General features: G+C 48.5%; 64 protein-coding genes and 2 tRNA genes (2 of these 66 only partly in view). 36 read left to right on the top strand and 30 right to left on the bottom strand.

The features are described from left to right. The 12 genes from HZB31_03070 to HZB31_03015 all read left to right on the top strand — a co-directional run. Positions 1-594, top strand: partial view of a molecular chaperone TorD family protein gene (locus HZB31_03070; protein MBI5846919.1) — the 3' portion only. It extends 3 nt beyond the left edge of the window; the window shows 594 of its 597 coding nt (coding positions 4-597); its start codon lies off the left edge, out of view; its stop codon occupies positions 592-594. Further along, positions 576-1634 carry a 4Fe-4S binding protein gene (locus HZB31_03065; GenBank protein MBI5846918.1) on the top strand — a complete coding sequence of 353 codons (1059 nt, stop codon included), beginning with the start codon at positions 576-578 and terminating at the stop codon, positions 1632-1634. Before HZB31_03070 ends, HZB31_03065 begins: the two co-directional genes overlap by 19 nt. Then, positions 1634-2215: a formylmethanofuran dehydrogenase gene (locus tag HZB31_03060; GenBank protein MBI5846917.1), complete on the top strand. Its 582-nt coding sequence runs from the start codon at positions 1634-1636 to the stop codon at positions 2213-2215. Before HZB31_03065 ends, HZB31_03060 begins: the two co-directional genes overlap by 1 nt. Then, positions 2181-2534: a hypothetical protein gene (locus HZB31_03055; protein ID MBI5846916.1), complete on the top strand. Its 354-nt coding sequence runs from the start codon at positions 2181-2183 to the stop codon at positions 2532-2534. The genes HZB31_03060 and HZB31_03055 overlap by 35 nt, the downstream gene beginning before the upstream one ends. A gap of 56 nt (positions 2535-2590) precedes the next feature. Then, complete coding sequence (locus tag HZB31_03050; GenBank protein MBI5846915.1) at positions 2591-2935, top strand: winged helix-turn-helix domain-containing protein; 345 nt, start codon at positions 2591-2593, stop codon at positions 2933-2935. Beyond that, positions 2928-4046, top strand: a complete 1119-nt coding sequence (locus tag HZB31_03045) for a molybdopterin-binding protein (GenBank protein ID MBI5846914.1) — start codon at positions 2928-2930, stop codon at positions 4044-4046. The genes HZB31_03050 and HZB31_03045 overlap by 8 nt, the downstream gene beginning before the upstream one ends. Positions 4047-4193: 147 nt before the next feature. Then, positions 4194-5591 (top strand): DUF438 domain-containing protein, encoded by a 1398-nt coding sequence (locus HZB31_03040; GenBank protein ID MBI5846913.1) that lies wholly within the window; start codon positions 4194-4196, stop codon positions 5589-5591. Positions 5592-5655: 64 nt separating this feature from the next. Beyond that, a complete protein-coding gene (locus HZB31_03035; protein MBI5846912.1) occupies positions 5656-6570 on the top strand; it encodes a CopD family protein in 915 nt (304 codons plus the stop codon). Positions 6571-6714: 144 nt separating this feature from the next. Continuing rightward, positions 6715-7353, top strand: a complete 639-nt coding sequence (locus tag HZB31_03030; protein MBI5846911.1) for a hypothetical protein — start codon at positions 6715-6717, stop codon at positions 7351-7353. A gap of 67 nt (positions 7354-7420) precedes the next feature. Then, the gene (locus HZB31_03025) at positions 7421-7498 is read left to right on the top strand and encodes a 4Fe-4S binding protein (GenBank protein MBI5846910.1); all 78 of its coding nucleotides are present in this window, start codon (positions 7421-7423) and stop codon (positions 7496-7498) included. A 69-nt stretch (positions 7499-7567) separates the two neighbouring features. After that, on the top strand, positions 7568-7996 hold the full coding sequence (locus HZB31_03020; GenBank protein ID MBI5846909.1) for a hypothetical protein: 429 nt from the start codon (positions 7568-7570) through the stop codon (positions 7994-7996). Further along, positions 7996-8514, top strand: a complete 519-nt coding sequence (locus HZB31_03015) for an acyl-CoA thioesterase (protein MBI5846908.1) — start codon at positions 7996-7998, stop codon at positions 8512-8514. Before HZB31_03020 ends, HZB31_03015 begins: the two co-directional genes overlap by 1 nt. Before the next feature lie 16 nt (positions 8515-8530). Here HZB31_03015 and HZB31_03010 read toward each other — a convergent pair whose 3' ends face one another. From HZB31_03010 to HZB31_02995, 4 genes are all read right to left on the bottom strand, one after another. After that, on the bottom strand, positions 8531-9940 hold the full coding sequence (locus HZB31_03010; GenBank protein MBI5846907.1) for a histidine kinase: 1410 nt from the start codon (positions 9938-9940) through the stop codon (positions 8531-8533). Next, positions 9937-10614, bottom strand: coding sequence for a response regulator transcription factor (locus tag HZB31_03005; GenBank protein ID MBI5846906.1), 678 nt, complete (start codon positions 10612-10614; stop codon positions 9937-9939). The genes HZB31_03010 and HZB31_03005 overlap by 4 nt, the downstream gene beginning before the upstream one ends. Positions 10615-10658: 44 nt before the next feature. Continuing rightward, complete coding sequence (locus tag HZB31_03000; GenBank protein ID MBI5846905.1) at positions 10659-11264, bottom strand: cytochrome b/b6 domain-containing protein; 606 nt, start codon at positions 11262-11264, stop codon at positions 10659-10661. A gap of 74 nt (positions 11265-11338) precedes the next feature. After that, a complete protein-coding gene (locus HZB31_02995) occupies positions 11339-11668 on the bottom strand; it encodes a hypothetical protein (GenBank protein ID MBI5846904.1) in 330 nt (109 codons plus the stop codon). A 185-nt stretch (positions 11669-11853) separates the two neighbouring features. Between HZB31_02995 and HZB31_02990 the strand changes: the two genes are divergently transcribed. After that, positions 11854-12189 (top strand): hypothetical protein, encoded by a 336-nt coding sequence (locus HZB31_02990; protein ID MBI5846903.1) that lies wholly within the window; start codon positions 11854-11856, stop codon positions 12187-12189. A 67-nt stretch (positions 12190-12256) separates the two neighbouring features. On the opposite strand, the gene HZB31_02985 is transcribed toward HZB31_02990, so the two are convergent. Together HZB31_02985 and HZB31_02980 are read right to left on the bottom strand one after the other, a co-directional pair. Continuing rightward, positions 12257-12799, bottom strand: coding sequence for an HPP family protein (locus HZB31_02985; GenBank protein ID MBI5846902.1), 543 nt, complete (start codon positions 12797-12799; stop codon positions 12257-12259). Continuing rightward, positions 12799-13407, bottom strand: coding sequence for a CBS domain-containing protein (locus tag HZB31_02980; GenBank protein MBI5846901.1), 609 nt, complete (start codon positions 13405-13407; stop codon positions 12799-12801). Before HZB31_02980 ends, HZB31_02985 begins: the two co-directional genes overlap by 1 nt. 122 nt (positions 13408-13529) lie before the next feature. Here HZB31_02980 and HZB31_02975 point away from each other — a divergent pair, with 122 nt between their 5' ends. From HZB31_02975 to HZB31_02960, 4 genes are all read left to right on the top strand, one after another. Beyond that, complete coding sequence (locus HZB31_02975; protein ID MBI5846900.1) at positions 13530-14201, top strand: cytochrome c; 672 nt, start codon at positions 13530-13532, stop codon at positions 14199-14201. 11 nt (positions 14202-14212) lie between these two features. Further along, complete coding sequence (locus HZB31_02970; protein ID MBI5846899.1) at positions 14213-15604, top strand: cbb3-type cytochrome c oxidase subunit I; 1392 nt, start codon at positions 14213-14215, stop codon at positions 15602-15604. Between the two features lie 340 nt (positions 15605-15944). Further along, positions 15945-16916, top strand: a complete 972-nt coding sequence (locus tag HZB31_02965; protein ID MBI5846898.1) for a 4Fe-4S binding protein — start codon at positions 15945-15947, stop codon at positions 16914-16916. A gap of 13 nt (positions 16917-16929) precedes the next feature. Beyond that, positions 16930-17016: transfer RNA gene (locus HZB31_02960), tRNA-Leu, on the top strand. A gap of 80 nt (positions 17017-17096) precedes the next feature. Here the strand turns inward: HZB31_02960 and HZB31_02955 are convergent. Next, entirely contained in the window at positions 17097-17279 is a 183-nt protein-coding gene (locus HZB31_02955; protein ID MBI5846897.1) for a hypothetical protein, read from the bottom strand. A 207-nt stretch (positions 17280-17486) separates the two neighbouring features. Between HZB31_02955 and HZB31_02950 the strand changes: the two genes are divergently transcribed. Both HZB31_02950 and HZB31_02945 read left to right on the top strand, forming a co-directional pair. Next, the gene (locus HZB31_02950; protein ID MBI5846896.1) at positions 17487-19265 is read left to right on the top strand and encodes a SulP family inorganic anion transporter; all 1779 of its coding nucleotides are present in this window, start codon (positions 17487-17489) and stop codon (positions 19263-19265) included. Positions 19266-19529: 264 nt separating this feature from the next. After that, on the top strand, positions 19530-20000 hold the full coding sequence (locus HZB31_02945; GenBank protein ID MBI5846895.1) for a cyclic nucleotide-binding domain-containing protein: 471 nt from the start codon (positions 19530-19532) through the stop codon (positions 19998-20000). Between the two features lie 188 nt (positions 20001-20188). Here HZB31_02945 and HZB31_02940 read toward each other — a convergent pair whose 3' ends face one another. Both HZB31_02940 and HZB31_02935 read right to left on the bottom strand, forming a co-directional pair. Continuing rightward, positions 20189-20812: a hypothetical protein gene (locus tag HZB31_02940; protein ID MBI5846894.1), complete on the bottom strand. Its 624-nt coding sequence runs from the start codon at positions 20810-20812 to the stop codon at positions 20189-20191. Between the two features lie 14 nt (positions 20813-20826). Further along, entirely contained in the window at positions 20827-22026 is a 1200-nt protein-coding gene (locus tag HZB31_02935) for a response regulator (GenBank protein MBI5846893.1), read from the bottom strand. Between the two features lie 283 nt (positions 22027-22309). On the opposite strand from HZB31_02935, the gene HZB31_02930 reads away from it, so the two are divergent. Continuing rightward, positions 22310-22957, top strand: a complete 648-nt coding sequence (locus tag HZB31_02930; GenBank protein ID MBI5846892.1) for a flavodoxin family protein — start codon at positions 22310-22312, stop codon at positions 22955-22957. A 164-nt stretch (positions 22958-23121) separates the two neighbouring features. Here the strand turns inward: HZB31_02930 and HZB31_02925 are convergent, their stop codons facing one another. From HZB31_02925 to HZB31_02910, 4 genes are all read right to left on the bottom strand, one after another. Next, the gene (locus HZB31_02925) at positions 23122-23484 is read right to left on the bottom strand and encodes a hypothetical protein (protein ID MBI5846891.1); all 363 of its coding nucleotides are present in this window, start codon (positions 23482-23484) and stop codon (positions 23122-23124) included. A 306-nt stretch (positions 23485-23790) separates the two neighbouring features. Next, positions 23791-23875, bottom strand: a tRNA-Leu gene (locus HZB31_02920). 88 nt (positions 23876-23963) lie between these two features. Beyond that, the gene (locus tag HZB31_02915) at positions 23964-25067 is read right to left on the bottom strand and encodes an HD domain-containing protein (GenBank protein ID MBI5846890.1); all 1104 of its coding nucleotides are present in this window, start codon (positions 25065-25067) and stop codon (positions 23964-23966) included. Beyond that, positions 25060-27234, bottom strand: coding sequence for a HEAT repeat domain-containing protein (locus HZB31_02910; GenBank protein ID MBI5846889.1), 2175 nt, complete (start codon positions 27232-27234; stop codon positions 25060-25062). The genes HZB31_02915 and HZB31_02910 overlap by 8 nt, the downstream gene beginning before the upstream one ends. A 267-nt stretch (positions 27235-27501) precedes the next feature. Between HZB31_02910 and purD the strand changes: the two genes are divergently transcribed. The 3 genes from purD to HZB31_02895 all read left to right on the top strand — a co-directional run bounded on the left by purD (position 27502) and on the right by HZB31_02895 (position 30230). After that, positions 27502-28779 (top strand): phosphoribosylamine--glycine ligase, encoded by a 1278-nt coding sequence (gene purD / locus HZB31_02905; protein MBI5846888.1) that lies wholly within the window; start codon positions 27502-27504, stop codon positions 28777-28779. A gap of 105 nt (positions 28780-28884) precedes the next feature. Continuing rightward, positions 28885-29385 (top strand): 5-(carboxyamino)imidazole ribonucleotide mutase, encoded by a 501-nt coding sequence (gene purE / locus HZB31_02900; protein ID MBI5846887.1) that lies wholly within the window; start codon positions 28885-28887, stop codon positions 29383-29385. A gap of 11 nt (positions 29386-29396) precedes the next feature. Beyond that, entirely contained in the window at positions 29397-30230 is an 834-nt protein-coding gene (locus HZB31_02895) for a DUF89 family protein (GenBank protein MBI5846886.1), read from the top strand. 41 nt (positions 30231-30271) lie between these two features. Here the strand turns inward: HZB31_02895 and HZB31_02890 are convergent, their stop codons facing one another. After that, positions 30272-30583 carry an RNA-binding protein gene (locus HZB31_02890; GenBank protein MBI5846885.1) on the bottom strand — a complete coding sequence of 104 codons (312 nt, stop codon included), beginning with the start codon at positions 30581-30583 and terminating at the stop codon, positions 30272-30274. Positions 30584-30685: 102 nt separating this feature from the next. Here HZB31_02890 and HZB31_02885 point away from each other — a divergent pair, with 102 nt between their 5' ends. Then, positions 30686-31354 carry a threonylcarbamoyl-AMP synthase gene (locus tag HZB31_02885; GenBank protein MBI5846884.1) on the top strand — a complete coding sequence of 223 codons (669 nt, stop codon included), beginning with the start codon at positions 30686-30688 and terminating at the stop codon, positions 31352-31354. On the opposite strand, the gene HZB31_02880 is transcribed toward HZB31_02885, so the two are convergent. Together HZB31_02880 and HZB31_02875 are read right to left on the bottom strand one after the other, a co-directional pair. Continuing rightward, the gene (locus HZB31_02880) at positions 31345-32049 is read right to left on the bottom strand and encodes a hypothetical protein (GenBank protein MBI5846883.1); all 705 of its coding nucleotides are present in this window, start codon (positions 32047-32049) and stop codon (positions 31345-31347) included. The genes HZB31_02885 and HZB31_02880 overlap by 10 nt on opposite strands. Before the next feature lie 109 nt (positions 32050-32158). Further along, complete coding sequence (locus tag HZB31_02875) at positions 32159-32566, bottom strand: hemerythrin family protein (protein MBI5846882.1); 408 nt, start codon at positions 32564-32566, stop codon at positions 32159-32161. A gap of 283 nt (positions 32567-32849) precedes the next feature. On the opposite strand from HZB31_02875, the gene HZB31_02870 reads away from it, so the two are divergent. After that, a complete protein-coding gene (locus HZB31_02870; GenBank protein ID MBI5846881.1) occupies positions 32850-34091 on the top strand; it encodes an MFS transporter in 1242 nt (413 codons plus the stop codon). A 6-nt stretch (positions 34092-34097) separates the two neighbouring features. Here the strand turns inward: HZB31_02870 and HZB31_02865 are convergent, their stop codons facing one another. After that, positions 34098-34829, bottom strand: a complete 732-nt coding sequence (locus tag HZB31_02865; protein MBI5846880.1) for a DUF1460 domain-containing protein — start codon at positions 34827-34829, stop codon at positions 34098-34100. A 136-nt stretch (positions 34830-34965) separates the two neighbouring features. Between HZB31_02865 and HZB31_02860 the strand changes: the two genes are divergently transcribed. Both HZB31_02860 and HZB31_02855 read left to right on the top strand, forming a co-directional pair. Continuing rightward, positions 34966-35247 carry a type II toxin-antitoxin system Phd/YefM family antitoxin gene (locus HZB31_02860; GenBank protein MBI5846879.1) on the top strand — a complete coding sequence of 94 codons (282 nt, stop codon included), beginning with the start codon at positions 34966-34968 and terminating at the stop codon, positions 35245-35247. Continuing rightward, complete coding sequence (locus HZB31_02855; protein MBI5846878.1) at positions 35247-35573, top strand: type II toxin-antitoxin system RelE/ParE family toxin; 327 nt, start codon at positions 35247-35249, stop codon at positions 35571-35573. The genes HZB31_02860 and HZB31_02855 overlap by 1 nt, the downstream gene beginning before the upstream one ends. 8 nt (positions 35574-35581) lie before the next feature. Here the strand turns inward: HZB31_02855 and HZB31_02850 are convergent, their stop codons facing one another. From HZB31_02850 to HZB31_02815, 8 genes are all read right to left on the bottom strand, one after another. Next, positions 35582-37045, bottom strand: a complete 1464-nt coding sequence (locus HZB31_02850) for a DUF2779 domain-containing protein (protein MBI5846877.1) — start codon at positions 37043-37045, stop codon at positions 35582-35584. Positions 37046-37065: 20 nt separating this feature from the next. Continuing rightward, on the bottom strand, positions 37066-37317 hold the full coding sequence (locus HZB31_02845; GenBank protein ID MBI5846876.1) for a DivIVA domain-containing protein: 252 nt from the start codon (positions 37315-37317) through the stop codon (positions 37066-37068). 97 nt (positions 37318-37414) lie between these two features. Then, positions 37415-38293, bottom strand: coding sequence for a hypothetical protein (locus tag HZB31_02840; protein MBI5846875.1), 879 nt, complete (start codon positions 38291-38293; stop codon positions 37415-37417). 15 nt (positions 38294-38308) lie between these two features. Next, a complete protein-coding gene (locus HZB31_02835) occupies positions 38309-39073 on the bottom strand; it encodes a hypothetical protein (protein MBI5846874.1) in 765 nt (254 codons plus the stop codon). A 296-nt stretch (positions 39074-39369) separates the two neighbouring features. Continuing rightward, a complete protein-coding gene (locus HZB31_02830; GenBank protein ID MBI5846873.1) occupies positions 39370-40089 on the bottom strand; it encodes a hypothetical protein in 720 nt (239 codons plus the stop codon). Between the two features lie 112 nt (positions 40090-40201). Further along, on the bottom strand, positions 40202-41326 hold the full coding sequence (locus HZB31_02825) for a hypothetical protein (GenBank protein ID MBI5846872.1): 1125 nt from the start codon (positions 41324-41326) through the stop codon (positions 40202-40204). Beyond that, on the bottom strand, positions 41298-41603 hold the full coding sequence (locus HZB31_02820) for a hypothetical protein (protein MBI5846871.1): 306 nt from the start codon (positions 41601-41603) through the stop codon (positions 41298-41300). The genes HZB31_02825 and HZB31_02820 overlap by 29 nt, the downstream gene beginning before the upstream one ends. A 124-nt stretch (positions 41604-41727) precedes the next feature. Continuing rightward, entirely contained in the window at positions 41728-42651 is a 924-nt protein-coding gene (locus HZB31_02815; protein ID MBI5846870.1) for a transcriptional regulator, read from the bottom strand. Positions 42652-42775: 124 nt separating this feature from the next. On the opposite strand from HZB31_02815, the gene HZB31_02810 reads away from it, so the two are divergent. Both HZB31_02810 and HZB31_02805 read left to right on the top strand, forming a co-directional pair. Beyond that, positions 42776-43024 carry an AbrB/MazE/SpoVT family DNA-binding domain-containing protein gene (locus tag HZB31_02810; protein MBI5846869.1) on the top strand — a complete coding sequence of 83 codons (249 nt, stop codon included), beginning with the start codon at positions 42776-42778 and terminating at the stop codon, positions 43022-43024. Further along, on the top strand, positions 43021-43401 hold the full coding sequence (locus HZB31_02805; GenBank protein MBI5846868.1) for a type II toxin-antitoxin system death-on-curing family toxin: 381 nt from the start codon (positions 43021-43023) through the stop codon (positions 43399-43401). The genes HZB31_02810 and HZB31_02805 overlap by 4 nt, the downstream gene beginning before the upstream one ends. Before the next feature lie 96 nt (positions 43402-43497). On the opposite strand, the gene HZB31_02800 is transcribed toward HZB31_02805, so the two are convergent. The 5 genes from HZB31_02800 to yajC form a co-directional block, all read right to left on the bottom strand. Beyond that, the gene (locus tag HZB31_02800) at positions 43498-45627 is read right to left on the bottom strand and encodes a bifunctional (p)ppGpp synthetase/guanosine-3',5'-bis(diphosphate) 3'-pyrophosphohydrolase (protein ID MBI5846867.1); all 2130 of its coding nucleotides are present in this window, start codon (positions 45625-45627) and stop codon (positions 43498-43500) included. 56 nt (positions 45628-45683) lie between these two features. Beyond that, entirely contained in the window at positions 45684-47495 is a 1812-nt protein-coding gene (locus HZB31_02795) for a DHH family phosphoesterase (GenBank protein MBI5846866.1), read from the bottom strand. Positions 47496-47524: 29 nt separating this feature from the next. Then, positions 47525-48436 carry a protein translocase subunit SecF gene (secF, locus tag HZB31_02790; protein MBI5846865.1) on the bottom strand — a complete coding sequence of 304 codons (912 nt, stop codon included), beginning with the start codon at positions 48434-48436 and terminating at the stop codon, positions 47525-47527. Between the two features lie 8 nt (positions 48437-48444). Further along, on the bottom strand, positions 48445-50067 hold the full coding sequence (secD, locus tag HZB31_02785; GenBank protein MBI5846864.1) for a protein translocase subunit SecD: 1623 nt from the start codon (positions 50065-50067) through the stop codon (positions 48445-48447). A 74-nt stretch (positions 50068-50141) separates the two neighbouring features. Beyond that, entirely contained in the window at positions 50142-50447 is a 306-nt protein-coding gene (yajC, locus tag HZB31_02780; GenBank protein MBI5846863.1) for a preprotein translocase subunit YajC, read from the bottom strand. A gap of 271 nt (positions 50448-50718) precedes the next feature. Here yajC and rpmH point away from each other — a divergent pair, with 271 nt between their 5' ends. The 7 genes from rpmH to HZB31_02745 all read left to right on the top strand — a co-directional run. After that, positions 50719-50859, top strand: a complete 141-nt coding sequence (rpmH, locus tag HZB31_02775; GenBank protein ID MBI5846862.1) for a 50S ribosomal protein L34 — start codon at positions 50719-50721, stop codon at positions 50857-50859. Further along, positions 50856-51224: a ribonuclease P protein component gene (rnpA, locus tag HZB31_02770; protein ID MBI5846861.1), complete on the top strand. Its 369-nt coding sequence runs from the start codon at positions 50856-50858 to the stop codon at positions 51222-51224. The genes rpmH and rnpA overlap by 4 nt, the downstream gene beginning before the upstream one ends. Beyond that, positions 51187-51396 carry a membrane protein insertion efficiency factor YidD gene (yidD, locus tag HZB31_02765; protein ID MBI5846860.1) on the top strand — a complete coding sequence of 70 codons (210 nt, stop codon included), beginning with the start codon at positions 51187-51189 and terminating at the stop codon, positions 51394-51396. The genes rnpA and yidD overlap by 38 nt, the downstream gene beginning before the upstream one ends. A gap of 2 nt (positions 51397-51398) precedes the next feature. Next, positions 51399-52979: a membrane protein insertase YidC gene (gene yidC, locus HZB31_02760; protein MBI5846859.1), complete on the top strand. Its 1581-nt coding sequence runs from the start codon at positions 51399-51401 to the stop codon at positions 52977-52979. Positions 52980-53184: 205 nt separating this feature from the next. After that, the gene (gene mnmE / locus HZB31_02755) at positions 53185-54567 is read left to right on the top strand and encodes a tRNA uridine-5-carboxymethylaminomethyl(34) synthesis GTPase MnmE (protein MBI5846858.1); all 1383 of its coding nucleotides are present in this window, start codon (positions 53185-53187) and stop codon (positions 54565-54567) included. Between the two features lie 61 nt (positions 54568-54628). After that, complete coding sequence (locus tag HZB31_02750) at positions 54629-56284, top strand: putative manganese-dependent inorganic diphosphatase (GenBank protein ID MBI5846857.1); 1656 nt, start codon at positions 54629-54631, stop codon at positions 56282-56284. Between the two features lie 89 nt (positions 56285-56373). Continuing rightward, positions 56374-56467: the 5' portion of an ACT domain-containing protein gene (locus HZB31_02745; protein ID MBI5846856.1), read on the top strand. It continues 404 nt past the right edge of the window; 94 of the gene's 498 nt are visible here — the first part of the coding sequence; its start codon is at positions 56374-56376; its stop codon lies beyond the right edge, outside the window.

Here is a 56467-nt window from a genome sequence, read left to right as displayed (position 1 = left end):
CAGGAGGGGCTTTTTGAAAACCTTTCTCTGCTTTTGAAGCGGGTGTGCCCTGACGCGGCAGTGTTTTCGGATAAGATGGGCAGGGAAATCATTACGTATAATAATGAAGAACTTCTTGTCGAATATGCAAGGCTTTTTATCGGGCCCTATGAACTGAATGCTGCCCCTTACGGTTCGATCTATCTGGATGAGGGCAGGACAATAATGGCTGATTCCACTTCGCGGGTTAATGACTTCTACCGTCAGATGGGACTTGATATGGACGCTGATTTTTCCGAGTTACCGGACCATATAGCCGTTGAACTTGAGTTTATGTATTATTTATCCTTCCAGCAAACGGAAGCCCTGAAAAAAGGCGCGACTGACAAGGCGTTACATTTTGTCAGAGCGCAGGAAGAATTTCTTGATCGTTTCATGGGGACATGGGTGCCGGTCTTTTGTGAAAGGATAAAGGCCGGAACAGATAATACCTATTTTGAGGCGCTTGCTGACTGTCTTTCTCTCTTCATAAAGAGCAATGGAGGCAGTTCGCCGGCTTCTGATGAACGTGGCAAGGTTGAAATCAAGGCTGGTCTGTGCTCAGCGAAAAACTGATAGACAGCGCCTTTGGCAGCGTTGATCTTCCGATTGCGGTAGACCGGTCACGCTGCATGCGCATGCGCTTTGACAAAAATGGCTGTCCTGTATGCATATCCAACTGTCATGCCGGAGCTATAACTATTGACGATGAAATCGTGATCGATGCGGACAAATGCACCCATTGCATGGTCTGCGTCTCTGAATGCCCTGCAGATTGCCTTGGGATGAAGGACTCTGATTTTCTCAACATACTTGCACGACTAAGAAAACTGCAGAATTCAATTTCCAGTCCGGTGATCGGATGCAAGAAATCTGCGGGTTCAAAGGCGCATGAAAAGATATCCTGCCTTGGCGCCCTCTCTGAGGAGCATCTTATTGCGCTCTATACCGTTATGGACAGACCTCTCCAGTTAGATCTCTCGTTGTGCAAGACATGCAATAATGCTTTTGTCATGGATACGCTTAAGGAGAGGGTTGCCGCCATACGTGAGACGACCGGCATCGACATTTTAGAAAAGACGGTCTTTATCGAAAGCATGGCTGAACTGCGGTTTGAGGCCGTATCCTTGGACCGCAGGAGTTTTTTTTACGCTGTCAAGAACATGGCTTTTCTCGGAGCGGCAAAGTTAATCGACGCCGATGACGAGGATACCCTGTCCTATTCGAAGAAAAAGCTGCCTCTAAAGAGGATGCTCCTGAATACCTCATTGAGGAAAATTACGGATCATGATATTACCTCGGGAATTTTGAAAGAATATGCCTTTACCATAACTACCGATGCCTCCTGCGACAGTTGTTATTCCTGCGTCGGGATCTGTCCGACCGGGGCTCTGAAAAATGGGGTTTATGAACCCAGGAAGGGACTTTACTTTAATGCTTCACTCTGTAGCGGCTGTGCCTTATGCAGGGATTTCTGCTTCAGCAAATCCCTGCTGCTTCAGCAAGGTTATACGGGAAATCATTATTTTGAATATGAAATCTGCAATAATGAATTAGAGGATGCAAGTCTGGAGGAGGCTGTTGATTTGGTATGTTGCAGCAATAGGCGGGACTAATGACTTTTGAAAAACTGCTGGAGGAATCCGTTCGTATCCACGGACATCTTTGTCCCGGCCAGGTGCTTGGGGTGAAGATGTCAATGCTGGGGCTGAAAGAGGCGGGCATTGAAGAGCCGAAGGGCAAAGACAGAAAGAGCATTATTGTATTTGTGGAGATGGACCGCTGCGCTACGGATGCAATCCAGTCTGTGACCGGCTGCAGTCTCGGACACAGGACAATGAAATTCATGGATTACGGCAAGATGGCTGCAACATTTTTCAATCTGAAAACCGGCAGGGCAGTCAGAGTCAGTGCAAGGGAGGATTCACGGCTGAAGGCAAAAGAATATTTCAACCATATCGAAAACAAATATGACGCCCAGATCGAGGCATACAAGATAATGTCTGATGCGGACCTCTTTACCGTGCAGGAAGTGTATGTAAAGGTTAATCCGGAAGATATGCCCGGAAGACCCTTAAGTCGGGTTCAATGCGGACAATGCCAGGAGTATGTCCAGGATAGGAGGGAGGTACACAGAAATGGAAGCATGCTGTGCAGATCTTGTGCCGAAGTCGGCTATTACACGACTGAAGACTAACGTAGTCGTTAATGACGCGATCATTCCGATGAATGAATTTACCCAGAATTACATCGGGAATGTTATTTTGGGCATTGTTAAGTCCCTCGGTCACTCCTGTGGAGACGTGACGGTCCATATAGACAAGAGCGGGTTTTTCATCTATTCTGAAAAAGGCGAACTGCCATTGCTGAAGGACTTCGCCCGGTTGCTTGTAGAGAGCACCATAAAGGGAATGATTTCGCCGTTGAAGGGTGTTTTCTGGCTCCAGAGTCTTATTGTCACGACCCGGATCGTTTCCGAAGAAGCGGCAGCGTCTGAGCGGGTGGGTGTGCGATGACACTTTTTTATTGTGAAGCGTTATGCAATTATTCCATAACGGATGAGGAATGAGACATGGAGATTAAGTCAAAGCTTTGGATAGAGGCGGATGGCAAGCCGGTCTTTGGCCGGGGCAGATGGTTTCTGCTTGAGGCTATAGGGAAATATGGATCAATTAACCAGGCGGCAAAAGAGATCAACATCTCTTACCGAAAGGCCTGGGGTTACATAAAGGCAATGGAAGAGCGGCTTGGCTTCAAACTTATTGAGCGGCAGACAGGCGGCAAAAATGGTGGAGGCGCAGTGCTGACTCCTGCTGCAAGAGATTTTCTGAAAAAATACCGGTCAATGGAAGCAGGGATAAATGAGTTTGTAGACAAGCGATTCAAAATGTTTTTTAAAGGGGGCAGCCATGTGTGAAATCCATGAAACTAATCCAAAATCAAATGCAAAAACTATATCGGTAGAAGATGCTGTCGGCACGATCCTTGCCCACGACATCACTGAGATAACCCCTGGCCAGTTCAAGGGGTGTGCCTTTAGAAAAGGCCATGTCATTAAACCGGAGGATGTCAGTCATCTGCAGAAGCTCGGCAAGGAGCACCTCTTTGTTTTGGATGTCAAAGCTGACGAGATGCATGAAGACGAGGCAGCCCGCGCATTGGCTGATGCACTTATGGGAGACGGTGTAAAGATCCAGGGGGAGCCTAAAGAAGGAAAGATCAATATCATTGCCGGCAGGTCAGGGCTTCTGAAGATCGACACGGAATCGCTGCGGCAGTTTAACATGTCGGGTGATATCATGTGCGCTACGCTTCATAATAACACTGTGGTACAAGAGGGCCGGATCATCGCAGGCACAAGGGCAATCCCGTTGGTGGTCAAGAAAAGGGTGATTGAAAGCGCCGTTGCTTTTGCCAAGACCGGGCATAAGACCATTGAAGTAAAAGAGATCAGAAAGCCTAAGGCGGGTGTTGTTATAACCGGCAATGAAGTCTATTACGGCAGGATTCAGGATGCCTTTGGGCCTGTCATAAAGAAAAAGATAGAGGAATACGGCGGCGAGGTCAGAGGCATGTACTTTGCGCCTGATGATGAATCGTATATAGAGGCGAGGCTCAGGGAGCTGATTGCTGCCGGCTGCGATCTGCTGATCACCACGGGCGGGATGTCAGTTGACCCGGATGATGTCACGCGCTTTGCCATACGGAACCTCGGCGCCTCAGATATCACATATGGCTCTGCAGTACTGCCCGGGGCAATGTTTCTCGTGGCAACCATAGAGGCAGGGGTTAGGGATCAGGGATCAGGGATCAGTAAAGCAGTCCCCAATCCCCAGCTCCCCATCCCTCTCCTGGGAATCCCTGCCTGCGGCATGTATCATAAGACGACTATTTTCGATCTTGTGCTTCCCCGGGTACTCGCTGGCGAGCAGATCGGGAGGAAAGAACTTGCAGAATTAGGCCACGGCGGCCTCTGCATGAACTGCGAGGTCTGCCATTACCCTGTCTGCCCGTTTGGTAAAGGATAAATAGAGTTTTTGCCTGATCGACACATGCTCCCTCTTTCTTCAGTGGAAGAGGATATTTAATTAACGCTCCATAAGACCTGAAGATAATTATGATAGACTGTTAAAAGACTGACCCGAAGCAGACTACAGTATTATCGGAGGGATTTTATGGAATTGAATTCAGGGACAAAGATTTCGGCGCTGCTTGCACAATATCCTTTTATTAAAGACTATCTCATCAGTCTTAACACAAATTTCAAAGCTCTCGACAATCCATTTATGCGTAATACCCTCGGACGAATGGCAACACTCAGCCAAGTCGCTCTTATTGGAGGCGTTAATCCCGATGAGCTCATGAAGGGCATTGCAGAGGTGGTCAAAAAGAAGACCGGAGAAGCCGTATTCATAAAGAGCGGTGAAACAACATCCGAAAATCGGGAAGAGATCCTGAAGGAGATAATAAGGGATATACATAAGGGAGTTGATGTAGGCATTCTGAAGAAGCGGTTCCTCGATTTGATAAAAGATGTCTCTCCTTATGAGATAGCGCAGATGGAGCAGAAGCTGATCAGCGAAGGCATGCCTGAGCAGGAGGTGAAACAGCTCTGCAGCGTTCATGTCGAGGTATTTAAGGAGTCACTCGAAAAAAAGACCATGCCGGGTCTTCCCGTAGGCCATCCTGTTCATACCCTGATGCTCGAAAACCGGCATGCTGAGTCGATCATGCAGGAGATGGAAGAGCTCAAAGATAACGTGGGGCTGCCGGGTTTTATCGAGAAGATTTCTTCAATCGAAAAACATTATGCAAGGAAGGAGAATCAACTCTTTCCGATCCTCGAGATAAAGGGCATCACAGGGCCATCGAAGGTCATGTGGGCGCTGCATGACGACATACGTGACATGCTCAGGCATGTAAAGGCAGCAGTGGCTGCGGGGACCTTAAAAGATCTCGAGATCAAGACACTCATCACCATGATCAATGACATGATCTACAAGGAAGAGCATATCCTCTACCCCATGGCGCTCGAAACACTGAGCGAAGAAGACTGGTTCAAAGTCAAAAAGGGCGAAGAGGAGATCGGCTATGCCTGGCTTGACAGCGTGGATGAGTGGATGCCGTCCGGACTTTCCGGGCAGGCCCTGGCAGAAGAAAAGGTCGGCAGTATAAATCTTGATACAGGGCAGATAACGCCTGAGCAGGTGAATCTTATACTCACCCATCTTCCGGTTGATGTCTCATTTGTGAACGAAAACGACGAGGTGGTCTATTACTCTGCAACGCGGGACCGTATCTTTCCGAGGAGCCCGGGGATCATCGGCAGGAAGGTCCAGAACTGTCACCCGCCCAAGAGCGTCGATAGTGTCAAAAAGATTCTCGAAGCCTTCAGGAATGGCGAAAAGGACAGCGCTGACTTCTGGATCCAGATGCGCGGCAGGTTTATTCTGATCAGGTATTTTGCCGTGCGCGATGCAAAAGGACAGTATCGAGGCTGTCTTGAAGTGAGCCAGGACGTGACAGAGATACGTGCGCTGACTGGTGAGAGACGGCTCCTCTCCTGGGAATGAGGTCATCTATTGTAGCGATCTGAGATATCCGCTTATACATGGCGGGAAGGAGAGATCGAGACTTATGAATAGTAAGTTAGGTTCATTGGCAGTTCTTTTTGTGTCATGTCTCCTGCTTTTCCCCACAAGCGGACTCAGTACAACGGAGTACGCAGGACAGACCGGCAAAATATGCAACGACTGCCATCTTGATCCAGGCGGCGGCGGAAAACTTACCAACGAGGGTGAAACCTTTAAGGACAGTCTCAGGATCAAGGGCCAGTACAAAACCCTTAACTCACTCCAGAGAGTTATCCGGTTCATCATTGGCTATCTCCATACCATAACGGCCATTATCTGGTTCGGGACCATTCTCTATGTTCATATAGTCCTTAAGCCGGCCTATGCTGCAGGTGGGCTTCCGCGGGGGGAACTGATGCTCGGATGGGGGTCTATCATAATTATGGCAGTAACGGGCACACTCCTCTCCGTTTCACGGGTGCCGACCTGGCATATGCTCTTCCATACGAGGTTTGGTATTCTGTTGACCATTAAGATTGTCCTCTTTCTCATAATGGTATCGACGGCTGTCTTTGTTACCTTTGTTGTAGGTCCAAAACTGAGGAAAAAAAGAGAACAGGGCATTGTCCACCGTACAGGAGATATGACGTCCGATGAATTAGCCCAGTATGACGGAAAGGATGGGCGTCCTGTATATATAGCATATAACGACATTATTTATGATGTTACCAGCAGTAAACTTTGGCGTGAAGGCAGCCATTTTAAAAAGCATCCTGCGGGTAATGATCTTACGAATATCTTGAAAACAGCGCCTCACGGAGAAGAAAAGGTGCTCAAAATGCCTGCGATAGGGAAACTGCTTAGAGAAAAGGAAGTAAAAAGACCACCGCACATAATACTATTCTATTTCTTTGCCTATATGAATCTTGTCCTTATCTTCTCAATCGTGTTCATCATTTCTCTTTGGCGCTGGTGGTAAGAAGGTTTGCCCGAGTGCGGGGAAGCCGTGTGACATGGCATGGAGGCTCAGCCGCTGCTGCATGACTTAGATCATAACAATAAATCCCTTACGTTGTTATGGTAATGCATGATGTAAATTCAGTGAAATAACAAGGAGAAGCAGATGATAACGCAGAATATTTTCAGGATCATTTTTGGGTTGGCAGTTGTTGTGGGTATGTATATGATACCGGGTATTGCAGGAGCACACTGCGATACGCTTGACGGACCGGTAGTACTGACAGCAAAAGCTGCACTTGAAAAGGGTGATATAACGCCAGTGCTCAAGTGGGTCAGGAAGGGAGATGAAACAGAGATCAGGGCCCAGTTCGATAAGACCCTTGCAGTGAGGAAGCAGTCCAAGGAGGCGAAAGAGCTTGCTGACATGTACTTCTTTGAGACCCTTGTCCGCATACACCGGGCCGGTGAAGGAGCGCCGTACACAGGCCTGAAGCCTGGTGAGGCAGTTGAGCCATCGGTAGCAGCTGCTGACAAGGCATTAGAGGCAGGGTCTGCTGACAAGCTTGTGAAGCTGGTTGCCGATGCTGCAGAAAAAGGTATCCGCGAGCGCTTTGCACATGCAGCAGAGACGAAAAAACATGCAGAGCATGGCGTTGAATATGGCAGAAAATTTGTTGCTGCATATGTGGAGTTCACCCACTATGTCGAGAGGCTGCATATGGATGCCCTGGGGCCGATGGGCCACAGTCACGGCAAAACCGAAGGGATTGCAGCACCGGCTGCCCCTGCGCATCAGCATTGATAATGCTGCGAACGAATTGCTTTTTCGTGCTGCAGTGATATACTGACTATGAGAGAAGGGATATGTTATGAAGGGACCTGTTGTTGATTATGAAACATGCATCAGCTGCGGGTCATGCCCGGAGATCTGTCCTGCAGAACGATAGGACATGAAAAAAGGAGGAACAATGACAAACAGAAATATTCTTGCAACGGTTACGATCCTCGGGATATTTATGGCATACGGACTGTCCCCCGGCATTCCGTTGGCCGAGGCTGCGGAGACGAAATGCAAGATGCAATTCAATCTGCGCGGATGGTCCGCCATTTATGAGACGGCCACAGGAACAGCGACCATCACCTGTGACAATGGACAGTCAGCAAAGGTGGCGATTGACACGAAGGGCGGCGGACTGACGGTAGGAAAATCCAGGCTGAAAGGTACTGGTACGTTCTCCGGCGTTTCCAGCATTTCAGAACTCTACGGAGCATATGCAAAGGCGGAAGCCCATGCCGGAGTTGTGAAATCGGCAGGCGCGCAGGTGCTTACCAAGGGAGAGGTCTCTCTTGCTCTTGCCGGGACCGGCAAAGGTGTTGACCTTGGCATAGCGTTCGGCAGGTTCACGATAAAGCCTGCGGGCCCCAATAAGGGCAAGAAGCAGTAATGAACGGTAAAACAGTCAGCGAAACATCTGTTACCATGGCGCAGGTCATGCTGCCGCAGGATGCGAATCCAGCCGGTAACGTGCATGGAGGCGTCATTATGAAACTGATAGACACCGCAGCAGCGGTTGTGGCAAGCAGGCATGCCCGATCAAATACGGTCACCGCCTCTCTTGACAGACTGGATTTTCACCACCCCGTCTTTGTGGGAGATCTGCTTTTCCTGAAGGCCAGTATAAATATGGCTGGCAGGACATCCATGGAGATCGGGGTGCGGGTGGAGGCTGAAAATTTTATCACCGGCGAGGTCAGACATACATCATCAGCCTATCTTACTTTCGTGGCCCTCGATGAAAACAGCAGGCCCAGGGCAGTGCCCCCGCTGCTTTTTGAAAATGATGATGAGAGGCGGAGGAATCAGGAAGCCCTTGTGCGGAAGAAGATGAGGCTTGAGCAGAAGACAAAAGAGGATCGATGCCAGAAAGACGGCATCTGTGAATTGCCCGGGCAATTGCCTTAACAGGGGAAGCGATGTTCTATAACGAAGTGTGACACTGCAGTATGATGCTGACCAAAGTGCCTTCGCCCGGCTTGCTCTTCACCCTGATCTCCCCTCCCTGTGCCTCTATGATAGTCTTGGCAATACTTAGCCCCAACCCGCTGCCCTCAATTTCCTTTGCCGCATCTCCGCGATAAAACCTCTCAAAGATTCTTTCCAGATGTCCCGCGGCAATTCCACTCCCATAATCCTGTGCCATAATAATTACTCTTCCGGCAGATTCTTTCGCAACGACCGAAACATGCCCTCCGCGTCTGCTGTATTTGACCGCATTTTCGATAACAGCAAGAAAGGCTTCGGTAAGGCGCGGCTCATCTCCCTGTATGGTCAGGCCTTCTTCGCAGGATTTCTCTATGGTCACCTCGCACTCTGCCGCTATCGGGGCGATAAGCTGCAGGACCGTTTCGAGACATGTCGTAACGGAAACCTCAGTAATTTCAGGTGGTTCAAGAAGGCCGGAATCAAGACGGGCCAGAGAGATCATATTATTTATTATCTGCATCATACCTTTTGAAGTTTCCCGTATGGAGAGCAGGGCTTCCCGGTACTCATCCTGCCCTCTTTCTCTTTGAAGCGTAACGTCACATTGCGAGCGGATAACCGCAACCGGGGTCTTCAGTTCATGGGAAGCATCGGCAATAAGCCGCTGTTCTGCTTCAAAGGCCTTCCGGAGCCGGGCAAGCATCTTGTTGAATGAATCTGCCATACATCTCAGTTCAAGGGCTTCGGTTGTAGTGTTGATGCTCGCCGTCATTGTCTTATGGGTGACCCCTGCGATCTTTGATGAAAATGTGGCGAGAGGTTTCAATGAGTCCCGTATGATCAGAAGCCCTCCGCCACAGAGGAGCAGAATGCATAGCGGCAGGGCCAGCAAGAGAAATGTTCTGAACGTGCCCTGTATTGCCAGGTCTTCAGAGATGCTCTCTGCGGCAAAAACAATAAAGTGGTGGTCCAGGAGCATGAAGGCATTTCTTTCGACGCGGACCGGTTCTCCATCAGGGCCTTGCGACGTATAAACCAGTTCGGGGTTCCCCTTCTGCGCTTCGATGTTTTTTGGAGCATCCAGATTGAAATCTTGGTCGACAAGCGAAGGGGAATAGGCAATGATCTGCCCGTCCATAATGACCTTGTAGTAATGTCCGGAACGGGGGACTGAATAGTCGCCTGAAACGACCTCCGAGAGTTCAAGTTCAATGCCTCCGTGCTCTTCATGGATCAATCCCTTGATAATCTGAATCTTGGAGTGAAGAAGACGGTCAGCAGATCCTAAAAGAATATTCTCTATTTCATGATGCAGCATAAAGCCGAGGCCTGCCAGCAACGTCAATACCAGAGCTGCCAGCCAGATGAACAGTTTTGCCCTGATAGAATAGAATAGTTTTGTCATTCTGCCTCAGCCCTGATCATATAGCCTGCCCCCCTCACGGTCTGGATCAGTTGCATGCGGAAGCCCTTGTCGATCTTGTTCCGCACATAATTGACGTATACGTCAATTACATTACTGTCACGTTCCGAATCGGTAGCATACATATGTTCAACCAGTTCAGTTCTGCTGATCACGCGGCCGCAATTCAGTGCGAGGTATTCGAGCAGATTATATTCCGTTGAGGAAAGTCTGATATATCTGGCGCCCCTCCTGACTGCCCTGGAGTTGGTGTCGATGACCAGATCGCCTATTTCGATCAGAGGTGACGGTTTTCCCTTGCCTCTCCGGATGGCTGCCTTCAATCTGGCGAGCAGTTCTAAAAAATCGAAGGGTTTTGCCAGGTAATCATCAGCGCCGGTATTAAGACCCTTTACCCGGTCCTGAACTTCAGCGCGTGCGGTGAGCATGATTACCGGCAGCGTAACGCCGCGAGTCCTCAAATCTGCCAAAACCGAAAAGCCGTCCTTCAGCGGAAGCATCACATCCAGGATGAGCGCATCATAGGGGAACGTCTCCGCCATATAGAGCCCCTCTTCACCGTCGAAGGCCAGATCAATGGAAAAGGAATTTTCTTCAAGTCCCTTCTTGATAAGGAGGGCGAGCCTCTTGTCATCTTCTATAACGAGCACCTTCATTATTCTTACCTGTCCCCGGCGTTGGCAATGGAGATATTATACCGTCACTCTGTTGAGTTCTGCTGTTGTTCGACATGAATAAATATTCTTTTCCATACGTGATTCCCGGCAAACGTATGCATTATGACGGCCCCTCCATGCAGAGACAGGAAGGCAGGGATAAGAATTCCTCCGATCTCATGAACTTCCTTTATATCGTGTACAATCCCCCGGGCTTTCATCCCCGGATCAAGAAGAAGGAAAAGCAGACCTCCGCTTATGGCAAGCAGGACAAAAACAGCCAGACCGAAGGTCTGGACCACTCCGGCAAGACCCTGGTGGGTCGGGCGATGAGGCATCCTGAAGCGCACTAGCTCCTGAATATCTTTCAGCGCAGCTGAAATGCGTTCACCGGTTATGGGAAGCCAGTTTCTGAAGCGTGCAACTTCGGAACCGAACAGGCCAATTGCAATGCGGATAAAAACAAAAAAAGATGCGCCAATGCCGAGCCATTGATGGATATCGAAACCAGAGTGGTCAATACGCTTATAGTCTCCAGCAGCGTATCCACTGATCCAGGCAGCGATTCCAAAGATCAGTATCCCAAGATGAGTCAATCTGAGCCATATATCGGGTGAAGTGTCGGTAGTTACATTTATTTTATCGTTCATGCAAGTTCTCCTTACTATAAAAGTTGCCTCCCCCATTTGCCTTATGACGTACAGGGGAGGGGTGCTACCGATGGCTATCTCTTATCTCTTTTGACTTCAATTTCATCAGCCTGCAGCGTATTGCCGCTATACGTCCCTTTGACCTCCACATAGGTGCCGGCGGAAACCCTGCCATGCCTCTCCTTGATATGGGTTGCTTTTGTAACAAGAATCTCCTTGCCCTTTACGATCCAGGTGCCGATGCCGCCTTCCGGCATCTTGTCCACTATTCCGTAGATTTTCACATCATGTCCGTTATGCCTGCGCTCACTCTCGTAGGTTCTTCTATGCTCGCTTGCAGATGATATACCCATGGACATTCCAAGTATTAACACGATAACCAGAACTGCATACATTTTTTTCATGACATCCTCCTGATAAGTTGAATTCCGAATCCGTATGATTCGTGATAACAGAGTAACAAAAGGATGATTAAAGGAAGATTAAGAATATCCCAGGCCTGGATACCTGAAAAAATCCCGCTGTCTGACTGCCCGGAATGGGTCCCGTGGCAATGGAATGGATAGGCCCCTTTTTGCTAAAATAAGCCGTGAGCAAAGTTATTGCGTATAAGAATACTGACCGGCACTGCTTCAGCCAGATACGGTTTGACAGCAGGGAACGGATACTTATTTCAGTGGCAAATACGCCAGTGCATAGCATTAAGGTCATTAAACTGCTGGCCGGCATCATTCCCTATAAGACCGTATGGGAATACAGCCTGCCGGAGGAAGAAACGGATGCACATGCCAAACTTATAGGACTGTTTGCAGATAAATCAGGCAAGAAAGTCGATCATCCCCTTGACGCGATTACCATAAGACTTCTCACCTGCAGGTCCTGCAGTGAAGCTGTCTGGTTTTTGCAGCAGACAGAGAGAAACTAATTGTATAAGGGGCGGGTCTGAACGCAAGGTAACTGTTACGGCATAATTGCCAGGTCTGACGTATCGATTACAGCCAGAACTCCGGATATCGCCTGTTTTTAGGGATATTATTCACCAGCAGGGCAATGATAAGCATGATCAGCACACCTCCGCCTACCGGGAAGACCGCATACATGAACCCAAGGGTATGAATTTTTTCTCCTCCAATCACTGCAATGAGCGCGGTTGCGCCACCTGGCGGATGGAGCGTTCTCGTTGCATGCATGACGGCTATTGCCGTGGCAACACCGACTGCAGCCGCAAGCCAGATGTAACTGTGAAAGACCTGATATGAGGCTACTCCTGCGACAGCCGAAAAGAGATGTCCCCCTATGAGGTTTCGTGGCTGGGCAAGCGGGCTTTTTATCGCCCCGTAGATCAGCACGGCAGAGGCTCCGAATGAGCCCACGATCATCAGCAGGTCTATTTTTTCAAAAATATGGTAATTGGCAAATGAGATGAAACCGATGCCGAGAAATGCTCCGAGCCATGACCAGGCGATCTCGGACAGACTGACGCGGGGAGGACTTTGGGTATTGCCCTTCATTTTTCTGAAATATGCGCCCAGCATTATGGCCTGATCACCGAGGCGCCAATTATGTCAGCGCGCGATACAATGCCGAGCAGACTGCCCGCAGGGTCTATGACAGGAGCCCTGTTTATGGCCCTGTTTGAAAAGACTATCATGATCTGGAACAGCGGCAGCTCAGGCGGGATTGTGATCGCAGGTGATGTCATGATGTCGCCTGCGGTCTTTTGGCGGACAGAAGCCGCAAGGCAGCCCTTTCCCTGCAGGCATTTAGCCAGAATTTTCATGACCGTTACAGACTCTTTTTCTTTTAGGACCCCAAGAAAATCCTTTTCAGAGATCATTCCTGCTACCCTGCCGTCAGTATCCAGCACCGGAAGACCTGAAATATTTTTTTCCGCCATCAGTTCAGCCACGTCTATCAGGGGTGTATCTTTCCCGGCCGTGTAGACCGGACTTCTCATGATCTCCTCTGCCCTGACCGATGACGTTATGCGGTCTACGGCATGGTGGTATGCAAAGTCAAAGACTTCCCTGAGGTCTGCTGGTGTTATATCAAGATACCCCGGAATGTGCTTCATGGCTTCATAGATGTCGCTGTCCGAGATATCGGCATGATAGCGGAAATTCTCTTGACTTTCTGTTGTCATGATGGCTCGATCCTCCCCTTATACGTTACTCTGTCGTCCTGCCTGTCTGTATGATTTGCATCATACCACTATGCTGTGCTTCCTGCTACGGTAAAACCAGAAAAACCAAAGGAGGTGTTTCGATGAGCAACAAAGCAGCAAGAAATCTCTTCATCCTCGGCAGTCTCTTTTTCTTCGCGATCTTTCTTGGGCTGACCTATGACACCATGGGGAAGTTGGATAAGAGGGCTCCGGAGATAACTGAGCAGGTGAACGCCGGCAAGATGGTCTGGCACAAGTATGACTGCATCGGTTGCCACACGATCTTCGGCAACGGATCGTATTTTGCCCCTGACCTGACAAAGACAACGCTGAACAAGCCGAAAATCTATCTCAGGCAGTTCCTGATGGATCCGCGGTCTGCAAACCCAAACGCATCCATGCCAAAGCTCGGTATCAGGTCTGAGGAGGCGGATGATCTTATCGTATTCCTTGACTGGACCTCCAGGGTCGATACAAACGGCTGGCCGCCAAAACCGATCCTTGCAGCAGCAGGGGGAGTCGCAGGCAAGGAGCTTACAGAAGGTCAGAGAGTTTACCAATCCCATGGCTGCTCTGCATGTCATACGATCAACGGCATAGGCGGCACAACAGGGCCGGACCTTACCAGGGTCGGTGCAAAGCGCGATCGTGCATGGCTCGTCGGTCATTTCAAGGACCCTGTCGCTTTCGTTAAGAACTCGGCTATGCCGAAGGTCGAGGCCCCTGAGTCTGAAATCGACAAATTAACCGATTACATGCTTACGCTGAAATAGGAGGTGGTGCAATGAGCGTTAAATATCAAAGTCAAAAAATAGCAGAATACTTTTATACCTTTGCGGTTGTCCTTTTTCTGGTCCAGGTTGTGGTAGGCATCATCGCAGCTGTCCAGTTCATCTGGCCGAGTTTCTTTATCCTGAACTTCAACACAATCAGGACCCTGCATATCAACGCCCTTGTTGTCTGGCATCTTGCCGGCCTGATGGGAGCAACATATTATGTCGTGCCGGAGGAGTCGGAAACAGAGCTCTGGAGCCTTCCCCTTGCAAAGCTCCAGTTCTGGGCAACGGTTGTAGCGATTACGGCTGTTGTGCTCGGCTACATCTGGATGGGTCTTAATCCCCAGGCCAACAGCCCGATTATGGGCATCAATCCGCTTAATGAGGGAAGGGAATATATTGAGGCCCCGCGCTGGGCGGATATGCTGATCGTCATTTCCGTCCTCCTATTCCTGTTCATCAATTTTATGACTATGATGAAGACAAAGAGATGGACCGGCATACAGGGCACGCTCGTTGGCGGACTTCTGGTACTTGCCCTGATGTATCTGCCTGGCATGTTCTATTCAAAGAGTATGGTAAAGGACCAGTTCTGGTGGTGGTGGGTCATCCATCTCTGGGTCGAAGGCGCCTGGGAAGTCATAGCAGGAGCGCTCCTGGCATTCATGCTGATGAAGGTTGTCGGCGCCAAAAGAGAGGTTGTGGAAAAATGGATGTATATCGAAGTGGGGTTTGTCATGTTTACCGGCATCCTTGGCACAGGACACCATTATTACTGGATCGGTACCCCAAGCTATTGGCTCTGGGTCGGCGGTATCTTCAGTTCACTCGAGCCGCTTCCGCTGCTCTTTATGGTATGGGACGCATTCAGAACGACGAGAGAGGCCAGAAATGTGGAGAACAAGGCGGGTCTGTACTATACGGTTGCGCATGCCATCTTTAACTTTGTGGGCGCAGGATTATGGGGAATTATCCATACGCTTCCCCAGATCAACAAGTGGACGCATGGCACCCAGATCACGACAGCGCACGGTCATCTTGCATTCTATGGCGCATATGTCCTGCTTGTAATGGCCATGATCTATATCACGCTGCCTGCCATACGGGGCGTGAAGTCATTTGACGCATCCCGCGCATTTGCTTCGTTTTGGTGGATGACGATCTCTATGGTCTTCATTGTGCTGACCATCACCGGGGCAGGAATGGTCCAGGTGTATATGGAAAGGCTCATGGGGCTCGATTACGTTGCCGTTAAGGCAACCTATAACCTCTGGTTCTGGATCTTGCGTGCGATCTTCGGCGTGGGCTTCCTAATCGGTGTCGGCATTTTTGTTGTCGACTTTTTCAGACTTGGCAAGGGTTCTGCTCATGTCGTAACGGCTGCATCTGAAAGGGCATAACACATTGTTGAGCAGGGGGGGGCCGCCCCCCCCTGAATGTTTCCGTTATACATCAGAAGACGTAATATAGTGTTATTAAAGGATATATTACTTGTTTTCCCGCTGGAATAAATCGTTATTTGTGGCTTTGATGCGGTTGCCGTAAATTATTTGGTCATAAATCTGATTTGGAGTATATCCTCTTTAAAAAAATATCGATACCATATATAATATTTCTTTGTCCCCAGAGGCTGCCCCTGTCCCCTCCAATAAACCGGGGCAGCCTCCCCCTCTTACCTCTTTTTTGCTCTATATGACGTAAATCATGGCAGTGTTGCTGCCTCGGTGATAGAGTTACTTCATGAACCTCACTGCATCAAGAAGAACCACCCAGATAGCCTTTATTCTGCTTGTCTTCCTCATGCCTGTGCTGAATATATTCAGATTTGACACTGCCACAAAAGAACTGATCATATTTGGGCAGATCTGGAGCCTAGGACTGAAAGACGCATTTTATGCTGATCATAGTATACGTTCAGCAGGCCACGTTGCCCTCCGGATATTTCTGAAGGCCATTCTGCCATGGGTCATTATGCTGGCAATATTCCCTCTTCTGGGGTTCCTGACAGGCAGGTTCTTCTGCGGCTGGTTCTGCCCTGAAGGAACGCTTTTTGAACTAGCGGATAATCTCACACTCAAGTTTCTTGGACGAAGGAGCCTTTTTGTTAAAAGACCGAATGATCCGGAGGTGCCAGCAGAGAGAAAACTGCTGTATTTGATCATTGCCCTCCTGAGCATGATTGTCCTTCCCCTGCTCGGCGGCATAGCGCTTACCGGATATCTTGTGGCGCCAAAGACCATCTGGAGCCAGATCATGACCTGGGACTTTACCTTTGGCGTCAAAGCAGGAATCATAGGTATTTCCATCTATATGCTGGTTACGTCAATTCTGGTGCGTCATTCGCTCTGCAAGTATATTTGTGCTGCCGGACTGATGCAGATGCTTTTTGGCTGGGTCAGCCCTGTTTCCCTGCGGGTGAGGATGGATGCGGGACGTGCCGAAGAATGCACCAACTGCAGGGGCTGTGAGAAGGCCTGCTTTATGAACGTTCTGCCAAGGATGAGCAGACGTGATATTTCCTGTGTGAACTGCGGGGCCTGTATTGCTGCATGTCATAAGGAGCTTGGCAGGGGCAGGGGGCTTTTCCATTTCCAGTCCGGCCAGAAGAATTCAGAAGCTGAGCACCGAGAGTCTCAGGGCAACGGTTCATCCAAGCCCTCGGATATAAGCCTTAATCTCCCTCATGTTGACAAGATTATCTGCGGAGATTAATATACACGTTATTGCCGAAGTGGCGGAATTGGCAGACGCGCTAGGTTCAGGGTCTAGTGGTGGAAACGCCATGGGGGTTCGAGTCCCCCCTTCGGCACCATTTTTTCTTTACAAATCAGCCTATTTCTTTCTCAATATCTTCAATAAGATCTGACAAACCCTCATCAGCAATTTCTTCCTCTATTTTGACGTATAAGCGTTTAATCCGATCGTAAGAGGTTTACCCTGTACGGTCAGATCTGTCCTCATATTACCTCTCGTGCTGGCAACGACAAGGGTTTTGCCTGATGCGCTTGGTTTAGGCTCCTCAAGGTCGCAGGTGATAATGAGCTTGGTACCTTCGATCTTTGCTTCAATTGCCATGGGTGTCTCCTTAGCGTACAGGCGCCCCTATTATTATTTTCATATCATACCAGTTACGTGCTGTTTATGACCTGCTTGTCAGAGTTTTCATTACACAGGGAACGTTCCGGGGGGGGAGGCTAGTTCAACCTTTGGAATACAGGTGCTATACTTTATCGTAAGAAGAAAAAAGAACTAATACTTTTTAACGGGGAATGTCAGAAAACCATGCAAAACGATGAAGAAGCATCCGGACAAGTAAAAAGGTCTCTCAATAAGTTCTTCCCTCCCCTGCAATGGTGGCCTACGGTCAGCAGTCGCAGTGTGCGGGCAGATATTGTTGCTGGAATAACCGGTGCGGTTATTGTTCTGCCGCAGGGAGTGGCTTTTGCAATCATTGCAGGACTGCCCCCTGAATACGGTCTTTATTCCGCAATAGTTCCTGCAATGATTGCCGCTTTATTCGGGTCATCCCATCACCTTATTTCCGGCCCCACAACAGCAATATCGATCGTCATCTTCACGGCTCTCAGCCCTCTTGCTCTTCCTTCAAGTGCTGAGTATATCCAGATGGCATTGACCCTGACCTTTCTCGCCGGGTTTTTTCAATTAGCGCTTGGAGTAGCCCGTCTCGGTGCCCTGGTGAATTTTGTTTCACATTCTGTCGTCGTAGGGTTTACCGCGGGGGCTTCAATACTCATTGCAACAAGCCAGCTAAGCAACATTCTGGGCATCACGGCACCCAACAAACACTCCTTTATTCATATCTGGGCAGATATACTGTCGAGCCTTCCTGAGACGAACTTCTATGCCCTTGCAATAGGTCTTAGTACGTTGATTATCGCCGTAGTTTTCAAAATTCTGAAGCCCAAGTGGCCAGGAATGTTCATTGCAATGATAGCAGGAAGCGTTATGGCCCTGCTCATGAATGGCAGCGAGCACGGCATCAGACTCGTGGGCTCGCTGCCGGCTCATCTTCCGCCACTGTCACATCCTGATATTACGACTACTTCTTTGCGCATGCTTGCGCCGCCTGCTTTGGCTGTTGCCATGCTTGGACTTGCTGAGGCGGTCTCCATTGCCCGATCGATAGCAACAAAGTCTGAGCAACGCATCGATAGCAATCAGGAATTCATCGGTCAGGGACTCTCTAATGTCATAGGAAGCTTCTTTTCAAGCTATGCTTCATCCGGGTCGTTCACCCGCACGGGAGTGAATTTTGAATCCGGTGCCAGGACACCGCTGGCTGCGGTCTTTGCCGCCATAATACTGACCGGCATAGTACTGCTCATAGCCCCTCTCACGGCGTATCTCCCGATAGCCTCAATGGCAGGCATCCTGTTTTTGGTTGCGTATAGTCTTGTCGATACACACCATATCGCCTCCATTGTGAGGACAAGCAAGCCGGAGGCCGGCATACTCATTGCGACATTCCTCTCTACCTTATTTGTGGAGCTTGAATTTGCGATCTATGTAGGGGTACTTCTCTCTCTGCTGCTTTATCTTAACCGGACATCCCATCCAACTTTTGTAACGCTTGCCCCTGACCCTGACAGCAAAAAAAAGAGTTTGATGAACGTGGAGAAGAAGCCTCTGCCCGAATGTCCGCAGCTCAAAATAATCAGGATTGACGGGTCCCTATTTTTTGGCGCAGTAAATCATGTAGCAGAACAGCTCGAGCAAATAACGAAGAAATATCCGGAACAGGCCCACATTTTGATTGTGGGCGGCGGGATAAACTTCATCGATGTCGCAGGATGTCAGACGCTGAACCAGGAAGCTCATCGTCTGCGTGTTAACGGAAGACAGTTATATCTCTGCTCTCTCAAGGGAGAGGTAATAGACGTTATGAAACGGGGAGGCTGTAACAGAAGCATTGGAGAAGAAAACGTTTTCCATTCAAAAAGCGAAGCAATTAAAAGCATTGTGCCGAGACTGGACCCTGAAAGGTGCCGTCGCTGTGCGGTAAGGATTTTCAAAGAGTGTGAACAGATGCCTGGCGCGTGAGTTCACGCGCATTGCCGGCTATGCAATAATGCATCTACAACGTATAATCAAAAATAAGAACGATATCTTCTAGAGAGAGGGAAGCATGAAAAAACGGTTGCATAGTATTGCCACGCCCCGGGGCGATGATTCCAGCACTTTACGCGTAACCGGGGCATACCTCGAATGCATTCCGGGCAACACATTGCGGTGGTCCGGGAATATCTGAAAAAATGTTCGATGATACAACGAAGTGCTGTGGCACAAATACCATGAGGTGAATATATGGAAAATATGGAACTTCTGAGAAACATCTCCTTTCTGAAAGACCTTTCTACCGGCGAACTGATCAAGATAACTATCCTTACTGAAAGCGTAGCGTTCAGCGAGGGAGAGGAGATTATGCGGGAAGGAGATCCCTGCGACGCCATTTATATGGTCAAGTCAGGAAGCGTCAGAGTAATGAAAAGCGGTGCCCACCTCGAAACCGTAGAGGCAGGGGAACCGCTTGGAGAGATTGCCTTTATCGACAAGGGGCCTCGCTCTGCTACGATAGTCGCAGCCACGGATACTGCCCTGATCAGGCTTCCATCAGACAAGTTCGAACAGGCTCTGGCCCATGACAGGGAACTTGCTATCAAGATATACCGGTCGATCATCATGACCCTCTGCAGGCGTCTTCGCGATGCAACGCAGGCACTAAAGATTATTCCTGACTATGTTATGGAGTCGTATAAGAACTTCGAAAATATCTGAATTGTCGTAGTGGCTGGCCTGTCCTGGAACGTTGAGATATGACAGTAAATTCGAGCGGTTTCTTATTGCCGAGAGTCTGCCCGTTACTATTTATAGGAGGCAAAAGCCTCGGAGCAGGGCGAGAATGCGGTTGAGTACGCTGTCCCGCCCCGCTGATTCGAGGCCATGAGGTCTGGACGTCAGCCTGATCACGCATCCACGATCTTCAGGGAGTAACAGCACATATGGTTATCGAGGATTTTATCCACAACCTCCCTTGCAACTCCGCTTTCAGATAACCATTTTTCTGCAAAACCTTTTTTGCCTGAACCGGCCTTGCACCCCAACTGCGTGATCTTTATCTTTTTCCCGCCTATGGTTATCTTTTCAGCAAAGGCGCTCCTCATCGGCTGATGAACTGAACAGAAGGGGCTTACGCCGGCTCCTTCGCCGACCCGGAACTGGTCAGTAATATTGCTGGGTTTGTTGAACTCTGCAGTAAAATCCGCAAACCCCTCAGGCAGCTTCTCAAAGACCTGGGTGTAATTCTTTATGGATGGACCAAATGGACAGTGCTGAAGGCCAAAGACAAAGTCGCCTGCATGCGTTGCCTTTCCCTCGATCATCGTAATCGGGTTTGTGGCGTTCTCAACTGCTGCAAGATAGTCCTCAAAGGTCGGGTAGTCAATCTCCGAGATCTTTTCCGCTGTCTTGATCGCATTTCTGATGAGCGTGCCCTTTGCGCTTGCAGCGCCGCTCAGCGTTATCATGATCTTGATCATGTCGAGGAAACTGACATGCGCTATATCGAGTATCTTTCCTTCTTCAGCCATAGTTCACTCCTTGCCTAAATTGCAGCTGCGACAGCAAGTTCGCCGCAGTGCTTCTTTAATTTCAGTCTGATCATGCCAAGGTTGGCATCTTTTTCCGCGATGACAACAAGAAAGGCATCATCGCCTACCGGGGAGAGCATAACCGGACCTTTTTCGAACTCGATCATGCTGATTGTCATATTCCCTTTGCCCAACTGCCTTCCCATTGCCTCTGAGGCTCCAAATCCGCTTGAGGCGATTGCACCGATCATTTCTGTGTCTATCCCTGTGCGGGCGATGCTGTCTAACAAAAAGCCGTCCCGCGCGACAAGGCAGACTGCGTCAACGCTCTGAATCTTTGCGAGTTCGCTGAGTATCTCCTTTGTTGTTGCCATCTTATCCTCCCTTGTAATTGTTTTCGGTGTCTCTATTTTCTGAGCAGTCTCTTCTTCGTTTATCTCTTTAAGGAACGTGCCAAAATCAACTGAATCAGGCCCGACCTCCTTTGCTTCAGCATGGATCGAGGGTTGTACCCCTGCAGCTTTCATTTTTTCATCCCTGATCCGGTAGCCCTCCATCAAAATATAGGTCAAAGGCTGTTGTATGTTCCGGATTTTTTTTCTGCAGATGCTCTCAATCTCTATCTCGGGATCATCCCAGCATACGATATCGAGCGCAGCCTTCTCCTGCTCGTCAAGACTGTTGTCAGCATCGACAAGTATGCCCTCCTGGAAATAGAGAAAGCCTTTTCGTCCGTGAGAACCTATCTTGAGTGTGCAGGTCTTTTTTTCCATTTCAACGAGCTGCAGAAAAGCAGGCAGCGTAATGCCCTGGATATATCCTTTAGAGACAGCGTTCAGTTCTGCGAAGATATGATCAACGAACTCCTGAAAATCGATCGGCTTTTCAAGGATCGTAAAAGCGCCGAGGTTTTTTAGCCGCGACTTGATCTCTGGTGTGCAGTATGCACTCATCATGATCACCGGAATGTTCGGATGCTTCTTGCTCATGTGCGAAAGAAGCCCAAACCCATCCATTTCCGGCATCTTCAGGTCAGAGACCACAAGATCAATCTTGGTCGACCCAAGTACATCCACCGCAATTTTGCCATTCTGGGCAGTCAGGGTATTAAAGTCGGCTGCATAGGCATCGAGTCCCTGGAGCAGGCTCAGGAGAAATGATTTTTCGTCGTCAACGATCAGTACGTTTTTCATTTTACCGTTTTTTTCTGCCATGTCCTGCATATTGCAATCGTCATGCCAGGATAACGTTGATAGGCTTGGAAACTGCGCTGAGGACCATAAAAGCTGATGGGGAAAGGAGTTAGGAACTATGCTTCCTTAGTCTATTTTCTGACAGCAAGAAATCCGATGCAGACTGACTAATCCATTTTGACCTGTTCAGTCTGACCCAAACCCGGTCAGCCTTTTAAATATTATAACAGCACCCGGTAAGCGTTATAATATTCAGGGAAACACCCTTCAAAGAAGAACTATGAGAGTGTAAGGAGACACAACAATGAAAATAATGGCATTCAATGGCAGCCCAAGAAAAAAACGCAACACAGCAACACTGTTGGAGTATGCTGTTAAAGGATCAGCCTCACGGGGAGCCGATACTGAGCTTATCCATCTGTATGACCTGAATTATAAGGGCTGCATCAGCTGTTTTGCCTGTAAGACCATAGGCGGCCAAAGTTATGGCAGGTGTGCCGTGCAGGATGACCTTACCCCTATATTCAGCAGGATTGAAGTTGCCGATGCCATCGTCTTGGGTTCACCAATCTACTATGGAACTGTAGCGGGGGAGATGAAATCATTCATGGAACGGTTGCTGTTCCCCTATACGGAATATACGGTTAATTATTCTTCTGTTTTTCCCCGTAAGATTAAGGCAGGGTTTATCTATACGATGAATGTCCCCGAGGACATGATGCAACAAATAGGCTATGAACAGCAGTTTAAACTTCATCAGGCAACTCTCAGCAGGATACTGGGGGATTCTGAGTATATCGTCAGCACCGATACCTGTCAGTTTGATGATTATTCAAAGTATGTTTCAAGTCGCTTTGATCCAGATAAGAAAAAACAGAGGCACAAGGAAGTATTCCCGACGGATTGTCAGAAAGCCTTTGAGATGGGAGTAAGGTTGGTTGAAGGAGGTTAGGTCTTACTTGTTGATTGCGGGGAGGGAAATAATCCGTTCTTGTGATTTCTTAGGGGTTGGCAACAGAAAGGCACAGTCCCTCGGTCTAATTTCCTAAATAGGCTTTATTGGACACCTCTGGAGGCAAATTACAACAGGTGTCATGGTTACAGATTGGGGGAGATTTATATCTTTAACGGTCTGGGTGCTTTCTCACCTGTCAGAAGCATCCAAACCATGTCTATAGGAAAGTGATACTTTAGAGGGCTTGAGGGAGTTCTGTTTGTCCTTCTGTTAGCTTCAAGGATTCTAACCCTATCCAATCCGCCCTCACTTTCAATATAGTATTCATATCCGTAGGCAAAATCATTCATAACCCCAAGCACCTGCCTATTGGCGGTCTTTGCAAATGCCAACTCATGATACTCCTGCAAAACCCTGTTGATTAGTTCAAGCGTGAAGCCCTCTGCCTGAAAGTTCATATTTAGATGAAACAGGAACTCATCAAAAATATTCTGTAGGTTCTCTTTCTTAACCCCTGCAATCATAAAACTGTAAAAGGTTTTCTCATTGGTAAACAGGATACACTTCCTGCGATCTATGCGGAGGAGGTTGGCATACCAATTACCGAGTCCTTGGGTGTTAGTGGTATCAGGACTATGAAGGGGAGGGTTATGGAGTTCCTTTGTGCTTAGCTGTACAGTGGATTAATCGCATTTTTTAATTTAGCACTCAGAAAGGAATTTCTTAAAGATAATATTGGATGTTTCATGTAGAAGCAGTCTGTTGACCATCTGTTGACCGCTTTTTTGGGGGTATTAGAGAGCTAACTCATTGATTTTAAAAGAGGGAGATGGTGCCGAAGGCGGGACTCGAACCCGCATGGATTTCTCCACACGCCCCTCAAACGTGCGTGTCTACCAGTTCCACCACTTCGGCAGTAAGGAAGAATATACAACAAAAGGTGCTCAGTTTTCAAGGGAAGGATGTTTGAACCAGAGTACAACGATCGTCAGACGGTTGATTTCTATCCGGCAGTGAAGCTGCTTACCTTTTTCAGAGAGCGGATGAAGTTCTCAACAAGAAGAGGATTAAAGTCCTTCCCCAGGGAGTCGTTCATTAAGCCGATAATGACCGGGACATCGAGAGCTTTCCTATACGGACGGTCTGTCCTGAGGGCATCGAAGAAGTCTGATATGGCGATAATCTGGCTAATGATATGCTGCGTCCTGCCCTTTCTTTTTGTTGCCGGATATCCCAGGCCATTGAACTTCATGTGGTGCTCATAGGCAGCGACAAGTGCGTATTCCGGAATGTCAGGAAGTGTTGCAAGATACAGGGCTCCATAGGCAGGATGTTTCTTCATCTCCGTCCACTCATCATCATTAAGTTTGGATTCCTTTTCGAGCACCTCCTTTGCAACAAACATCTTGCCGATATCATGGAGAAGTCCTGCCATCCCGATATCGTGCAGGAGCTCGTGCTTCACGCCAAGCGTCTCTGCCTGAAAGATAGACAGCACCGCTACATTCGTATTGTGCGCATAAGTATATTCACTGTGCGATTTGATAGGACTTACAACCTTCAGGACATTCGCCTCCTGTTTGAGCGTCGTAATAAAGCTCACCACCACATCTTCAAGCCCTACCATATCGAGCTTCTTAAACCGGGAAACCCCATGATATACGTCTCTCACTTTTTCGATATTTTCGTTCATCACCGTGCCGATATTCCCGCTTCCTCCCCCACCGAGCTTCACCTCGATAATGCCCGATGTTATGTGAGGATAGGCTCCGGTAATCCTGTCGGAAAGGGCAATCTCTGCCATAAAATTCTTCAGTTCTGCTGCTGTTACTCCCCGCGTGATAACGATCTTATCTATTCCTTTTCTTTTAAGTTTTTTCATAAAGCCGTTTACATGCATATTCCTAGCCGAAAGGGGCTGCTCGTTGATGACCATACTGTCACCGAAGAGGGCAAGGCTGAGCTTTTCTTCATCGAAAAGACTATCAAGAATAGCTACTGCCTCTTCAGCAAGATGTATAACGGCAGGATGGTCCTTGCTGTACAATGAGCAGTTTGACATTGCGGTCATGATATCGGATATGAACGAAATGATCATTTCAGCCATCGGTCATTTCCCCAGTTTTTTCGCTGGCATGGAGTGTGGCAAGAAGTTTATAGCTCAACGCATGTATCTCCTCATTTCGCGACTCAAGCCCCAGGTCTATCAGTTTCCTGACAGACTCCCGGGGATACTTTTCAAGAGATTTGAATATTTCGACCTTCAGACTTTCGAGGTTCTCCCGATAAAAGAGCGCTCTCGTATGGCATATCTTTTCGAGCGTTTCAACTGCGCGTATATCGCCAATTTCGCCGAGTGCCCTCACAATATCTGTTTTGTAATAGGCTTCGGTGCCAAGAAGATCGCTTTTCTCGAGGTATTTGATCAGGTAAGGGACAGCTTCCCTAATTCTGTAACTGCCGGCAAGCCGTATAGCGGAGGTCCGGATACCCTGCGCTTCGCTCTGGAGACAGGCCCGCAATTGGGGCACAGCATCAAGCGTCTTGAAATGCAGGAGTGTTTTTAGCGCTTCCATGCGGACATTGATGTTTTCATGGCGCAGGAACTTCCGGATTTTTTCGAGCTGCGGCTTTCCGTTGCAGTCACGGATAATACAGATCATATTCCTTACCACAAACCAGCGGTTATCATTAAGCCTCCCGAGCGCAAACGGAACCACATCGCTCCCGATCGCCTCAAGCAGGGATAAAAAGAACTTTCTTGTGCTGGCGTCATTCTCCTTCTCGAGTGCATCAAGAAGAGGGTCAATGATCGCCCGATGCAGTGCTCTGGCAAGTCTTAAGGCCCCCTCGCGCTCCTTCCTGCCCCAGATCCTGAAGGCTTCAAGAAGTTTTGTTATAAACTCTTCAGAATGAAAAAAATAATCTATAATGCCTGCTGTCTCCTCATTGAATCTGCCGTTGAAGACATGGGTCATAAGGGTGTCATACGTATCCAGGATTTCTTCAAAGCGGCCGGTTTCAGAAAAAACATTCATGAACTCGAAAAGTTTGGAAATAAGCGTAAGCTGGTCTTCCGGTTTCAGATAGTCCTCATGCAGGAGTTCAAGCATGATCTCGAGGGCTTCTTTGTCAATAGCCTGCTCTTCGCATTCCTTCCTGAAGCCGGCAAACCTGGTATTATCCTCAGCCTTGACCTCCAGCATGCGTTCAAGCTCTCTTTGGTATTCCTTCCCGACATAGGAATGGAAATTGTCCTCGCCGAAGAGCTTCATAACTTCATCGCCGAGCTCAATATCATGGAGGACTGCAGCATTGGTAGAGAAAAAATCAAAGTGTCCCCTATTGTCTTTCTTGATAGAGGAAAGCTTATCGATCAGATTTTTCAGCGTTGTCGGGATGATCGAAGAGTTCTCGGTCAGGAGCTCTGCGATTTTTTCAAAACCTTCAGGGGTCATCCCGTTGATGATGGCCTCGACATCTCCAATATCTTCGGTAAGCCTGGATCCGGCCCTTGAGAGAAACTGCCGCTTGATCTCGGGCCTGAGCCTGTCGATAAAGGAGAAAAACTTGTTGAACGCCTCCCTGCTGATTTTCGTATCACTTTTTTTCTTAATATAGGCTGTGATAACCCTGTCATAAGACTCCTCGCCAGCCTCTTCCGGCAAGGCCGCATTGACCATGTCAGCCACGGTTTCCGGGGGTATGGAAAGAATGCCCTGAATGCCGTCTCCCTCCCCAAGTTTCCCCTCAAGAAGGCCATATACGTAATCTTCCCAGACATCTCCGCATGCTGAGCCTGACCTCTGGGCCCCCTCAACAAAACAGAAATTCTCAAGATCAATGGGGCTGAGTCGGATATGAGAAATCTCCTTTTCGGCAAGCTCGGCAAGTTCCCTTCCAATGGCTGTATCCTGTGCGGAAATAAGCTCGTGGAGTCTCGTCAGATCTCTTTGGCCCAGGCCCAGGGAAAACGTAATTGCCGCAATGCCCTTTGCATGCAGGGTCTGCGCAAACTCTCTGAAGACGGGATTTCTGCGGTCAAGGGTGTATTCATCGACAATAAGAGCATTTTTGGCAATGCCAAGGGTGATCTCGGCCCTTATCTCAAAAAGCTTCCGCAGATGCTCGAAAGCCCTTTCAATGGAGGCCCTGACGATGGGGTGCTCAGGCGGGTACAAGCCGACACTCCGCCTTGAGATGTTCAGCTCAATAACGGCGTCTGAAAGCAGTTTTGCATCCAGGGGAAGTTTTTCCTGTTTATCTTCCGGCATCGTATTGCTGATAGTATTACGCCATCACCTTATGAACTGATTATAGCATGCAGTTTCGGCCGCAGCATAACTTAATGAGCGGGGTCCTTGTCGCTGTCTATGCGATACGAAACCATATTCAAAAGAGGCTATTTGATGACTGGATAAAGTATAATATTTAGAATTCAGTAGGCAGTTGTCAGAATAATTCCTTGGCAGTTATCCGCATAATCTTCAAATTCTGTCTTCTGAATTCCGGATACTGAATTCTCAGATGGGGGTATTGTCATGAAAGTACTGGTAATCGGCAGCGGGGGAAGGGAGCATGCAATCTGCTGGAAGCTTTCCCAGAGCAGATCAGTTGACAAGATCTACTGCTGCCCCGGTAATGCAGGCATTGCACAGATTGCGGAATGTATTTCTGTCAATCATAACGATTTTCAGGCGCTTCTTGATTTCGTCAAGTATGAATGGATAGATCTCACAATCGTTGGGCCGGAAGACCCGCTCTCCAGAGGTATTGTAGATCTTTTTGAGAAAGAAGGCAGAAGGATCCTCGGTCCGACAAAGGCGGCTGCACAGCTCGAATCGAGCAAGGTTTTCTGTAAAGACCTTCTGAGGTCCCACGGCATACCGACTGCCGAGTACAAAGCTTTTACATCGTATATTCATGCTGAAGAGCATGTACGCTTCAAAGGAGCCCCCATCGTAATAAAAGCTGACGGCCTTGCCGCAGGCAAAGGTGTTTTTATTGCCTCTACGGTAGAGGAAGCCCTTGATGCCCTTAAGCTGATCATGAAGGACAAGGCTTTTGGAGAAGCAGGCGAGAGAGTAATCATAGAGGAATGCCTGCAGGGCGAAGAAGCTTCTTATATGGCATTTACCGATGGCAAAACCATTGTGCCGATGGTAAGCTCCCAGGACCACAAGAGGATCTTTGACGATGACAAGGGACTGAACACCGGCGGAATGGGGGCTTACAGCCCTGCACCGGTCATAACACCTGAAATCGAGAAGATTGTCATGACAAAGATCCTTGAACCAACAGTCAAGGCGCTCCGTTCTGAGGGCATCACTTATAAGGGCATCCTGTATGCCGGACTTATGATCCATAATGGCGCTCCTTCCGTGCTTGAATACAACTGCAGGCTTGGCGACCCGGAAACACAACCTGTGCTTTCACGGCTGAAGACCGATTTTATGGAGATCGCCATGGCGATAGCTGAAGAACGTCTCGCCGGGGTCACGATCGAGTGGATGCCTGATCCCGCTGTCTGTGTTGTGGTCTCCTCAGGGGGCTATCCCGGCAATTATCGGAAAGGTGACGTTATCACCGGTATTGATGAGGCAAACATACTCGAAGGTGTCCAGGTCTTCCACGCCGGAACTGCCTTTAAGGACAACACGGTAGTCACCTCAGGCGGAAGAGTCCTTGGCGTAACGGCAACCGGTCAGGACATCGCGGCTGCAAAAGCACGAGCCTATGAAGCGGTCGGGAAGATTCATTTCGAGGGCATGCATTATCGCAAAGATATTGCTGACAGGGCATTGAAAAACAGGGGTTAGCTGTTAGGGACTAGGGACTGGCAAGAATAGACAATTGATAGCATTCATTAATCTTCTGCCAATCCCGAATCCCCAAACCCCAATCACTGATTGTATGGAGGATATATCATGAAGCCAAAAGTCCTGATCATCATGGGGAGCGACTCTGATCTGCCTATTATGGAAGAGACTGCGAAAGTCCTTGCTGATTTCAATATACCCTGCTCCATGACAGTTGCCTCTGCCCACAGAACCCCCCAGAGGACACTTAAGGTCATCAGGAATGCAGAGAAAAGCGGCGTTGAGGTGATCATAGGCGCAGCAGGTATGGCAGCCCACCTGCCCGGAGTAATCGCATCCCATACGGTTCTGCCGGTGATCGGCGTACCGCTCGATTCCTCTTCGCTCAACGGCATGGATGCACTGCTCAGCATTGTGCAGATGCCGCCAGGCATACCGGTGGCAACCGTCTCCATCGGCAAGGCAGGCGCAAAAAACGCTGCGATTCTTGCGGCACAGATCATGGCCGGGAAAGATCCCCAGCTTACCTCAAAACTGCTTGCACATAGAAAGAAGATGGCAAAAGAAGTTGAGGCAAAAGCGCGAAAGGTAGAAAAAAAGAAATAATGAAGACCTTCATGGACTGCCTGCCTTGCTTTCTGCGGCAGACGGTCATTGCCTTGACACAGTATGGATGCGATGAGAGCACCCAGCAGGCCGTCTTTAGGGATGTGCTTGCGATCATGCAGGATACGGATATGAGCAAACCTCCCGCCTATACCACGACGCTGATCCACAGGGCAATACGAAGCGGCATTTCAGGAGATCCATTTGAGAAGATCAAACGGCAGTATAACGATATCGCGCTTGCCCTGTATCCAAAACTCAGGGAACAGATAAAGAACAGTCCTGATCCTGTAAAGACTGCATCACGGCTTGCCATTGCAGGGAATATTATAGACTTTGGCATTTTCACGAGTATTGATATCGAGAAATCAGTTGCTCAGTCCTTGAAGTCAGAGATCGCAGTAGATGACTATGATTCATTCAGCGAGGATCTTTCTTCCGCCCGGAAGATCCTTTATCTGCTGGATAATGCAGGAGAGATCGTTTTTGACAGGCTCCTGATAGAGGAACTCAGAAGCATGGGCAAACAGATCAAAGCGGTGGTAAAGGGTTCTGCAGTCCTGAATGACGTTACAAAAGAGGATGCTGTCCAGGTCGGTCTTGATACGGTATGCGAGGTCATTGATAACGGCTCAGACGCAATCGGTACCATACTTCCCTGGACATCATCCGGATTTCAAAAAGAATTTGAGAACGCGGAGCTAATTATCAGCAAAGGACAGGGAAATTTCGAAACGCTCTTTGGAACTGCAAAAAGGACCTACTTCCTCTTTCAGTCAAAATGCGACGTGGTTTCCAGGGAATTGGGACTTCCTGTCTGCTCTATGCTTTTCAGGAAATCCTGAAGCGCTGAATCAGACTGTCTTAACTGACACTCCTCAGGCAGCTAGTCTCTGTCTCTTGAGCCGCCCCTGCCGCCTGATCTTTGTCTGAAGCCGCCTTCTCTCTTTTCCATAGGCTTTGCCTCATTCACCACAATCGCACGATCCATGAACTGCTGACCGTTGAACATGGAGATAGCCTTTTGACCGTCCTCATCAGAGACCATCTCAACAAAGCCGAAGCCTCTTAACCTTCCGGTGGCATTGTCCTTGATCAGTTTTACGTTTGCCACTTCTCCTGCCTGCGCAAAATGGTTCTGCAGGTCTTCCTCAGTTGCCCTGAATGAGATGTTCCCAACATACAGTCTCGTACCCATGCTTCCTCCTAAAGATAAAAAACCTCCTGAGCACCAACAGATGCCGTCACAGGATAGCCTAAATATGCCTAATACCTGCGCTTTTGTCAAGGAATTATTGCGGTGCTTCCTAAAGCTGACAAGGCTGTGCTACCATCTCCCATGGAGATTCTCAGGCCATCAGAATCCGGTATGGATTACACCATCGGGCGTCTGCGTCAGCTGCTGGACAATGCAGAGATCATTGCTTATCCCACCGAGACTTTTTACGGTATAGGCGTCAAATATAATCAGGAAGAAGCACTTGTAAGGCTTTACCAGCTAAAACAGCGTCCTCTGGACAAGGCGATGCCGCTCATTATCGGCAGGGCAGAGCAATTGTCTCTGCTTACACCTCTAATTCCTGAAGCTGCGCAGCGGCTGATGGAGCGGTTCTGGCCCGGCCCCCTCACCCTTATCCTTGAGGCCCGAGAAACTCTCTCACGCCATATCACTGCCGATACCGGCAAGGTAGCTGTCCGCATCCCCGGCCCGTCTTTTGCTCTAACCCTTGTCAGGCATCTTGATTACCCTATTACTGCAACGAGCGCCAATATCACCGGAATGCCCCCTGCAGAAACTGCAGATGCGGTCAATGACTATTTTGGCAGTAAGGTCAGTGCAGTTGTTGACGGTGGAAAGACTTTGGGAAATGAACCCTCCACGATTGTTGATGTGACAGGAGCAGAGGTCAAGATAGTCAGGAAGGGAATAATTTCGTCCGAAGCAATTTTTTCGGTTGTTCAGCTATAACCAAAAATTATCATAAGCAGCAGAAACGTGATGCCTTTTACCATCTCGATCCATCCGGTACCCTTTAGTCCGACCTGGTATAACGTCAGGGCAAAAATAATATTATCGGCAAAGGGCAGAAGAAGGAAGATGCGGTATCCCATAAGATAATAAAGCCCGACTGCAGTTACTACGTAACAGCACATGACCACCCGGTAACGCAGTTCCTTCTTAAACTGAATGCGCACACGGAGTACCCCGGCAACAAAGAAGACTGCCACCACGATAAAGAGTCGCCCATCAAGGCCGCTGCCGACAATTGCCTTTGCTGCCAGAGCAGCGAGTGACAGCAGTATAAAACCGAGGACCTCGGTAACGATGGCATGTTCTCCGAGAAATCGCAGCGACAGGAGATAGGCTGCAGGAAAGGCAGCATACGGGAGAAGCTGAAGGAGGCCGTAGCTGCTATAGAGCGGCCAAAGAAGAAGAGCAGCAGACAGGACCTGGAGGCCAAAGATAATTGCCGGCGCAATACGCTCCTTTGATGCAGTTCTTAACCAGATCGTAACCGCCTGCTTGGCATTGATAAGAAGCGCCAGCGCAAGGAAGCCGGCAAGGGCGTGCATATTGATCTGACGCGCTGCAGCAAGGCCTGTTATATAGGCCAAAGTCATGACGCCCCAGGAGCCGTATTCTTTCAGAAAATATCTTTTCACTGTTTCATCCCTTATGTCCCAACATGGTCATAGTATTTCAGAAATAACAGCAGAAGAAAATGAGCTGAATCATATTGCCCTGAGCCGAAAGATATAGGAAGCGAATGGCTTATTGAAGACCTTTATCATGAAAAAATTGAGAATATTGTTTGTCAGTGCCGAGGATATGCTTTACGAGCCAGTCTTTCAGAAACGTCATGAGTTCATTTGAGACAACCTTCTCACCCTTGCGCAGCCTTTCCTGAAATTCGAGCACCTGTGCTATAAAACGGTCGTGCTCTGCTTCATGGGCCTCATATTCGGCAAAGCCAAACTGTGTCATTAACCGCTCTTCTGCCTTAAAGTGGGTGGACGCATAATCGATAAGACTGTGCACCTTTTCAGACACAGAACTATCATCGTTGAGCTGCCCCGTAGAGTTTCGGATCTCGTTAATCATGGCGATAATTCGCTTGTGATGCTCATCGAATTCCTGCACATGAACGCTGAATGTTTCGTTCCATTCAAGATATGCCATGACAACCTTGTGAAAAGAGATAGCCCGTCAGGAATATCACGGAGCAGAGTGATATCAGAAGAGTGTTCCTAATCAGAGTAGATTTGGCCAATTGTTATTTATGCTCCCAGTTCGTAACTCGTTGCGCAGCTTAAATATTCCCATGCTTTGCATTATTTTGCAAGCAGACAGGCTTATTGGCATTGCCTGCGTAAAAGCCGGATGCAAATACGTCGTGCGGGTTCATCGTGATGACCGATAGGCGCTGCAGACGAAAAAAATATTCCCTGATAATATAGATGCCATGAGTTTTCGCTTTTCTGAGTACCTGCAGGTCTTCAAAAACAGGCGCATCGGCATCATGCTTCTGCTGGGGTTCTCATCAGGTCTGCCCCTTGCGTTGGTCAGCGGGACCCTTCAGGCATGGATGGCAGTGGAGGGGGTTGACCTCAAGACCATCGGCATTTTTGCACTTGTCGGCACTCCTTACGCCATAAAATTTCTCTGGTCTCCTTTTATGGACCGTTTTGTGCCTCCCTGGCTCGGCAGGCGCCGCGGTTGGATCATTACAACGCAGTTCCTCCTTATGCTTGGGATAGCAGCAATGGCCTTTCTGTCGCCAAAGGATTCCCCCCTAATGGTCGCCGCTCTTGCGGTCTGGGTTGCCTTCACGTCCGCATCGCAGGATGTTGTGGTAGACGCATATCGAACGGATATTTTAAAAGAGCAGGAGCGGGGCGTCGGTGCCGCAGTTTTCGTCACCGGCTACCGGGTCGCCATGCTCGTATCAGGCGCCCTTGCCATGATTCTTTCTGAACGGATTGGATGGCAAGCAACATACTTGGCCATGGCGAGTCTCATGGTTGTAGGCGTGCTCACCTCGCTTTTTGCCCCTGAACCTGAGGCAAAAAGCCTTCCGCCAAAAAGCATTTTGGAGGCGGTCTGGGGCCCCTTGAAAGATTTCTTTGCAAGGCGCTCTGCGCTCCTGCTTCTGCTGCTCATTGTGTTATACAAACTCTGTGACGCATACGCAGGAAGCATGACAACGGTTTTTCTGATCAGGGCAATGGGCTTCACTGCGGGAGAAGTGGGCACGGTAAATAAGGGATTCGGTCTTGTTGCTCTCATTGTCGGCGCAACATTTGGCGGCGCGCTGATGGTAAGGCTCGGTCAGTACCGATCCCTCCTTTATTTCGGTATCCTCCAGGCAGTCTCAATACTTTCGATGACCGTTTTGGCATGGATAGGCAAAAGTTATGTTGTGATGATCCTGGCAGTTGGGCTTGAAAATATTACCGGCGGCATGGGGACCGCAGCATTTGTGGCACTGCTCATGGCGCTCTGCAACCAGAAATTCAGTGCAACACAGTATGCGCTTCTGTCGTCTCTTGCCTCACTAGGCAGAATTTTTATTGCACCAACCTCAGGATTTCTTGCCGAAGCGGTCGGCTGGCCGCTTTTTTTCATCATCGCAACACTGACTGCAGTACCAGGGCTTATCATGCTGATAGCACTGAAGAAGGAGATTGCGCACATATCAAAGTGAATATGCTCAGACTTTTTTTGCTAATGGTCTCAGCACAACCAGCCCGGGCTTTTCCTTTATATACTGCATAAAGTCCTGATCGACTACCTTGCGAATATCAGACGATGAGGAAGCATGCCGCAGAAAAAGAGAAGTTTCTGCCCTGATAATGATCCCGACATGAGACACATCAAGCCCAGCGGAATCTGAATAAATGCCTAAATAGTCGCCTGTCCTGAGTTTCTCCCGCATTGGTGCATCAATCTCATCTGCAGGGATATAGGTAATTATCCTGTCCACAGTCGCTACCCCACTCAGAAAAAGAGTTCCGTCTGCTTTTTGGTTCAACGTCTTCTTCAGATTCTTTGCCTTGTCATTGCTTATTTCCTTTGTAACATCTCTCACAAAGGCAGACCGGTATTCAGACCAGTCAGAAAAGAAATGGTTCCTTGTCGCGAATGAGACGAGGCCGCTTCTGTATCTCACCTGCGTAAGTTTTTCCTTAAAGTCTGAATAAGAACTCGACAATCTCATCGCCTCAACATAATCAAGAAAGGTGAAACAGTCCAGGCTGCCCAGATCGATCACAAGCTCTTCTTCACGATGATCGCTCCCGATAAGGGTCGATTCCTGGTAGGGGGTGTTAAGAAAATATTCTGAAAGGAAGGCAATGCGCTCTCCGGGGTCAGCAATCCTTGCTGCCTCCCGGATAATGCGGTCAAGTTCATCTTCAATCCATCTGCCAATATTGATATGCATTCTTCAGGAAAATTATCAGATGCCCCTCAAAATAGCAAGGTATTACACAAGTTCCATGCAATGCGACATAGACCCTTTTCTGATGATATCGACTATAATATAGACTAAATTTAGTCTAATAAGGGAGGGCGGTATCATGAAGTTGAGCGAACAGGTAAAACCGATCAGTTATATCAAAGCCCATGCTTCAGAAGTTATCGGTAAGCTCTCGGGCAGCCGGAGCCCCGTTGTGATCACCCTCAACGGTGAGGCCCGAGCAGTGCTTCAGGATATCACTGAATACGAAAAGGATCAGGAAAGCATGGCCATGCTGAAGATCCTCGCACTGGGCAGAAGAAACGTTGAAGAGGGAAGTTTTCGGCCTGCGTCTGCAGCCTTTCAGTCTGTTCGGGAAAAGACAGTCAAGAAGCCTGTTTGATGAGATGCTCTGTTTATCTGGTTGAAGAGGCTGAGAGGGATCTTCAGGAAATTTATCGTTATGTCTTTCGCAATGACTCTCCGGAAAAGGCTGACCGGCTTCTTGTTCACCTCGAAAAGACTGCAATGAAGCTCGAAACATTGCCACTAAGGGGGCATTTCCCGCCGGAGCTTGAGCGTATTGGGGTGACGGAATACCGGGAGGTCTTTTTTAAACCATATCGGGTTATCTATCAGGTGACAGGGCGGGCTGTATATATATATTGCGTGCTTGATGGAAGAAGAGATCTCCAGGATCTTCTTCAGGAGAGGCTTCTAAGATCCTGATCTGCGCTTCACTGACACATTTCTCTCAGCCTCTCTAATATTTTCACCATCGCCAGGGTATCCAGTTTGCAATAATCGAGCAGTGCCTTACGAATGCCTGCAATTTCTGCTGGGTCGCTTGATTCCCTCATCCTGAAATAGGCGTCAATAGCCATGCCACCGTTACAGATCTCCATGCCTTCATAACTCATGTCAGTCACAAGCTGCGGCAGCACCTTCTTGATCGAATATGAGCCGTTCATCTGCCAGTGGTAATAGTCCATCTGCTTGAAGGGCGTGGAGAGATCACGTATGTTCTCTATCAACCCCTCTATGCTTTCTCTGTATTCGGGAAACCATTTGGAGAGATCGCGCATTCTTTTTGCCTCAAAGTCAGTATAGGTGACAATGCAGGCATTTGAGGGAATCATTTCGAGCAGTCTATCCACAAGTTCTCTCCTAGGGTCTGCTCCCTGCTTTGCCAGAAATTCAAAGTGCTGTAGTTCGGACTCTGCATTCTCGATCAGGTGCAGCGAAAACTGAAAAGGGATCTGCTGATACGGCCTCGTTCCATCGAACAGGGGAATAGCGGTATAGATGGTCTCAAAGTCGAGAAAGCAGACAGGGCAAGAAAGAGTATCGAGAAATTTGGCTATAGCGCTTTTGTCGATCTTCTCACTTTTATTTAAGAAGGCATCCACCTGTGTTCTCTGAGACTTGTTCAGGATATCGAGGGGGATATCCTTCATTTCGACAATACCCTGCCGGTACAAGCCGAATTTGTTTGCACCTTTTCTTCTGAGATCAAAGACTGAATTCCGAGGAATATGCTGCCAGCAGTGGCCCTGAAAATCGCAGGGGTAAGGATCTTTACAATACTCACCAATTCCGACGTCAGGGATGCTTTCACCGAGCATGGTCTGTAACTCTGCTATCTTTTGCTCTACAAAAGACTGTTTCTCTTCTGCTGCAGGAGTGACGTCAGCTATGGTGAAGAGCTTTGCGGGTTCTATCGTTCCGTTTCTAACATACTGGTTATTGATATGCACCAGATGTGCGCTTGAGACACGCAGCCCTGATCCACTGACAACGTAGTATTGAACAGCAATGTCATCCAGATGGACATATTTGATACCCGTGGAACTCTTGACCTCATAGATATTCCATCCCTCCTGGCCCTTGTGCAGTATATCCACCTTAACAAAAACACCGTTATGACTAAAGGCTGCCTCATAAAGGGTAGTCGTTCCCTTCTCGATTTCAGCCATCGTCTTTTCTATCTGCTCTGAATGAGTAAGACCCTCATACGGGATTTCTACTCCGCCAGGGAAAAGCTGCTTTGCATAACCACCAACCTCATGTCCCGCATTAAAAAGCGCCTCCTGCTCTTCTGATATCTCGTCTTTGAACTCAGGCTGGTATTTATGCAGATAGAGGGACTTGTGGCACTGAAGCCCACGTATATAAAGAGATTTACTTAAAGCTCTGCTCACTTTGATATTTTCGATGGTCATTATTTCCCCTTTCCTTGTTTTATGGCAGCAGCATGAGATATGAAGTTCCAGATCATTGTATCAACTTCTCTTGTTTCCTGAATATCGGCCTCGAGCCTCTGCACTTTTTCCTTGAGTGAAAAGTTATCACGAAGTAGATCTTCAAATTCTTCCCTGATAATGTCAAGAAAGGGATAGACCTCGTTCTCATTCAGGCCTCTGAAGCCCTTAGAAAAACGCTTTTGCTGCAGTTCAAGCGGCGATATTCTCATGCTGATGCCTCCCAGGTAATGAGTTCTTATGCTTAGATTATACCGGGCGAGACTGTCACCATTATGGCACTCTAATCAAGCTATTTGGACCACATAATTAGACCCCTGTTTTAGCTCGACACAGGGCGATGTCACCCTTTACAGTTTCGAGGATCATGATCAGATGATTATTTCGGCCAAGTGACTTTTCAATATCCTTAACCATACCGATTATCTCCGCCAACAGAGAATCTAATACAAACACATGATGCCCGCCTTTCTCATATTCCAACGACTCATTAGCAGAGATAAAGGTAAAAGGCAGCATTTCAGTCAAGACATGCATGAGGCGCTTTAGAGAGATAACGCTTTTTTCAAGATTCCCACATTGGAGAAAGAGGCGGGCAAGTGACAAGTGATCGAAAATGTCGTTACACGAAGATGATGATATTACATCGAAGATATGTTCAGCATCATTCAGAGACTCAGGCCTGCGACCAATCTTAAGGCAAAGTTGAGCCCTGCCAAAAAAAGGCGTTATGTCATGTGGCGACGTGGCGCTCGGAGTTTCCTGGCAGGCCATATTGTAGTCTTCCAACGCCTCATCAATTCTACCAAGCTCTGCTTTTGCGTTTGCCCGGTTGTTAAGACCCATGGCAGAATCGCAGGCAGCCTCAGCCGTTTCCTTAATAAATCGCACATAAGCAAGATGATCAATAGCGTCATGATAATGTTGTATGAATTCTAAAGACATTGGATTCGCAATAACCCCAGTCGGTATTCCGTTAAGTGTGGCCTCGGCAATCTCCCGATCAAACTCAAGGGGATCATCCTGTCCTACGTAAATATCAATAGCCTGCTCAAGATGCTCCAGAAACAAGCTATCAGCAGCAACATTTGAGCGCAAATATTCAGGATGCTCCCTAATCAGGATGCCCTGAACATTCTGGCAGTTAAGTTTCGTTTCCCTGATCTTTACTTCATCGTCCCATTTCATATTAGGCTTGATTCCTCATCTGCCAGGGTAGTCTATTGCGTTTCTTTTCCATAAAACGAGTCCACTATCAGCAATACTCTGGGGAGTGGTTGCGTATTCCGGCCAGTAGCAGGTGTTATCCTCATGATCTCGCATACATCCATCAGAAAGCAGAAACTTTGGCAATCCGGACGGATTTCTACGGACTGATTGGGCAAAGATAAGATCCGGGTTTGTATAATCGGTCCAGTTGCATCCAAAACCATGCCCCGGCTGAATAATTGCAACAATATCAGGCACGCACGGATTCCCATGGTATAGGGCTTGGTATGTTGCCGCCCCATCGCCGCAGATATACAAAAAGCTGAACCGTTCCGGTCCGTAATCTTCACCCCGTGACTTGTCTCTCTCGTGGATGGACCAGATAGCAAAAGGCTCTTTCATCGAATCTCTGTAGCGGTCAGGCTCATTGTCCCGGTTATTCGGGAGTATGGGTTGCCAGCCATGGGGAACCAATTCACTCTTGGCAACATCCCGACAATGGATCATGTTGTATCGATGAAATCCTTCATGAGCATCGTGAAGGGCATGGATTACCGCATCACGATCTATCCCATAATCGACATATACAAAACTATGGATCATACCGAACAGGTACTGCACTGGCATCCAATCACTTCCGCACGAGGGGTAATACAGCGAATTGTCCAGCAAAATATGAATCGGCAGCACGTCTTGGTTGTTTAAACCGGCAAGCCAGTCAGGAACAGCTTGTCTTTGAAGTCCAGTAATCGTATCCATTATGTTCTCCTCCTCCCGCCAACTGCCAACCCATGAAGGCTGTGAACAGTTTTAGCGCAGGCAATGTATTTTGCGATGATATACCCGATGGCATGAAACATACCGACAAAACGGGGTTCTTCAGACTTGAACGCAATTGCCATACCATATGAATACCATAGCGCACTGCCAGCAGCATGGCAGTGGATAATACTCAAGGCAACAAAAGAGATAAACAGCAGGGTTAAATTATGGAATGAATGAAATGCCCCCCGGATATAGATGAGGGGCCACCAGTATTATGGCAGACGACTTTCTTATGGAAGCATAAGTTCCTTAGCAATTCTTTTTGTAATAGCTTCTATAACATCTTTGGATTGTTCGCGCTCCATCACTGGAAATCGCGATAAATGAGGCAAACGGACGAGAAGCACATTCTGTCTTTTGGGGTTCTCAGAAGTCATGTGGCTCATTGTATAGGTGACTTCGTAGTTGTCATTGCCCCATCCGATAGGATTACAGATCTCCTCAGCCATTACATATTGATTATTTGTTAATATTTGGACAGATAGGTCGTAGGGTTTGGGAGAAATGCAAATTATAACTCGCGGAGCGACCTGCATTAAAAGGTCAGGCCAGAATTGCGCAGCAAATTCCATAGCTAAGTTTTGCTCTTCATGGTTAAAATCATCCCATCCATCTGAGTAAAAAGGCACCATGTTGGCCGCAATTGAATTATCCATCAGCGTATCTCTGTTAATATTCATTTTTTGGGCAATTCTTAAATATAATCCGCAAACTTGAATCTGCAATGGGTTATAATTACCATTATTCCAGAACTCTACTCTAAATGCGTTGCCATTTTCACAACTTATATTTTCTATCCCTATAGCTTCATGACCACCTTTGGGATTTAATCCGAAAAACATTAATCCGTTATGATTATAAAATGTGTCGGCTGGCGTATACAGAAATCGCCATCCTCTATGTGCCAAAGTGTGATTCCTTATTATCTCAACTGCGTCTTCAAGCGGCATATAGCTTCCTCCATTTGACAAAGAATTTTCAGGTATAATATAGCACTCTCTGATATATTTGTAATTATGCAATATTGAATGAGTATCTTTTTCATAATGCAGTGTCTGAATGTCATGTTAACTGCTCAGGTGTCCACTGCACCCCTCCAACTCTCCAGGACAGGGCATCCCTGCATTTTGCGATCTCCGGCGGCACACCTTCAAAGTGGATAAAGCCGGTTGAGGGATTGGTCATCTTGAGATATACAGGAATTGTCTTCATCTTCGGGATGTTAAGCTTTATCAGCTCATAACCATTCCAGGCGTCGATGACCCTGCCTTTAAACTCACTCATTACCCGATTCATCCCGATCTTTCTTATTATTTCCCTTCTCACTTCAGCATTCCATTCGCTGAGAACCAGTTCCGGATCAAGCCTGTCCGTCGGTATCATAGCAATTCCCTTTGGCACCCTGACTCCATTGAGATAAAATAATTCTGAGCCATCGCGCCACTTAATAGCAGGCCCGCCATCGCAATGAAGGGCCATATGCTCATTGAACTTCGTTTCAACCGGCCTTCTTGATATAAACGCGTGTTCGTAAGAATAAATACTAAAGAAAACTCCTGACTGCAGGAATTCAACAAGGCAATCAAAGGAATCGCTTTTTACCTGTTCAGAATTCTGCAAATAGCTGTATCTGATCATCTTTTCATGCAGTAAAAGGAGGTTTTCCTCCGAGACAATAAGATTCATCGCGGACTCCCTCCTTATATCATCAACAAGCTTTTTCGCAAGCGCCTTTAATGTTGCCGACATGCTCTGTTTTGCGCACTGGTTAAGTATGTGCTGCATCTCGATTGAGTGCCGGGAGGTTGTTCCACTAACAGCTTCATGGAGTGAGGTCTCAAGCTCATTTTCTATGGTCGGCCATATGGAGTACATACTCGACTGTGCGTGAAGCCTCAGCCACTGCGCATATTTGAGGCTGGATGATTTTCTGATGCTATTCACTTCATTGAGGCATGCAAAGGGGCTGTCAAGGATAGCTACTATCGGCTGCTTTTTCCCCCTTGTTGAATACAGCCAAGCTATCCCCTCCATTATCTTCAGGTTATCGCAGTCGTCTCCTCCAAAATAGGTAAGACGAATCCACTCCTCCCTGATAGCGTGGAGGTTTCTGATCTCCTCATCGGATAGTGCTGATATGGACGCGCCCACAGGTGTTTTAATCCAATACCTTTCTTGCTTCTTCAAGAAACGGGTCATACTCGCGCACAATACCGATCTTCCATTGCCCAGGACTTAAGATTACCGGACTGTGTTCCTCATGTCGCACTTCGACCTCTTTCGGCACATGCAGATATAAGACCCCGTCTTTTTCGTAAAGCTGCACGTCATCTTCAATAACGTGGGCATGTCCGGTCGCCTCGCCTTCAGCTATGACATATCCCCTCGCTTTGCGCTCCACAGGCTTTGCCCCATTCGGAATCGCATTTGCCCTTGTGAAAAATACATCTCCTTGAACTATCATGCTTCCTCCTTCCCAAAATATTGGTATAAGATGACAATAACAGGATCAACTGCCAGCATTATGGCAGTTGGAGAAACTGATAGTTGCAGCTCGAAAACTTATTCTGGGGAAATTGGCGATATCCCTACGAATTTCTTTTTAGTGCGGACGATAGCTCGTTACTAATTTCCCTGCGCAGCTCCTTTGGCTCTACCACCTCAACATACGGTATCCACCGGTATATCCACTGTTTTATCCCCTCAATACCGTTCACATGAAACCTGACCTCAATCCTACCGTCCTTTAATTCTTTTCCCTGCTGACTCTGGTGCCACTTTTTTCTCAGGATATGAGGTTTGATCTCGGCATCAAACCTCAGGACAACATCCAGAGGCTCGCCGTCAATGACACTGCCAAAAGAGCCGGACAGTTCGTCTGCAGGTGCGACCTTCCTTGGCAGAAAATGCGCGTCGAGCACCTTCAGGTTCAGTATCCTGTCAAGGGCAAAGGTCCTGAACTCTTCTCTTAAATTACAGTAACCCCGCAGGTTCCAGAAACCATCCTGAAAGAAGAGGTAATAGGGATCAACCTGCCTTAAGGTCTGTTCATCGGAATAGAGAGTCTTATAATCGATCTCTATGCGCTGAAAGCTTGAGATTGCCTGATGAATGATGCCGAGATATTCCTGTCCCTGTGATGCTGTTTCAGCCGAAAGGATAATGTGAGGCGGCAGATTGGTCGTTTTCTTTGATAGCTTCTCCTCAATACCGGCAAGGCCTTTTGACATGCCTGAGCCAAAACTGCCCAGCATGCTCTTAGCCAGGGAAAAGGAGAGAGTTTCTTCAATCGTCAGATTCAGCTTTCTAAGGCTATACCCCTCATCAAAGGCATAGGTCTGCCGCGCCCGGTTAAATCCAATTGGAAAACCCGCAATCTGAAGGGTCTTGATGTACCGGTGGACAGTCCGCTCGCTCATTTCAAGATCATCCATAAGCGACTGGACTGTGGCATGTTCGCCCTTGTCGAGCTTGTTCAGGATCGTGATCAGTGAATCAAACTTGTATGACATGAAGCACCTCCGGAATCAGCATAGATACAGAATACGTTATATCATAGCTCACTGCCAGCATTATGACAGTGATATTTTTTGGCTTTACGTTATAACGATGTTATAATCCAGACAGGAGGAAAACATGCAAAGAAAGATATGCGCAATAGGGAACAGCAGAGGGGTCTCACTTCCGCCGGATCTGCTTGAAAAGCTTCATCTGGCGGTTGGTTCTGAAGTGAATATTGAACTGGACGATGCTCAGGCAAAGATCATTATTGAACCGGTAAAAAAGAAAAAATATCCCAAGGGGATAGACCAGAAGTTTGTCTCCCAGGTAAATGACTTTATTGAACGGTACCGGCCTGCGCTTGATGAACTGGCAAAGAAGTGAACTATCTCACGCCTGAACAGGTGTTGTTTATCCACAGCAGCCTGATTGATGAGACTGGCGGCATGCACGGGATAAGAGATCTTGGCCTGCTTGAATCTGCAGTGTCCCGGCCACAAGCAGTTTTTAACAATGAGGAACTCTATCCCAGCATATTCCACAAAGCCGCAGCCCTGGCAGAGTCTCTTATAAAAAATCACCCTTTCCTTGACGGAAACAAAAGGACAGCGATAACATCAACCGCTATTTTCCTGCAGATGAACGGCCATACCTTAAAAGCCTCGCAGAGGGAACTCGTTGACTTCACTCTCAAACTGGCAACAAATAAATCATATTTTGAGCAGGCTGTTATTTGGCTCAATGAATACAGCAACACGTAAGAGTTTCTCTTTAGTGCAGCGGTAGCTCACTGTTAGCATTGCGGAAGGGTGGTTTTTGTGGCATTGCAATACGGTCTTTTACGTGAGGGAGAAACCTTATCTCCTGATCCTGAGAACACCCTCCATCTGGGTGATCTTATGCATGAGCGCCTTGAGCTGGGTGAGGTCCTTTACTTCAATTACAAGGGTAATATGCCCTTTTTTGTCCTGGGTCGATGCTGCTTCAAGATGGACAATATTGATATTAAGCGACGAGATAAGAACGCTGAGATTTGCAAGAATTCCGGGTTTGTCAACAGTCTCGACATGGAGTCTGGTATTTGCCGTGCTCTGTGCAGACGGCTGCCATTCAACATCCACGAGCCGCGCATGCTCGGTTGCGAGCCTCTCGAGGTTCTGGCAGTCCTTGCGGTGAATCGTAACACCCTTGCCGATCGTGACAAAGCCGACAAGGCTGTCACCTGGCACCGGGAAGCAGCACTTGCCCGTATGGTAGAGGATATCATCAATTCCTTTAATGCTGATGCCTTTATGCTCTTTGGCAGGTCTTCGGATTTTTATTGCCTCTTCTTCCGTGGCCTCTTTCCCGGGCCTGAGCCGGTTGATCACCTGGTGCGGGGTGATCTTGCCGAAGCCGACAGCAACAAAGAGCTCTTCGAGATTACCCACGCCGAGTCCCTTTGCAACATCCAGTATCTCGTCGGATTTCATGAGTGCGTGGCTCATGCCATGTTTTCTGAAGTCATTTTCGAGAAGCTTGATGCCGAGTTCAACGCTCTGAGCGCGCTCTTCCGCCTTGATCCACTGCTTTATTCTTATCTTTGCCCTTTGTGAGACAACGAACTTCAGCCAGTCCCTGCTGGGGCCGTGCGTCGGCGAGGTGATGATCTCGACGGTGTCGCCGTTCCGCATTTTGTATTTCAGGGGGACGATCTTGCCGTTTATCCTCGCACCAACGCACTTGTGGCCTATCTGGGTATGGATGCTGTAGGCAAGGTCAACCGGCGTTGAACCGAGAGGCATCTCTTTTACCTCGCCCTTGGGCGTGAAAACATAGACCACCTCAGGCACGACCTCACCCTTGAGGGCTTCGAGAAAATCGACCGCATTCGGTTCATCTTTCTGTACCTGAACCAATTCCCTGAGCCAGGTAATATACTTATTGTTATTTTCGTCGATCGTTCCCTTTTCCTTATATTTCCAGTGAGAGGCGATACCCTGTTCCGCTACCTTATTCATCTCGTCAGTCCGAATCTGAAACTCTACCCGCTCCCCTTTAGGGCCTATGACGGTAGTATGAAGGGACTGATACATGTTCGACTTGGGCACGCCGATGTAGTCCTTGAATTTTCCGGGAATGGGCGTCCAGAGGGAGTGGATAATGCCAAGGATTGCGTAGCAATTGGCATTGGTGTCTGTAATGATCCGGACTCCTATGACATCATGAATCTCCTCAAAGGTGATCCTCTGCTTCTGCATCTTTTGGTAGATGCCGTAGAAGTGTTTGACTCTTCCCTTGACCTTGCCTGGAAGGCCTTCTTCTTTCAGCTGCTGTTCGATGAGGGAAACGACTTCTTTTATGTACCCTTCCTGCTCTTCCCTGCGCTTTGCAACTTTTTTGACCAGATCATCGTAGAGCTGTGGCATGAGATACTTAAAGCTCAGATCCTCAAGTTCGGTCTTAAGCCATCCGATACCGAGTCTGTTTGCTATGGGTGCGTAAATTTCGAGTGTCTCAGCCGCGATACGCTGCTGCTTGGCCTCAGGAAGAAACTGGAGAGTCCGCATATTATGGAGCCTGTCGGCGAACTTGATGAGCATGATGCGGATGTCCTCAGACATGGCCAGAAGCATTTTTCTGAAGTTTTCAGCCTGTGCCTCCTGCTTTGTTCTGAACTCGACCTTGGCGAGTTTTGTAAGGCCTTTTACGATAAAGGCTATCTCTTTTCCGAATATGACCTTGATGTCATCCATCGTAACGTCAGCATCTTCAACCGTATCATGGAGCAGGCCGGAGGCGATCGAAAGCGAGTCCATCTTCATGTCTGCAAGGATATAGGCGACAGCAAGGGGATGATTGATATACGGTGAACCTTCGCTTCTTTTCTGGCTGCAATGGGCTTCTCGCGAGAAATGATAAGCCCGTTGAACGGAACTAAAGTCAGCATCCTGGCTATAGGAGCGGACCTTATCAATGAGCCCGGTTAGCGACAATGTCTCAGACATGGCTTATTATACTGTGAAAACGTGAAGAGCACCACCCTTGGCGTATGGCAACCGCTTTACGTTGAGGGGCGAAGTCCTTTGAGGACAAGCTGGATGTTTCTGTTGCCGTTCCAGTCGTTATATGAGGGCGTAAAGACTGCATCAAAGATGGCTGCCTGACCGAGATCTTCCAGCAGGTGACCCATATCCCATCCTATGGCATCAAAATACGAGGCGTTTTTCCTGAGCTTCATCTTCAGGTGCCGGTCTTTAAGTATTTTCGGATACATGATCTCCAGTTCCCTGGCTCCAAGGAGAGGTTCCGGGTTGCCGTATCCGAAAGGTTCGAGGAGTTCAAGCTCACGCATCAATTGTGAATCCAGTTGGTTGAGCAGAACAGATGCGTGTATCTCAAGGGTTGGAACAAGGTCTTCTCCCGAGATTTCCCTCTGCACGATCTGACGCAGCCGTTGTTGGAAGGCAGGGAGGTCATTTGCCCTGAGCTTTACCCCTGCGGCCTGTTTATGGCCGCCATATGAGATAAGCAGATCTCTGCATTCTGAAAGCCCCTCACAGATATCGAATGACGGGATACTGCGGCCGGAGCCCTTTGCAAATCCACTCTCTATGGCGAAGACAAAGGCCGGACGATTGAAAGACTCTGCTATTTTTGCGGCCACAATGCCTAAAACGCCGGGGTGCCATCCTTCTTTTGCAAGCACAATGACCGTTTCTGCATCAATGCCTTTAAGCTGTGCAAGCGCATCCTGGTAAACGATCTCCTCGATTTTCTGGCGTTCGCTGTTTGTCCGGTCAAGCCACGCTGCAAGGTCATAGGCCTCCTGCTCTGAGTCAGAAAGAAAGAGCCTTACTACATTACGTGCATCACCAATTCTGCCTGCTGCATTGATCCTTGGCACCATGGTGAAGGCAAGAAGTCCGGCCTTCAGCTGTCTTTTGTCCAATCCCGCGGCCTGCTTCAGCGCCCGCATGCCAAGCCTGCTCCCATTTTGAATATGCGGCATGGCCTCCCTGATTATGATCCTGTTTTCACCGATAAGGGGAACAACATCTGCAACCGTGCCGAGGGCGGCAAGATCCAGAAGTGGCAGAAGATCATCTTCAGAAAATGCGATGTCGCTATCCATGGCCATAGCCTGGGCAAACTTGAAGGCGATGCCGGCTCCGCAAAGAACGGTAAGTCGAGACAACTCAGGAGAACACTTCGGGTTGATGACCGCCACTGCCTGAGGGATTTCGAAATCGGGGCGACTGCTTTTTGAACCTTTTGGCTCATGCTCTGTCTTACGTTTCCCTACTTTTTGTGTCGGTTCGTGGTGGTCGGTGATGATCAGGTCGATGCCGAGGTTTCGCGCATACGCGGCAGTTTCAAAGGAACCAATACCGCAGTCAACGGTGATAATCAGTGCTGCCCCAGCTTTATGGGCCGCTTCAACGCCGACGATGTTGAACCCATATCCATGGGTTATTCTATGCGGAATAAAATACTGGACATCCAGTCCGGAGGTTCTGAGCGCACTCACCATGATAGTTGTGGCTGTCAGCCCGTCTGCATCATAGTCGCCATGAACAAAGACTCTCTCTCCCTGTCTGCGCGCAACCTTGATCCGTTCAACAGCTTCCCTCATGCCCGGCAGGTCAAAGGGGTCCGAAAGGCCGGAGATGCCAGGATTCAGGAAGTCCTGAACTTCAGCCGGTGTTTTTATGCCGCGGTTGATAAGGATTTGGGTGAATACGGGGGAAATGGATGTTGAACGGGAAAGGTAAGAAATGAATTCTGCGTTGGTCCTGTTGAGGAACCAGCGGCGGTGCATGTCAGCAACGAGCCGAAAACATGGAGCAGAGAGAAGAGAAGAAGGGCTTCTCAAACTCTCTGCTCATGGCTTTCTGCTTCCCGCTATTTCTTTGCAAACGCCTTGTTGCCGCCCCAGAGGAGCACGATCGGGCTTGCAACAAAGATCGATGAATAGGTGCCAACCAGAACGCCCAGTATCATGGCGAGGCTGAAATCGTGGAGCACCTCTCCGCCAAAAAAGAAAAGAGCAATCGACGTAAGGAGAACCGTGAAGGATGTGACGATGGTCCTTGACAGCACCTCATTAATGCTCAGGTTCATCACGCTGTCAACCGGGTCCTTAAGCCTTGTGCGGAGGTTTTCCCTGATCCTGTCAAAAACAACAACCGTATCGGTCAGCGAATAGCCGGCGATTGTCAGCAATGCGGTCAGGAGGATGAGATTGATCTCCTTGCCTAACAGGAAGAAGATACCCAAGACTGCCGTTACATCATGGAATGTGGCAACCGTTGCACCTACCGCAAAGTTTAATCTGAAGCGAATAGCAATGTAGATTAAGATGAAGACTGTTGCCCAGAAGATTGCCCAGCCAGCATTTTTGCGAAGTTCTCCTCCAACCTTTGGGCCGATCTCTGTCGTTGAATCTACGACAAACTTATTTTCCGGAAACTTCTGGCTGATGACTGAGGTGATCTGTTCAGATATCTTGCCCAGCTGGATCTCGATATTTTTTGCGCGGATTAGTACCTTATTCTCACCGGTCAGTTCATGGAGATCAAAGTCCTTGATCCCGCCGTCCTCAAGAGTCTTCCTGATATCATGCACCTTTACCGGTTTTTCGAACTTGAGCTGCACTGACGTGCCGCCGGCAAAATCTATGCCGAGGTTTGCCCTTCCATGTGCGATCTGGTATATCGCAAAGAGGCCGATGATCGAGATAAGGCCGGACAGGACAAAGGCAATATATTTTTTCCCCATAAAATCTATCTTGGTATTTTTAACGAGTTCTAACATGGTCTCTCCTATATGCTCAGCGTCTTGACTTCACGTCTGGAATTGATAAGATCGAATACGGACTTGGTCCCGATGAGTGCAGTATACAGGTTGATCGTAACGCCGAGGCCTAGCGTGAGCGCAAAACCCTTGATCGGCCCGGTGCCGAACTGAAAGAGAACGGCAGCCGTAATCAACGTCGTAATGTGAGAGTCGAAGATGGTCCAGAAAGCCTTCTTATATCCTGAATCAACCGCTGAACGCGGGGTTTTGCCGGTCCGCAACTCATCCCTCATTCGTTCAAACATCAGCACGTTGGAGTCAACAGCCATACCGATTGCAAGGATGATGCCTGCAATGCCTGGGAGGCTGAGTGTTGCATTGAAGGATGCCATGGCACCGAAGAGCAGGACAATATTCAGGATAAGGGCAAAGTCAGCAATGACGCCTGACAGCCTGTAGTAAATGATCATGAAGATGGCAACTGCGATCGTGCCTGCGAGGCCTGCCATTTTGCCTGCCTCGATCGAGTCGCTGCCCAGAGACGGGCCGACGGTTACGTTTTGGAGCATTTTGAGCGGCGCCGGAAGCGCTCCGGCCTTAAGAACAATGCTCAGGTCTTTAGCCTCTTCCATGCCATAGCTGCCGGTTATCTGCGCACTGCCTCCTCCGATCTTCTCCTGGATCACCGGAGCTGAATAGACCGTGTTGTCAAGGATGATCGCAAGGCGCTTCTTTACATTTTCACCAGTTACTTCCTCGAACCTCTTGGCCCCTTCAGGGTTGAAGCTGATCGATACATGGGGTGTGCTGAACTGAGTGTCAAGGGTGACCTTTGCCTCGCTCAGGAGCGCGCCGGTGAGCAGGGCCTCTTTTTTTACGAGGATCGGGAATTTTGTAACCGCACCGGTTTCCTTGTTGAGCTTCTTTTCAAACAGGATCTGGCTGTCAGCAGGCACCTTGTCTGCAAATTGGCTCAGGATCTTCTCTTCGTCACCTGGAGTTATGGAAGACGGCAGCTGAGAAGCAATTGGAGATTCATCGTTGACAATTTTGAATTCAAGCAATGCTGTTCTGCCGATCAGGTCTCTTGCCCGCTGAGGGTCTTTTACCCCGGGCAGCTGCACGACAATTTCATTCTGCCCTTGTCTGTGGATCGTAGGCTCAGCTACGCCAAATTGGTCTATTCTGTTTCTTATCGTCTCAAGCGCCTGATTCGCAGCGTTGTCTTTAATAAATGTTCTCTCTTTTTCGTTTAATGTAAGGGTAACCATCTGTCCTGACTCGGAGAGGTCAAGGTTGTTATATCCTTCCTTGAGGGCCTTTATGATCTCCTGCGAGGCAGGTGCTACTTCAATATGCAGACCGTTCTTTTTTACCTCTCCCTGCAGTTTTTTCTTCAGGAGCATTGCCTTTATAGCATCGGCGTATCCATTGACCGTGGTTTCGACGGCCTTGTCAGCTTCAACTTCATAGACAAGATGCAGGCCACCCTGCAGGTCAAGGCCGAGAACGATGCCCTTGTTCGGCATATTCTTCTGCCACCACTCCGGCATGCTCTTGAATAAGGGAGTATTGGGCAGGAAAAAGACAACTGCCGCAACGACAGCTATCCCGATAAAAAGGAATCTCCAGAAAATGCTTTTATTCATCTAATAACCTCCGGGAAATATAATCATATTGATTTGCATAAAACATGCAGATGAAGCAACGGCCTGTTTAACAACTACTCGTCTTCTTCTGTCCTGACAGAAGCGATAAAGCCTTTGCCATATTTTACCTTTACGTTTTCGCTTGGCTTAACCTCTTCGACAACACCATATTCGCCGCCGGAGGTTATGACCTTGTCTCCTTTTTTCAGGTTATCGATCATGGCCTTTGTCTCTTTTGCTCTTTTCTGCTGGGGCCTTATGAGCATGAAATAAAAAATAACAAAGATAAGGATAAGAGGAAGGAATCCCATCAGTCCGCCGCCCTGTCCCTGTCCTGCCTGCGGGTTCGCGCCCATCGCATAAGCCAAGTCTGTAAACATGAGACACCTCCGTAAGAAAATTAGTTTGATAATATACCTTCTTTAGGTTATATTTATCAAGAATTGACGGGGTTGTAAAAAGTCCGTATGCTGCGTTGCGCTTCAAAACTCGTCACTGCGGAGTATCTGCAAATACGCCTCATTCCTCATTTCTTGCGCTCCTTGCCTCCGGAGTTTTTTACCAACCCGTCTCATATTTTCTCATTATTTGATCATCTCCCCTTGACATTCTAAAAAGGCTATGGTTATAATTCTCGCTCAGGAAAAAACTATGGGAACATATACAACATTTCATCCACACACAAAGAAACAGAAGAGGACGCACGGCTTTCTCGTAAGAATGAGCACGGTCGGCGGCCGCAATGTGATCAAGAGGAGAAGGAAAAAAGGACGGAAAAGACTGGCTGTTTGAAGAGAAGCCTTCTTCAAACACTGACTCGAAGAGGAGAATTCAAACACGTCTTCGAGCAGGGCCGTAAATTTCCTTCCCGTCACCTTATACTCTACGTGCATCCCAATGGCCTTCAGCAGAGCAGGCTCGGCTTTGTGGTAAGCAGAAAGGTCGGCAATGCGGTTACGAGAAACAGGGTCAAGCGGCGTCTCAGGGAGATCTTCAGAAAGCTGCTGGCAGAAAGTGTCCTGTGCTGTGACATCGTTGTGGTTGCACGGAGCATGGCTGCAGAGGCTGAGTTTCTCGACCTTGACAGGAGCGTACGCAGGGTCTTTTCAGGACTAAAGCATGAAAATACTATTCATAGCGATCATCAGGCTCTATAAATATATGATATCACCCCTTCTCCCCTCCAGCTGCAGGTTCATACCATCCTGTTCTGAGTATGCGATCGATGCGGTCAGGAAGTATGGCGCATTGAAAGGCTCGGCCCTTGCCGCTCGCAGGATTCTGAGATGCAACCCTTTTCATGAGGGCGGGGTTGATCCGGTCAAATAACTATGGACAATAAAACCATCATTGCAGTTGTGCTCTCTTTTCTTGTCATCGTCGGATCACAGTATCTCTTCCCAGGCGAACCTCAGAAAGCCCCGGAACAAAAGCCTGCTGAGCAGCAGCCGGCACCGGCAATAAAAGATCCTGCACAGAAGGCAGCCCCCCCAAAAACAGTTGCAGAGACTATTGCTGCTGATGAGAAAGAAGTTACTGTGGAGAATGATCTTTTCTCTGCGGTATTTACCTCTCGCGGCGGCACGATCAAGTCATGGACGATTAAACCATATAAGGACAAGGCCGGCAAGGATGTTGTGCTGCTGGGAAAACCGGGGATTGTCCCTGCCGCCGGCATGGGGACAAGCAGTTCCTTTGATCTTGCAAACGTCAACTTCTCCGTAATCGGCGGACCCCTGAAGCTTGATACTACGAACAAGACAGGAACGCTTGTTTTTGAGTATGCAAAAGAGGGCAAGTCAGTCAGAAGGACCTATACCTTTTCATCTGATACATATCAGGTTGATCTTACCGATGAGGTTTCCGGTTTTCCTGAATATTGGATAACCCTGGGAAGTGATTTCGGCATATATGAGAAGGATGACTCTATCCATGTCGGGCCGACCGTACTTACCGGCTCGGACCTCAAGGATCTGAAAGCCAAAGATCTGAAAGAACCGAAGGTCTTTCATGAGAATCTGAAATGGATTGCGCAACAGGACAAGTATTTCTTTGCGGCGCTCGTGCCGGCAGGTCCTGTTGAAGAGGCAAAGGCATTTCTGGTGCAGGATTCTCCCGTCGTTGCATTCAAGGCGAAAAGCGGTTCAATCAAGTTTCATCTGTATGCAGGACCTAAGGAGGATGGCAGGCTCGCTGCGCTTAATATCGGGCTTGAACATGTAATTGACTTCGGATTCTTTTCGATCGTTGCGCGGCCACTCTTCTGGATACTCAAATTTTTCTACCAGTTCCTCGGCAACTATGGATGGGCCATCATTCTGATTACCATTGTGACAAGGATCCCTTTCATCCCGCTCATGACGAAAAGTCAGAAGTCCATGAAGAAGCTTCAGGAAATCCAGCCTTTGATGAATGAGATCAAGGAGAAATACAAGAAGGATCCCCAGAAACAGCAGGCAGAAATGATGGCGCTTTATAAGAAGCATAAGGTCAGCCCATTGGGAGGCTGCCTGCCGATGCTCCTTCAGATACCGGTCTTCCTTGCACTCTATCAGGTTTTACTGAGGGCTATTGAACTGAGAGGCGCGCCGTTCATGTTCTGGATCACTGACCTGTCGGGCCCTGATACGCTCTTTGGTCATATCCCGGCAATTCTGCCTCTCGTCGGAGGGTTGGCCTTAGGTCCCCTGCCGCTGCTCATGGGTGCGACCATGTTCATTCAGCAGAAGATGACGCCCTCAACCATGGACCCGACCCAGGCAAAGATGATGCTGATGATGCCGCTCATCTTCACCTTTGTCTTCCTGAATATGGCATCAGGTCTGGTCCTTTATTGGCTTATCGGCAATATACTCGGTATCATTCAGCAGTTCTTTGTCAACAGAAGCCTCGCAAACGAACCAGCTCATTAATTCCACGTTGCATTCAAACGCAAACTGCGTTGGCTTCGTCGTCAGCTCCTCAACATACACAACAGTATGCCTGCGTTGCTTCCTCCTTGCCGCCTTGTTATCATTTTGAATGCAACGTGGAATACGTCAAGACCTACAGACTTTTTCACCTGATCTCATATAATACAAGCATGCCTATCAATGAAGGAGTTATGAGCAATAAATCATGAATTATTCTGACGATACGATAGCTGCCATATCGACTCCTGTGGGTCAGGGAGGGATTGGCATTATACGCCTGAGCGGGCCTGATGCCGTTTCAATTGCGGACAGGATCTTTCGCTCAAAAAACAATGAAAAGCCTTCATGTGCTCCATCTCACAAAATGCTCTATGGCCATATTGTCGAACCCGCTGACCAACGTCTGGTGGACGAGGTTCTCCTTGCCGTAATGCGTGCGCCAAACACATACACGCGCGAGGATGTTATCGAGATTAATTGCCATGGCAGTATCGTCTCCGCAAGACAGATACTTGAGATCGCCCTGAGTCAGGGAGCAAGGGTAGCAGAGCCCGGAGAATTTACAAAGCGGGCGTTTCTTCATGGCAGAATAGATCTAAGCCAGGCAGAGGCGGTAATCGACGTTATCAATGCAAAGACCAATGAAAGCATGAGAATAGCCGGCGAGCAGCTCAGAGGCGGACTTGCCGGGAAACTCTCTGAAATACGTGAGAGGCTTATAGAGATAACTGCCTTTGTAGAGGCGTATATCGACTTTCCTGAAGATGAGATTGGGACAATCTCAAAAAAAGAGATTGAGAAAAAACTCTCGGACGTAGGCGGGGAGATCAGGAGACTGTCGGACACGTTCAATGAGGCGAGGTTCTTCAGAGATGGGCTCTCTGTCGCTATCGTGGGCAGGCCGAATGTCGGCAAGTCATCGCTTCTGAATACCCTGCTTCAGAAGGACCGCTCAATTGTCACGGATCTGCCCGGCACAACGCGCGACCTGATTGAAGACTATCTGAACATCAATGGCCTGCCTATCAGGATCATGGACACCGCAGGTATTCGCAGCTCTGATGAGATTATCGAGCGGGAAGGGATCAGGAGAAGCATACAGGCACTGTCGCAGGCTGATTTTATCGTTGCCATGTTTGACGGAAGCGAGCCATTGAGGCAGGAGGACCGGGATCTTCTTGCCCTTATCAGGGATAAGAATGTTGTGATAGCCATCAGCAAGGCGGATCTGCCGCAGAAGATATCACTGGATGAGAGTGCTGCTGAAGGGATGCAATACCTCTGTCTCTCTGCGGTCACTGGCGATGGAATCGAGAAGCTCAAGTCTGTTATCTTCGAATCAAACCTTCTTGGATGGAAAGAAGAACGGGAGGGCGTTGTGGTCACAAACATCAGGCATAAGGCTGCACTGGACAGCGCAGCTGAATCGCTCGGAAGAGCCGTCAGCCTTTTGTCAGGGGATAACCCCCTTGAACTGTTCTCTGTCGAGATGAGGGAAAGCCTTGACCGGATCGGCGAGATAACCGGAACCATTACCACCGACGAGATACTGCAGAAAATATTCAGCAGCTTCTGTATTGGAAAATAAAGGCGTCAACGGCCGGGATTGAGGCTCAAAATCATGATGAAGGGCAGGGTATGAGAATAATATGACACCACAGGATACGAAGATCGTTTATGTTATCGGACATAAGAACCCGGACACTGATTCCGTCTGCTCCGCAATAGGCTATTCACACTTCAAGAATATAACAGACAAACGGTTTCTCTTTACCCCTGTCCGTGCCGGCAAGATCAATGAGGAGACGAAGTTCGTTCTCGAGCGGTTCAAGGTACCGGTGCCGACTGAAATGGAGAGTATTGCCGCAACGGTAAACGACCTTTCGATGAAAAAGCCGATTGCGGTTCGTGAACAGGACTCCGTGCACGAACTGGCACTGCTGATGAAGAACAGCGGCGTCCGGGCGCTCCCCGTCGTTGATGACAGCCAAAGGGTTTCAGGCATCGTCGGTCTCAAGGACATTGCAAGCCATTACATGGAGAGTGCCGGTTTTTCTGACTTATCCCATGCACCCATTAGCCTCGATATACTTATCAAGACCCTTGGTGGCCGGGTTATCTGTAATGCAACGCGAGTACAGCTGCTCACCGGGAGGATCCATACGGCGTCGATGCAGAAAGGTACGATTCTGAACAGAATACGTCCCGGAGACGTCGTCATTATCGGCGACCAGCAGGATATCCAGCTCGATCTTATCACCTCGGGCTGTTCAGCGCTGATTGTTACCGACGGCATGCCGATCGGAAGTGACGTGGCAGCTGCAGCGCAGGAGCACGGCACGTTGCTGATATCGTCACCCCATCAGGCATATGCGACGGTGCAGCTTATGACCATGTCCGAGCCTGTTGCATCTATTATGTGCTCGCGCACATCTGAGGTCGGCCTCTCTACACCGATATCTGAACTCAGGAAAAAGGTGCTCGAATCAGAATACCGCTCTGCAGTGGCCATAGACGGGGACCGCCGCCTGATCGGGTTTATCACGCGAACGGATCTCCTCAACCCTGTGCGGAAAAGGGCGATCCTTGTTGACCATAATGAGGTATCACAGGCTGTCGACAATATTGACGAGGCAGAGATCCTTGAGATCATCGACCATCACCGTGTCGGAGATATTTCGACCGTGGCGCCTATCTATGTCTATAACGACCCGGTCGGCAGTACATGCACGGTCGTTTCTGGCATGATGTTTCTCTGGCAGGTGAAGATACCGAAGGAGATCGCAGGGGTGCTCCTTTCCGGCATCCTCTCAGACACACTTTTACTCACACTGTCGACTACGACTGAACGCGATTGCCAGGCAGCGGCCCGGCTGGCAGAGATCGCCGGCATATCGCTTAAGGAGTATGGCAAGGAGCTCCTTCATGCCAGCATTAATATAGAGGGGAAGACAACAGCGCAATTGATTGCAGCAGACTTTAAGGAATTTCTTGTCGGCGGGAAAAAATTAGGGGTTAGCCAGATGATGGTGTTGGACTGTGAAGAAATAGACTGGATAGAACAGGACCTGCTGAACGAGCTGGAGCATATAAGATCTGCTGGTGGCTATGACCTTACCGTGCTCCTTATCACAAATCCGCTTCTTGCGTCCTATGAGCGGGTTCTTCTCAAAGGCGAGATATGGATTGTCGAGAAGGCCTTTCATGTAAAGGTCGAAGACGGCAAATGTATACTGCCGCGCGTAATGTCGAGAAAAAAAGATTTCATTCCGGCACTCGGTCAGGCGCTGAGCATGGGGAGATAACATTACGCAGTCGGCACGGACCCTGAGCTTGTTCTGCGCCCTCAGGATATAGTAAATTAAGAGCAGTCATTACCATAAGGAGAGAAACCATGGCTAAAGCAGCGAAGAACGTGACTCCAAAGAATGTCAAGAAAGCCGCAGCAAAGCCACCAGTGACAGTGTCGGCAGTTCCGGCATTTACAG

It is taken from the genome of Nitrospirota bacterium (assembly GCA_016235245.1).
In the GTDB taxonomy this organism is placed as follows: Bacteria; Nitrospirota; Thermodesulfovibrionia; order Thermodesulfovibrionales; family UBA6898; genus UBA6898.
Note: the sequence above shows the minus strand (reverse complement) of the source record. Positions and strands in the feature narration are given on the sequence as shown.

Bases quoted from the DNA above. Each gene is read 5' to 3' on its own strand.
- secD (MBI5846864.1), bottom strand. From the start codon at position 50,067: ATGAATAAAAGCATTTTCTGGAGATTCCTTTTTATCGGGATAGCTGTC.
- HZB31_02970 (MBI5846899.1), top strand. From the start codon at position 14,213: ATGAGCGTTAAATATCAAAGTCAAAAAATAGCAGAATACTTTTATACC.
- HZB31_02875 (MBI5846882.1), bottom strand. From the start codon at position 32,566: ATGGCATATCTTGAATGGAACGAAACATTCAGCGTTCATGTGCAGGAA.
- HZB31_02860 (MBI5846879.1), top strand. From the start codon at position 34,966: ATGAAGTTGAGCGAACAGGTAAAACCGATCAGTTATATCAAAGCCCAT.
- HZB31_03060 (MBI5846917.1), top strand. From the start codon at position 1,634: ATGACTTTTGAAAAACTGCTGGAGGAATCCGTTCGTATCCACGGACAT.
- HZB31_03030 (MBI5846911.1), top strand. From the start codon at position 6,715: ATGATAACGCAGAATATTTTCAGGATCATTTTTGGGTTGGCAGTTGTT.
- HZB31_02975 (MBI5846900.1), top strand. From the start codon at position 13,530: ATGAGCAACAAAGCAGCAAGAAATCTCTTCATCCTCGGCAGTCTCTTT.
- HZB31_03050 (MBI5846915.1), top strand. From the start codon at position 2,591: ATGGAGATTAAGTCAAAGCTTTGGATAGAGGCGGATGGCAAGCCGGTC.
- yajC (MBI5846863.1), bottom strand. From the start codon at position 50,447: ATGTTTACAGACTTGGCTTATGCGATGGGCGCGAACCCGCAGGCAGGA.
- HZB31_02855 (MBI5846878.1), top strand. From the start codon at position 35,247: ATGAGATGCTCTGTTTATCTGGTTGAAGAGGCTGAGAGGGATCTTCAG.
- HZB31_02890 (MBI5846885.1), bottom strand. From the start codon at position 30,583: ATGGGTACGAGACTGTATGTTGGGAACATCTCATTCAGGGCAACTGAG.
- secF (MBI5846865.1), bottom strand. From the start codon at position 48,436: ATGTTAGAACTCGTTAAAAATACCAAGATAGATTTTATGGGGAAAAAA.
- HZB31_02810 (MBI5846869.1), top strand. From the start codon at position 42,776: ATGCAAAGAAAGATATGCGCAATAGGGAACAGCAGAGGGGTCTCACTT.
- HZB31_02985 (MBI5846902.1), bottom strand. From the start codon at position 12,799: ATGCTGGGCGCATATTTCAGAAAAATGAAGGGCAATACCCAAAGTCCT.
- HZB31_02915 (MBI5846890.1), bottom strand. From the start codon at position 25,067: ATGGCTGAAATGATCATTTCGTTCATATCCGATATCATGACCGCAATG.
- HZB31_03000 (MBI5846905.1), bottom strand. From the start codon at position 11,264: ATGAACGATAAAATAAATGTAACTACCGACACTTCACCCGATATATGG.
- purD (MBI5846888.1), top strand. From the start codon at position 27,502: ATGAAAGTACTGGTAATCGGCAGCGGGGGAAGGGAGCATGCAATCTGC.
- HZB31_03025 (MBI5846910.1), top strand. From the start codon at position 7,421: ATGAAGGGACCTGTTGTTGATTATGAAACATGCATCAGCTGCGGGTCA.
- HZB31_02800 (MBI5846867.1), bottom strand. From the start codon at position 45,627: ATGTCTGAGACATTGTCGCTAACCGGGCTCATTGATAAGGTCCGCTCC.
- HZB31_02950 (MBI5846896.1), top strand. From the start codon at position 17,487: ATGCAAAACGATGAAGAAGCATCCGGACAAGTAAAAAGGTCTCTCAAT.
- HZB31_03045 (MBI5846914.1), top strand. From the start codon at position 2,928: ATGTGTGAAATCCATGAAACTAATCCAAAATCAAATGCAAAAACTATA.
- HZB31_02925 (MBI5846891.1), bottom strand. From the start codon at position 23,484: ATGATTGCAGGGGTTAAGAAAGAGAACCTACAGAATATTTTTGATGAG.
- HZB31_02980 (MBI5846901.1), bottom strand. From the start codon at position 13,407: ATGACAACAGAAAGTCAAGAGAATTTCCGCTATCATGCCGATATCTCG.
- HZB31_02995 (MBI5846904.1), bottom strand. From the start codon at position 11,668: ATGAAAAAAATGTATGCAGTTCTGGTTATCGTGTTAATACTTGGAATG.
- HZB31_02930 (MBI5846892.1), top strand. From the start codon at position 22,310: ATGAAAATAATGGCATTCAATGGCAGCCCAAGAAAAAAACGCAACACA.
- HZB31_03040 (MBI5846913.1), top strand. From the start codon at position 4,194: ATGGAATTGAATTCAGGGACAAAGATTTCGGCGCTGCTTGCACAATAT.
- HZB31_02750 (MBI5846857.1), top strand. From the start codon at position 54,629: ATGACACCACAGGATACGAAGATCGTTTATGTTATCGGACATAAGAAC.
- HZB31_03015 (MBI5846908.1), top strand. From the start codon at position 7,996: ATGAACGGTAAAACAGTCAGCGAAACATCTGTTACCATGGCGCAGGTC.
- yidD (MBI5846860.1), top strand. From the start codon at position 51,187: ATGAAAATACTATTCATAGCGATCATCAGGCTCTATAAATATATGATA.
- HZB31_02910 (MBI5846889.1), bottom strand. From the start codon at position 27,234: ATGCCGGAAGATAAACAGGAAAAACTTCCCCTGGATGCAAAACTGCTT.
- HZB31_02870 (MBI5846881.1), top strand. From the start codon at position 32,850: ATGAGTTTTCGCTTTTCTGAGTACCTGCAGGTCTTCAAAAACAGGCGC.
- HZB31_02830 (MBI5846873.1), bottom strand. From the start codon at position 40,089: ATGCCGCTTGAAGACGCAGTTGAGATAATAAGGAATCACACTTTGGCA.
- HZB31_02955 (MBI5846897.1), bottom strand. From the start codon at position 17,279: ATGGCAATTGAAGCAAAGATCGAAGGTACCAAGCTCATTATCACCTGC.
- HZB31_02935 (MBI5846893.1), bottom strand. From the start codon at position 22,026: ATGGCAGAAAAAAACGGTAAAATGAAAAACGTACTGATCGTTGACGAC.
- HZB31_02895 (MBI5846886.1), top strand. From the start codon at position 29,397: ATGGACTGCCTGCCTTGCTTTCTGCGGCAGACGGTCATTGCCTTGACA.
- HZB31_02865 (MBI5846880.1), bottom strand. From the start codon at position 34,829: ATGCATATCAATATTGGCAGATGGATTGAAGATGAACTTGACCGCATT.
- HZB31_02845 (MBI5846876.1), bottom strand. From the start codon at position 37,317: ATGAGAATATCGCCGCTTGAACTGCAGCAAAAGCGTTTTTCTAAGGGC.
- rpmH (MBI5846862.1), top strand. From the start codon at position 50,719: ATGGGAACATATACAACATTTCATCCACACACAAAGAAACAGAAGAGG.
- HZB31_02940 (MBI5846894.1), bottom strand. From the start codon at position 20,812: ATGGCTGAAGAAGGAAAGATACTCGATATAGCGCATGTCAGTTTCCTC.
- HZB31_02835 (MBI5846874.1), bottom strand. From the start codon at position 39,073: ATGGATACGATTACTGGACTTCAAAGACAAGCTGTTCCTGACTGGCTT.
- HZB31_03020 (MBI5846909.1), top strand. From the start codon at position 7,568: ATGGCATACGGACTGTCCCCCGGCATTCCGTTGGCCGAGGCTGCGGAG.
- HZB31_02965 (MBI5846898.1), top strand. From the start codon at position 15,945: ATGAACCTCACTGCATCAAGAAGAACCACCCAGATAGCCTTTATTCTG.
- HZB31_02815 (MBI5846870.1), bottom strand. From the start codon at position 42,651: ATGTCATACAAGTTTGATTCACTGATCACGATCCTGAACAAGCTCGAC.
- HZB31_02945 (MBI5846895.1), top strand. From the start codon at position 19,530: ATGGAAAATATGGAACTTCTGAGAAACATCTCCTTTCTGAAAGACCTT.
- HZB31_03005 (MBI5846906.1), bottom strand. From the start codon at position 10,614: ATGAAGGTGCTCGTTATAGAAGATGACAAGAGGCTCGCCCTCCTTATC.
- yidC (MBI5846859.1), top strand. From the start codon at position 51,399: ATGGACAATAAAACCATCATTGCAGTTGTGCTCTCTTTTCTTGTCATC.
- HZB31_02820 (MBI5846871.1), bottom strand. From the start codon at position 41,603: ATGATAGTTCAAGGAGATGTATTTTTCACAAGGGCAAATGCGATTCCG.
- HZB31_03010 (MBI5846907.1), bottom strand. From the start codon at position 9,940: ATGACAAAACTATTCTATTCTATCAGGGCAAAACTGTTCATCTGGCTG.
- mnmE (MBI5846858.1), top strand. From the start codon at position 53,185: ATGAATTATTCTGACGATACGATAGCTGCCATATCGACTCCTGTGGGT.
- HZB31_03035 (MBI5846912.1), top strand. From the start codon at position 5,656: ATGAATAGTAAGTTAGGTTCATTGGCAGTTCTTTTTGTGTCATGTCTC.
- HZB31_02840 (MBI5846875.1), bottom strand. From the start codon at position 38,293: ATGAAATGGGACGATGAAGTAAAGATCAGGGAAACGAAACTTAACTGC.